The sequence below is a fragment of the Vallitalea sediminicola genome (assembly GCF_054408565.1).
On sequence record NZ_BTPT01000013.1, the window covers coordinates 57,672 to 115,342 of the forward strand.

The 57,671-nt window shown below is 29.7% G+C and carries 77 protein-coding genes and 1 pseudogene (2 of these 78 cut by a window edge); 70 read left to right on the forward strand and 8 right to left on the reverse strand.

The window, feature by feature from the left end:
• From dnaJ to thiI, 6 genes are all read left to right on the forward strand, one after another.
• On the forward strand, positions 1-597 hold the 3' portion of the coding sequence (gene dnaJ / locus ACX6CF_RS05695; protein ID WP_458784341.1) for a molecular chaperone DnaJ. It extends 549 nt beyond the left edge of the window; the window shows 597 of its 1,146 coding nt (coding positions 550-1,146); its start codon lies off the left edge, out of view; the stop codon is at positions 595-597.
• A gap of 54 nt (positions 598-651) precedes the next feature.
• The gene (gene prmA / locus ACX6CF_RS05700) at positions 652-1,584 is read left to right on the forward strand and encodes a 50S ribosomal protein L11 methyltransferase (protein WP_458784342.1); all 933 of its coding nucleotides are present in this window, start codon (positions 652-654) and stop codon (positions 1,582-1,584) included.
• 18 nt (positions 1,585-1,602) lie between these two features.
• Complete coding sequence (locus ACX6CF_RS05705; RefSeq protein WP_458784343.1) at positions 1,603-2,340, forward strand: 16S rRNA (uracil(1498)-N(3))-methyltransferase; 738 nt, start codon at positions 1,603-1,605, stop codon at positions 2,338-2,340.
• Between the two features lies 1 nt (position 2,341).
• Positions 2,342-2,707 (forward strand): response regulator, encoded by a 366-nt coding sequence (locus ACX6CF_RS05710; RefSeq protein ID WP_458784344.1) that lies wholly within the window; start codon positions 2,342-2,344, stop codon positions 2,705-2,707.
• 198 nt (positions 2,708-2,905) lie between these two features.
• Positions 2,906-4,063, forward strand: coding sequence for a cysteine desulfurase family protein (locus ACX6CF_RS05715; RefSeq protein ID WP_458784345.1), 1,158 nt, complete (start codon positions 2,906-2,908; stop codon positions 4,061-4,063).
• Between the two features lie 53 nt (positions 4,064-4,116).
• A complete protein-coding gene (gene thiI, locus ACX6CF_RS05720; protein WP_458784346.1) occupies positions 4,117-5,313 on the forward strand; it encodes a tRNA uracil 4-sulfurtransferase ThiI in 1,197 nt (398 codons plus the stop codon).
• 107 nt (positions 5,314-5,420) lie between these two features.
• Here the strand turns inward: thiI and ACX6CF_RS05725 are convergent, their stop codons facing one another.
• The 5 genes from ACX6CF_RS05725 to ACX6CF_RS05745 form a co-directional block, all read right to left on the reverse strand.
• Entirely contained in the window at positions 5,421-5,654 is a 234-nt protein-coding gene (locus tag ACX6CF_RS05725) for an HPr family phosphocarrier protein (protein WP_458784347.1), read from the reverse strand.
• Positions 5,655-5,942: 288 nt separating this feature from the next.
• On the reverse strand, positions 5,943-7,865 hold the full coding sequence (locus ACX6CF_RS05730) for a recombinase family protein (protein WP_458784348.1): 1,923 nt from the start codon (positions 7,863-7,865) through the stop codon (positions 5,943-5,945).
• Between the two features lie 101 nt (positions 7,866-7,966).
• The gene (locus ACX6CF_RS05735) at positions 7,967-8,695 is read right to left on the reverse strand and encodes a DUF4428 domain-containing protein (protein ID WP_458784349.1); all 729 of its coding nucleotides are present in this window, start codon (positions 8,693-8,695) and stop codon (positions 7,967-7,969) included.
• 116 nt (positions 8,696-8,811) lie between these two features.
• A complete protein-coding gene (locus tag ACX6CF_RS05740; RefSeq protein WP_458784350.1) occupies positions 8,812-9,162 on the reverse strand; it encodes a helix-turn-helix transcriptional regulator in 351 nt (116 codons plus the stop codon).
• 103 nt (positions 9,163-9,265) lie between these two features.
• On the reverse strand, positions 9,266-9,631 hold the full coding sequence (locus tag ACX6CF_RS05745; protein WP_458784351.1) for a helix-turn-helix domain-containing protein: 366 nt from the start codon (positions 9,629-9,631) through the stop codon (positions 9,266-9,268).
• 141 nt (positions 9,632-9,772) lie between these two features.
• Here ACX6CF_RS05745 and ACX6CF_RS05750 point away from each other — a divergent pair, with 141 nt between their 5' ends.
• The 59 genes and pseudogenes from ACX6CF_RS05750 to ACX6CF_RS06040 all read left to right on the forward strand — a co-directional run.
• Positions 9,773-9,928, forward strand: a complete 156-nt coding sequence (locus tag ACX6CF_RS05750) for a hypothetical protein (RefSeq protein ID WP_458784352.1) — start codon at positions 9,773-9,775, stop codon at positions 9,926-9,928.
• Positions 9,929-9,965: 37 nt separating this feature from the next.
• Positions 9,966-10,304 carry a hypothetical protein gene (locus ACX6CF_RS05755; RefSeq protein WP_458784353.1) on the forward strand — a complete coding sequence of 113 codons (339 nt, stop codon included), beginning with the start codon at positions 9,966-9,968 and terminating at the stop codon, positions 10,302-10,304.
• A complete protein-coding gene (locus ACX6CF_RS05760; protein WP_458784354.1) occupies positions 10,305-10,478 on the forward strand; it encodes a hypothetical protein in 174 nt (57 codons plus the stop codon). It abuts the gene before it with no gap.
• Positions 10,462-10,830, forward strand: coding sequence for a DUF6075 family protein (locus tag ACX6CF_RS05765; RefSeq protein WP_458784355.1), 369 nt, complete (start codon positions 10,462-10,464; stop codon positions 10,828-10,830). Before ACX6CF_RS05760 ends, ACX6CF_RS05765 begins: the two co-directional genes overlap by 17 nt.
• 17 nt (positions 10,831-10,847) lie before the next feature.
• Entirely contained in the window at positions 10,848-11,180 is a 333-nt protein-coding gene (locus ACX6CF_RS05770; protein WP_458784356.1) for a hypothetical protein, read from the forward strand.
• A 15-nt stretch (positions 11,181-11,195) separates the two neighbouring features.
• The gene (locus ACX6CF_RS05775; RefSeq protein WP_458784357.1) at positions 11,196-12,152 is read left to right on the forward strand and encodes a DUF3102 domain-containing protein; all 957 of its coding nucleotides are present in this window, start codon (positions 11,196-11,198) and stop codon (positions 12,150-12,152) included.
• A gap of 28 nt (positions 12,153-12,180) precedes the next feature.
• On the forward strand, positions 12,181-13,761 hold the full coding sequence (locus ACX6CF_RS05780) for a PcfJ domain-containing protein (RefSeq protein WP_458784358.1): 1,581 nt from the start codon (positions 12,181-12,183) through the stop codon (positions 13,759-13,761).
• Positions 13,762-14,138: 377 nt separating this feature from the next.
• Positions 14,139-14,957, forward strand: a complete 819-nt coding sequence (locus tag ACX6CF_RS05785; RefSeq protein ID WP_458784359.1) for a hypothetical protein — start codon at positions 14,139-14,141, stop codon at positions 14,955-14,957.
• A gap of 37 nt (positions 14,958-14,994) precedes the next feature.
• The gene (locus ACX6CF_RS05790; protein WP_458784360.1) at positions 14,995-15,525 is read left to right on the forward strand and encodes a Holliday junction resolvase RecU; all 531 of its coding nucleotides are present in this window, start codon (positions 14,995-14,997) and stop codon (positions 15,523-15,525) included.
• Positions 15,526-15,529: 4 nt separating this feature from the next.
• Positions 15,530-15,802, forward strand: coding sequence for a hypothetical protein (locus ACX6CF_RS05795; RefSeq protein WP_458784361.1), 273 nt, complete (start codon positions 15,530-15,532; stop codon positions 15,800-15,802).
• Positions 15,803-15,993: 191 nt separating this feature from the next.
• Positions 15,994-16,191, forward strand: a complete 198-nt coding sequence (locus tag ACX6CF_RS05800; RefSeq protein ID WP_458784362.1) for a hypothetical protein — start codon at positions 15,994-15,996, stop codon at positions 16,189-16,191.
• A 44-nt stretch (positions 16,192-16,235) separates the two neighbouring features.
• Positions 16,236-16,388: a hypothetical protein gene (locus ACX6CF_RS05805; protein ID WP_458784363.1), complete on the forward strand. Its 153-nt coding sequence runs from the start codon at positions 16,236-16,238 to the stop codon at positions 16,386-16,388.
• 1 nt (position 16,389) lies between these two features.
• Positions 16,390-16,734 (forward strand): hypothetical protein, encoded by a 345-nt coding sequence (locus ACX6CF_RS05810; RefSeq protein ID WP_458784364.1) that lies wholly within the window; start codon positions 16,390-16,392, stop codon positions 16,732-16,734.
• 46 nt (positions 16,735-16,780) lie between these two features.
• On the forward strand, positions 16,781-17,590 hold the full coding sequence (locus tag ACX6CF_RS05815) for a hypothetical protein (protein WP_458784365.1): 810 nt from the start codon (positions 16,781-16,783) through the stop codon (positions 17,588-17,590).
• A 336-nt stretch (positions 17,591-17,926) separates the two neighbouring features.
• Complete coding sequence (locus ACX6CF_RS05820; protein ID WP_458784366.1) at positions 17,927-18,175, forward strand: DUF3850 domain-containing protein; 249 nt, start codon at positions 17,927-17,929, stop codon at positions 18,173-18,175.
• Between the two features lie 21 nt (positions 18,176-18,196).
• Entirely contained in the window at positions 18,197-18,961 is a 765-nt protein-coding gene (locus ACX6CF_RS05825; RefSeq protein WP_458784367.1) for a ParA family protein, read from the forward strand.
• A gap of 41 nt (positions 18,962-19,002) precedes the next feature.
• Positions 19,003-20,031: a ParB/RepB/Spo0J family partition protein gene (locus ACX6CF_RS05830; protein WP_458784368.1), complete on the forward strand. Its 1,029-nt coding sequence runs from the start codon at positions 19,003-19,005 to the stop codon at positions 20,029-20,031.
• A 14-nt stretch (positions 20,032-20,045) separates the two neighbouring features.
• Positions 20,046-20,375 (forward strand): hypothetical protein, encoded by a 330-nt coding sequence (locus ACX6CF_RS05835; RefSeq protein ID WP_458784369.1) that lies wholly within the window; start codon positions 20,046-20,048, stop codon positions 20,373-20,375.
• A gap of 42 nt (positions 20,376-20,417) precedes the next feature.
• Positions 20,418-20,837 carry a hypothetical protein gene (locus tag ACX6CF_RS05840; protein WP_458784370.1) on the forward strand — a complete coding sequence of 140 codons (420 nt, stop codon included), beginning with the start codon at positions 20,418-20,420 and terminating at the stop codon, positions 20,835-20,837.
• A 123-nt stretch (positions 20,838-20,960) separates the two neighbouring features.
• Positions 20,961-21,404: a hypothetical protein gene (locus ACX6CF_RS05845; protein ID WP_458784371.1), complete on the forward strand. Its 444-nt coding sequence runs from the start codon at positions 20,961-20,963 to the stop codon at positions 21,402-21,404.
• A 119-nt stretch (positions 21,405-21,523) separates the two neighbouring features.
• On the forward strand, positions 21,524-22,009 hold the full coding sequence (locus ACX6CF_RS05850) for a phage terminase small subunit P27 family (protein ID WP_458784372.1): 486 nt from the start codon (positions 21,524-21,526) through the stop codon (positions 22,007-22,009).
• Positions 22,009-23,781: a terminase large subunit gene (locus tag ACX6CF_RS05855; RefSeq protein WP_458784373.1), complete on the forward strand. Its 1,773-nt coding sequence runs from the start codon at positions 22,009-22,011 to the stop codon at positions 23,779-23,781. Before ACX6CF_RS05850 ends, ACX6CF_RS05855 begins: the two co-directional genes overlap by 1 nt.
• On the forward strand, positions 23,774-23,971 hold the full coding sequence (locus tag ACX6CF_RS05860; RefSeq protein WP_458784374.1) for a hypothetical protein: 198 nt from the start codon (positions 23,774-23,776) through the stop codon (positions 23,969-23,971). The genes ACX6CF_RS05855 and ACX6CF_RS05860 overlap by 8 nt, the downstream gene beginning before the upstream one ends.
• A gap of 30 nt (positions 23,972-24,001) precedes the next feature.
• Positions 24,002-25,240, forward strand: coding sequence for a phage portal protein (locus tag ACX6CF_RS05865; protein ID WP_458784375.1), 1,239 nt, complete (start codon positions 24,002-24,004; stop codon positions 25,238-25,240).
• Complete coding sequence (locus tag ACX6CF_RS05870) at positions 25,233-25,961, forward strand: head maturation protease, ClpP-related (RefSeq protein ID WP_458784376.1); 729 nt, start codon at positions 25,233-25,235, stop codon at positions 25,959-25,961. Before ACX6CF_RS05865 ends, ACX6CF_RS05870 begins: the two co-directional genes overlap by 8 nt.
• A gap of 9 nt (positions 25,962-25,970) precedes the next feature.
• A complete protein-coding gene (locus tag ACX6CF_RS05875) occupies positions 25,971-27,161 on the forward strand; it encodes a phage major capsid protein (RefSeq protein ID WP_458784426.1) in 1,191 nt (396 codons plus the stop codon).
• Between the two features lie 55 nt (positions 27,162-27,216).
• Entirely contained in the window at positions 27,217-27,435 is a 219-nt protein-coding gene (locus ACX6CF_RS05880) for a hypothetical protein (protein WP_458784377.1), read from the forward strand.
• 2 nt (positions 27,436-27,437) lie between these two features.
• Positions 27,438-27,740 (forward strand): head-tail connector protein, encoded by a 303-nt coding sequence (locus tag ACX6CF_RS05885; protein ID WP_458784378.1) that lies wholly within the window; start codon positions 27,438-27,440, stop codon positions 27,738-27,740.
• A complete protein-coding gene (locus ACX6CF_RS05890; RefSeq protein ID WP_458784379.1) occupies positions 27,733-28,068 on the forward strand; it encodes a head-tail adaptor protein in 336 nt (111 codons plus the stop codon). Before ACX6CF_RS05885 ends, ACX6CF_RS05890 begins: the two co-directional genes overlap by 8 nt.
• A gap of 11 nt (positions 28,069-28,079) precedes the next feature.
• Positions 28,080-28,505, forward strand: coding sequence for an HK97 gp10 family phage protein (locus tag ACX6CF_RS05895; protein ID WP_458784380.1), 426 nt, complete (start codon positions 28,080-28,082; stop codon positions 28,503-28,505).
• A gap of 8 nt (positions 28,506-28,513) precedes the next feature.
• Positions 28,514-28,963, forward strand: a complete 450-nt coding sequence (locus ACX6CF_RS05900; RefSeq protein WP_458784381.1) for a phage tail terminator family protein — start codon at positions 28,514-28,516, stop codon at positions 28,961-28,963.
• 14 nt (positions 28,964-28,977) lie between these two features.
• A complete protein-coding gene (locus tag ACX6CF_RS05905; RefSeq protein ID WP_458784382.1) occupies positions 28,978-30,057 on the forward strand; it encodes a phage tail sheath C-terminal domain-containing protein in 1,080 nt (359 codons plus the stop codon).
• A 24-nt stretch (positions 30,058-30,081) separates the two neighbouring features.
• Positions 30,082-30,504 (forward strand): phage tail tube protein, encoded by a 423-nt coding sequence (locus ACX6CF_RS05910; protein ID WP_458784383.1) that lies wholly within the window; start codon positions 30,082-30,084, stop codon positions 30,502-30,504.
• 13 nt (positions 30,505-30,517) lie between these two features.
• Positions 30,518-30,928, forward strand: a complete 411-nt coding sequence (locus ACX6CF_RS05915) for a phage tail assembly chaperone (protein WP_458784384.1) — start codon at positions 30,518-30,520, stop codon at positions 30,926-30,928.
• A 225-nt stretch (positions 30,929-31,153) separates the two neighbouring features.
• The gene (locus ACX6CF_RS05920; RefSeq protein ID WP_458784385.1) at positions 31,154-33,052 is read left to right on the forward strand and encodes a phage tail tape measure protein; all 1,899 of its coding nucleotides are present in this window, start codon (positions 31,154-31,156) and stop codon (positions 33,050-33,052) included.
• A gap of 12 nt (positions 33,053-33,064) precedes the next feature.
• The gene (locus ACX6CF_RS05925) at positions 33,065-33,475 is read left to right on the forward strand and encodes a hypothetical protein (protein ID WP_458784386.1); all 411 of its coding nucleotides are present in this window, start codon (positions 33,065-33,067) and stop codon (positions 33,473-33,475) included.
• Between the two features lie 4 nt (positions 33,476-33,479).
• Positions 33,480-34,460 carry an XkdQ/YqbQ family protein gene (locus ACX6CF_RS05930; RefSeq protein ID WP_458784387.1) on the forward strand — a complete coding sequence of 327 codons (981 nt, stop codon included), beginning with the start codon at positions 33,480-33,482 and terminating at the stop codon, positions 34,458-34,460.
• On the forward strand, positions 34,460-34,720 hold the full coding sequence (locus tag ACX6CF_RS05935; RefSeq protein ID WP_458784388.1) for a hypothetical protein: 261 nt from the start codon (positions 34,460-34,462) through the stop codon (positions 34,718-34,720). Before ACX6CF_RS05930 ends, ACX6CF_RS05935 begins: the two co-directional genes overlap by 1 nt.
• Before the next feature lie 2 nt (positions 34,721-34,722).
• Entirely contained in the window at positions 34,723-35,157 is a 435-nt protein-coding gene (locus tag ACX6CF_RS05940) for a DUF2634 domain-containing protein (RefSeq protein WP_458784389.1), read from the forward strand.
• A gap of 9 nt (positions 35,158-35,166) precedes the next feature.
• Positions 35,167-36,258 carry a baseplate J/gp47 family protein gene (locus ACX6CF_RS05945; RefSeq protein WP_458784427.1) on the forward strand — a complete coding sequence of 364 codons (1,092 nt, stop codon included), beginning with the start codon at positions 35,167-35,169 and terminating at the stop codon, positions 36,256-36,258.
• On the forward strand, positions 36,255-36,800 hold the full coding sequence (locus tag ACX6CF_RS05950) for a putative phage tail protein (RefSeq protein ID WP_458784390.1): 546 nt from the start codon (positions 36,255-36,257) through the stop codon (positions 36,798-36,800). The genes ACX6CF_RS05945 and ACX6CF_RS05950 overlap by 4 nt, the downstream gene beginning before the upstream one ends.
• Before the next feature lie 25 nt (positions 36,801-36,825).
• On the forward strand, positions 36,826-38,307 hold the full coding sequence (locus ACX6CF_RS05955) for a Kelch repeat-containing protein (protein WP_458784391.1): 1,482 nt from the start codon (positions 36,826-36,828) through the stop codon (positions 38,305-38,307).
• 11 nt (positions 38,308-38,318) lie between these two features.
• Complete coding sequence (locus tag ACX6CF_RS05960) at positions 38,319-38,723, forward strand: hypothetical protein (RefSeq protein ID WP_458784392.1); 405 nt, start codon at positions 38,319-38,321, stop codon at positions 38,721-38,723.
• 95 nt (positions 38,724-38,818) lie between these two features.
• Positions 38,819-39,121 (forward strand): hypothetical protein, encoded by a 303-nt coding sequence (locus tag ACX6CF_RS05965; RefSeq protein WP_458784393.1) that lies wholly within the window; start codon positions 38,819-38,821, stop codon positions 39,119-39,121.
• 14 nt (positions 39,122-39,135) lie between these two features.
• Complete coding sequence (locus ACX6CF_RS05970; RefSeq protein WP_458784394.1) at positions 39,136-39,948, forward strand: S-layer homology domain-containing protein; 813 nt, start codon at positions 39,136-39,138, stop codon at positions 39,946-39,948.
• Between the two features lie 3 nt (positions 39,949-39,951).
• A complete protein-coding gene (locus ACX6CF_RS05975) occupies positions 39,952-40,134 on the forward strand; it encodes a hypothetical protein (RefSeq protein ID WP_458784395.1) in 183 nt (60 codons plus the stop codon).
• A 142-nt stretch (positions 40,135-40,276) separates the two neighbouring features.
• On the forward strand, positions 40,277-40,465 hold the full coding sequence (locus ACX6CF_RS05980; protein ID WP_458784396.1) for a helix-turn-helix domain-containing protein: 189 nt from the start codon (positions 40,277-40,279) through the stop codon (positions 40,463-40,465).
• 413 nt (positions 40,466-40,878) lie between these two features.
• Positions 40,879-41,127 carry a hypothetical protein gene (locus ACX6CF_RS05985; RefSeq protein WP_458784397.1) on the forward strand — a complete coding sequence of 83 codons (249 nt, stop codon included), beginning with the start codon at positions 40,879-40,881 and terminating at the stop codon, positions 41,125-41,127.
• A gap of 136 nt (positions 41,128-41,263) precedes the next feature.
• The gene (gene mtaB / locus ACX6CF_RS05990; RefSeq protein ID WP_458784398.1) at positions 41,264-42,637 is read left to right on the forward strand and encodes a tRNA (N(6)-L-threonylcarbamoyladenosine(37)-C(2))-methylthiotransferase MtaB; all 1,374 of its coding nucleotides are present in this window, start codon (positions 41,264-41,266) and stop codon (positions 42,635-42,637) included.
• A gap of 255 nt (positions 42,638-42,892) precedes the next feature.
• Positions 42,893-43,153, forward strand: a complete 261-nt coding sequence (locus tag ACX6CF_RS05995) for an IreB family regulatory phosphoprotein (RefSeq protein ID WP_458784399.1) — start codon at positions 42,893-42,895, stop codon at positions 43,151-43,153.
• A gap of 201 nt (positions 43,154-43,354) precedes the next feature.
• Positions 43,355-43,780: a Holliday junction resolvase RuvX gene (ruvX, locus tag ACX6CF_RS06000; protein ID WP_458784400.1), complete on the forward strand. Its 426-nt coding sequence runs from the start codon at positions 43,355-43,357 to the stop codon at positions 43,778-43,780.
• A gap of 103 nt (positions 43,781-43,883) precedes the next feature.
• Positions 43,884-44,150, forward strand: a complete 267-nt coding sequence (locus ACX6CF_RS06005; RefSeq protein ID WP_458784401.1) for a DUF1292 domain-containing protein — start codon at positions 43,884-43,886, stop codon at positions 44,148-44,150.
• Positions 44,151-44,321: 171 nt separating this feature from the next.
• Positions 44,322-44,765 carry a Fur family transcriptional regulator gene (locus tag ACX6CF_RS06010; RefSeq protein ID WP_458784402.1) on the forward strand — a complete coding sequence of 148 codons (444 nt, stop codon included), beginning with the start codon at positions 44,322-44,324 and terminating at the stop codon, positions 44,763-44,765.
• 312 nt (positions 44,766-45,077) lie between these two features.
• Positions 45,078-46,739: a ribonuclease J gene (locus tag ACX6CF_RS06015; protein ID WP_458784403.1), complete on the forward strand. Its 1,662-nt coding sequence runs from the start codon at positions 45,078-45,080 to the stop codon at positions 46,737-46,739.
• A 60-nt stretch (positions 46,740-46,799) separates the two neighbouring features.
• Entirely contained in the window at positions 46,800-47,144 is a 345-nt protein-coding gene (locus ACX6CF_RS06020; RefSeq protein ID WP_458784404.1) for a YlbF family regulator, read from the forward strand.
• 80 nt (positions 47,145-47,224) lie between these two features.
• Entirely contained in the window at positions 47,225-48,298 is a 1,074-nt protein-coding gene (gene mltG, locus ACX6CF_RS06025; RefSeq protein WP_458784405.1) for an endolytic transglycosylase MltG, read from the forward strand.
• Between the two features lie 262 nt (positions 48,299-48,560).
• On the forward strand, positions 48,561-49,211 hold the full coding sequence (locus tag ACX6CF_RS06030; protein WP_458784406.1) for an O-methyltransferase: 651 nt from the start codon (positions 48,561-48,563) through the stop codon (positions 49,209-49,211).
• A gap of 39 nt (positions 49,212-49,250) precedes the next feature.
• Positions 49,251-50,486 (forward strand): peptidase U32 family protein, encoded by a 1,236-nt coding sequence (locus ACX6CF_RS06035; protein WP_458784407.1) that lies wholly within the window; start codon positions 49,251-49,253, stop codon positions 50,484-50,486.
• Between the two features lie 93 nt (positions 50,487-50,579).
• Positions 50,580-50,879: pseudogene (locus tag ACX6CF_RS06040) on the forward strand (sigma-70 family RNA polymerase sigma factor); the annotation flags it as partial.
• On the opposite strand, the gene ACX6CF_RS06045 reads toward ACX6CF_RS06040, so the two are convergent.
• The gene (locus ACX6CF_RS06045; protein WP_458784408.1) at positions 50,796-52,595 is read right to left on the reverse strand and encodes a recombinase family protein; all 1,800 of its coding nucleotides are present in this window, start codon (positions 52,593-52,595) and stop codon (positions 50,796-50,798) included. The pseudogene ACX6CF_RS06040 and the gene ACX6CF_RS06045 overlap by 84 nt on opposite strands.
• A 597-nt stretch (positions 52,596-53,192) precedes the next feature.
• Between ACX6CF_RS06045 and ACX6CF_RS06050 the strand changes: the two genes are divergently transcribed.
• The 5 genes from ACX6CF_RS06050 to ACX6CF_RS06070 all read left to right on the forward strand — a co-directional run bounded on the left by ACX6CF_RS06050 (position 53,193) and on the right by ACX6CF_RS06070 (position 56,138).
• Positions 53,193-53,546 (forward strand): hypothetical protein, encoded by a 354-nt coding sequence (locus tag ACX6CF_RS06050; RefSeq protein ID WP_458784409.1) that lies wholly within the window; start codon positions 53,193-53,195, stop codon positions 53,544-53,546.
• A gap of 241 nt (positions 53,547-53,787) precedes the next feature.
• The gene (locus ACX6CF_RS06055) at positions 53,788-54,012 is read left to right on the forward strand and encodes a helix-turn-helix domain-containing protein (protein WP_458784410.1); all 225 of its coding nucleotides are present in this window, start codon (positions 53,788-53,790) and stop codon (positions 54,010-54,012) included.
• Between the two features lie 169 nt (positions 54,013-54,181).
• Positions 54,182-54,313, forward strand: a complete 132-nt coding sequence (locus ACX6CF_RS06060; protein ID WP_458784411.1) for a hypothetical protein — start codon at positions 54,182-54,184, stop codon at positions 54,311-54,313.
• Positions 54,314-54,477: 164 nt separating this feature from the next.
• Positions 54,478-55,962, forward strand: coding sequence for a radical SAM protein (locus ACX6CF_RS06065; RefSeq protein WP_458784412.1), 1,485 nt, complete (start codon positions 54,478-54,480; stop codon positions 55,960-55,962).
• Positions 55,963-55,982: 20 nt separating this feature from the next.
• The gene (locus ACX6CF_RS06070) at positions 55,983-56,138 is read left to right on the forward strand and encodes a hypothetical protein (protein WP_458784413.1); all 156 of its coding nucleotides are present in this window, start codon (positions 55,983-55,985) and stop codon (positions 56,136-56,138) included.
• Between the two features lie 155 nt (positions 56,139-56,293).
• Here the strand turns inward: ACX6CF_RS06070 and ACX6CF_RS06075 are convergent, their stop codons facing one another.
• Both ACX6CF_RS06075 and ACX6CF_RS06080 read right to left on the reverse strand, forming a co-directional pair.
• Positions 56,294-57,193, reverse strand: a complete 900-nt coding sequence (locus tag ACX6CF_RS06075; RefSeq protein WP_458784414.1) for a BRCT domain-containing protein — start codon at positions 57,191-57,193, stop codon at positions 56,294-56,296.
• Between the two features lie 164 nt (positions 57,194-57,357).
• On the reverse strand, positions 57,358-57,671 hold the 3' portion of the coding sequence (locus ACX6CF_RS06080; protein ID WP_458784415.1) for a helix-turn-helix domain-containing protein. Its footprint extends 55 nt past the window's final position; only the last 314 of its 369 coding nucleotides appear in the window; its start codon lies beyond the right edge, outside the window — the gene reads right to left on this strand; it ends in the stop codon at positions 57,358-57,360.

Sequence of the window (57,671 nt, forward strand, 5' to 3'; positions counted from 1 at the left end):
AATATAACTAGCGTTAAAACATGTAATAATTGTGGTGGAACAGGGAAAGTAATAAAAGAAAAATGTTCAACTTGTAGAGGAACAGGATATTTAAGAAAGAGAAAAAAAATATCTGTAGATATTCCTGCGGGTATTGATAATGGTCAAAGTATAAGATTAAGTGGAAAAGGCGAACCAGGGACTAATGGTGGACCTAGAGGAGACTTATTGGTTACTATATATGTAAAACCTCATGACTTTTTTGAAAGACAAGGGGTTGACATTTTTTATACGTTACCTATATCTTTTGCTCAAGCAGCACTTGGAGCAGAACTTGAAGTGCCTACTCTTGAAGGAAATGTAAAGTATGAAATAAAAGAAGGAACACAAACACATACTAGATTCAGGTTAAAAGGAAAAGGTGTACCTCATATAAGGAATTCCAAGATTAGAGGAGACCAATATGTTACAGTGGTCGTGGATGTTCCTAAAAAATTAGATGACAAACAAAAAGAATTACTAAAAGAATTTTCATCTACTTTTGGAGAAAACGTTAAAGATTTCAAAGACGGTAAGAAAAAAAAGTGGTATGATAAAGTAATGGATGCCTTTGATTAAATGATAGGCTACATACGATAAATATTATGGCGTACTAGAAGGATGTGTAATATATTGAAATGGACACAGTGTAAAGTCTATATCAATGATGAAGCCATTGAAGCGGTAAGTTATATGCTTACTGAGCAAGGTATAGAAGGTATAGAAGTAGTTGACAATACCCTATCAAATGAAGACATGGAAGAAATAATAGTTGATTATATTGAAGATGGGGTTATTGATAATGATAAAGATACTTATATTAGATTTTATTTATCTGATAAAGAGAATATTGCTGAAACAATAGATGAAATAGAAGCTAAAATAATGGATATAGGCAAATATCTAGATGTTGGAGCAAGCAATATCGAATCAACTATCATAGATGATGAAGATTGGGCTAATAATTGGAAAAAATATTATAAGCCTTTTAAGATAGATAGCAATATAATAATTAAACCGACTTGGGAAAAGTACACAAGAAAAACTCATGATGATGTTATAATAGAGATAGATCCAGGGATGGCATTTGGTTCAGGAACACATGAGACTACTTCCATGTGTGTTAGTATGATTAAAAAATATTTATCAAATGATGATTTGGTGATAGATGTAGGTTGTGGAAGTGGAATATTAGGAATTGCAGCTGCTAAATTAGGAGCTAAAGAAGTGACATGTGTTGACCTTGATAAAAATGCTGTAAAAGCTGCCAAAGAAAACGTTGTTACTAATAAAGTAGATGATAGAGTTAATGTAATCAATGGTGACTTACTAAAATTAGTAGATATTAAAGCAAATATGGTAGTTGCTAATATTATGGCAGATATAATAATGATATTGGCAAAGGGAGTATCTAAATACCTGATGCCTAATGGTATTTTCATATCCTCTGGAATTATATTAGATAGAGTAGAAGATGTAAAAGATGCTCTGTCAACTAATGGCTTTAAAATAATAGAAATTAAAGAAATGGGAGAATGGGCAGCTATTGTTGCTATGTACTTTTGAAAGGAAAGTGTGTTTTATATGCATAGATTTTTTGTAGAACCTAACCAAATTATTGAAGATGAAATTCGTATTATTGGTGATGATGTAAAACATATTAAAAATGTACTTAGAATGAATAAAAATGACGAAATTGTAATTTGTGATGGACATAGTAATGATTATTATTGTATAATTAATAATATTGAAGGTGACTATATAAATACAAAAATAGTCAAAAAGACACATTCGGTTACCGAGCTAAAGACAAAAATTTACCTTTTTCAAGCTTTACCCAAACAAGCTAAAATGGAATTAATTGTGCAGAAAGCAGTAGAGTTAGGGGTATATGAAATAATTCCTGTTATTACTGAAAGAAGCGTTGTTAAAATAAATAAACAAAATGGGACTAAAAAATTGGCTAGATGGAATAAGGTAGCTCAGTCTGCTGCAAAACAATCCAAACGAGGTATTATTCCAATAGTAAATGAAATAATGAATTTTGAAGAAGCAATTGAATATACTAAGCAATTGGATACAACTATTGTCCCTTATGAAAATGCTAAAAATATAACAGAAACAAAAGAATTCATTAACAATCTAGAATGTAAAAAGATTGGAGTATTTATAGGTCCTGAGGGAGGATTTAGCCTTGATGAGATAGAAGAGGCTAAAAGTAGTGAGGCTAACATCATAACACTGGGGAAAAGAATACTAAGGACAGAAACAGCAGGTTTAGCTATATTATCATTACTAATGTTTCAACTTGAGGAGGAATAGTATGGCATTAAGAGTATTAATCGTTGATGATGCAATTTTCATGAGAACTGTTTTAAAGAAAATGTTGGCAGAAGAAGACTTTGATATTTGTGGAGAAGCTAATAACGGAAAAGAGGCAATAACTAAGGCAAAAGAATTACAACCAGATGTAATTACTCTTGACATCACAATGCCTGAAATGGATGGTGTGACAGCACTTCCAGAGATACTTAAGGCAAGTCCTAATTCAAAAGTAATTATGTGTTCAGCTATGGGTCAACAACCTATGGTTATAGAAGCTATAAAAAATGGAGCAAAAGATTTTATTGTTAAACCATTCCAGAAATCAAGAGTAGTGCAAGCTATAGAGAATGTTGCGAATAAATAGTAAAGATTCCGCAAGTAATTATGAATATGCGGTTATCGAATAAAGATAAAATGACTAGTGGTTTTGGGCAAGATATATTATATTAAGCTTTAAGAGTTTAATATAGTATATCTTTCTTAAATTTTTATCTTACGTGTGTTTTATATTAATATGAACCAAACTATAATTAAGTAATTGAAAGTGAAAGGATGCCTTAGAATGGAAATTTATTTGGACAATGGGGCTACTACAAAACCTTTTGAAAATGTCATAGAAGAAATGAGCAAAGTGTTTAGGGAAGACTACGGAAATCCCTCATCATTACACAAAAAAGGATTTGAAGCTGAAAAATATATTATTAAGTCAAAAGATATATTCTCTAAAATATTAAAAGTAAATCAAAAAGAAATTTATTTTACATCAGGTGGTACAGAATCTAATAATCTTGCCATACTTGGTGTAGCAGATGCGTATAAAAGATCAGGTAAACATATAATAACTACGGCAATAGAACATTCTTCAGTTAAGAATACAATAAATTATCTGGGGGATAATGATTATGAGATAACAGTATTACCAGTTGATGATAAAGGACTTATTAATTTAGACCAATTACGAGACAGCATACGTGAAGATACTATTCTAGTATCCATAATGCATGTTAATAATGAGATTAGTACCATTATGCCAATAGATCAGATTGGAAGATTAATCAAAGAGAAAAATAGAAATACTATTTTTCATGTAGATGCTATACAATCCTTTGGAAAACTAAATATTTATCCTAAAAAATGGGATATTGATTTGGTAAGTATAAGTGGTCATAAATTCCATGCACCAAAGGGAGTAGGAGTAATATATATTAATGATAACATTAAGATAAATCCAATAATATATGGAGGATATCAACAAAGCGGTATTAGATCTGGTACAGAGAATGTACCTGGAATTGCAGCTATTGGTCTTGCAGCGAAGAGTATGTATGATAACTTGGATTCTAATGTAGAACATCTATATAAATTAAAAAAACATTTAGCAGATAGAATTACCAATGAAATTACAGATACAGTTGTGAATGGAATAGATGTAGATAAAGGTGCACCACATATTTTAAGTATAAGGTTTAATAGAGTTAGAGGTGAAGTGTTACTCCATAGCCTTGAAGAGAAAGATATATTTGTATCTACAGGTTCAGCATGTTCATCTAATAAACCTTCTAAATTAGGACCTTTGCAAGGAATAGGGCTTAATAATGAAGAAGCTCTATCTACAATAAGATTCAGTTTTTGTATTAATAATACAATAGAAGAATTGGATAAGTGTATTGAAGAATTGAAGGAAATAGTACCGTTATTAAGGAAATTTGTTAGACATTAGTTAAAATAAAAATTGTTAAAGAAAATGTATTTTTGGAAGGAATGGATTATATAATGAGTAATTTAAAAAGAGCTTTTTTAGTAAAATATGGTGAGATTGCGATTAAGGGTAAAAATAGATATATATTTGAAAATATACTTGCAGATCATATACGTAGAGCGGTTAAACCATGTGGTGATTTTAAAGTTAGCAAAGAGCAAGGAAGAATTTTCATAGAACCATTTTCTGAATATGATTATGACGAAGTTGTAGATAGATTATCAAGAATATTTGGGCTTGTTGGGATATGTCCTGTAATTGTTCTTGAGGATATGGATTTTGAATTAGTAAAAGAAACAGCACTTATGTATATGAAAGATGAATATGATGACTTTAACTTTACTTTCAAAGTTGAAGCAAGAAGAGCAGATAAAAGATATCCTCTTAATTCTATGGAGATATGTTGTGAAGTAGGATCATATTTACTTGATCATCTTCCTGAGCTGAAAGTTGATGTTAAAAAACCACAGGTAAAAGTATGGGTTGAAATAAGAAGTAGAGCATATATCTATTCTAAGATTATTAAATGTTTAGGCGGTATGCCTGTAGGTTCTAATGGTAAAGCTATGCTTATGCTATCAGGAGGGATTGATTCACCTGTAGCAGGTTATCTAGTAGCTAAAAGAGGGGTTAAGTTAGATGCTGTATATTATCATAGTCATCCTTATACCAGCGAACGTGCTAAGCAGAAAGTTGTTGATCTAGCTAAGATCGTTTCTAAATATTCAGGGCGAATAAATCTTAATGTTGTACCTTTTACAGATATTCAACTATATATCTATGAGCAATGTCCTCATGAACAATTAACAATCATTATGCGTAGAGTAATGATGATTATAGCTGAAAGACTAGCTGAAAAATATGGTGCCCTTGCGTTAGTTACTGGTGAGAGTATAGGACAAGTAGCATCTCAAACAATACAAAGCCTAAATGCCACTAATTCTGTCTGTAATATGCCAGTATTTAGACCTCTTATAGGTTTTGATAAACAAGAAATAATTGAGATAAGTGAAAAGATTGATACTTATGAAACTTCAATTTTACCTTATGAAGATTGTTGTACGATTTTTGTTGCTAAACATCCAGTAACAAAACCTTCACTAAAATCAATTATTAGGTCTGAAAGAAGATTAGAAAGAATAGATGAAATGATTGAAGAAGCAATTAATAACGTAGAACTTATTAAAATAAAACCGGATGATGAGGAATAAAGATACTTAGAATTTAATAGATAGGATTATAACAAAAATCCACTGACAAGTGGATTTTTATAATACAGTTTAACCATATTAGAATTTCATCAATATGAAATTAATAATTATTCAACGATAAATTCTTTTAAAGTGCCAGCAACTTGTTTGTACGCTTCATCATCATGAACTGTTAATTCGATTGGTTTACTTAAATCTAAACTAAAGATACCCATGATTGATTTTGCATCAATAACATAGCGACCGGAAACTAAATCAAAATCAGAATCAAATTTACTGATTGCATTTACAAAGTTTTTAACTTTATCGATTGAATTTAATGTTACTTTAACTGTTTTCATGTAATTGACCCCCTTAAAAGTGATTTTTAATATTTTAATACATGAATATACTAACCTTTCTGAGGAAATAAGTCAATAACTAAAATTACCAAAAAAAGTAAACTATATTAGGTGCTTTTAGTTAAACTACTAAAATAATATACAAAAAAATAAATAATTATTGTGAGGTATTAATATGAAAAAAGTTGCATTCCATACTTTAGGCTGTCCCTAAGTACAAGTAAATATGATTGCGTGTAATGCTGATGATAACTGGCTTTGAGTACATGGCAAAAAGACCACTTTTTATTATTTAGTGGTCTTTTTTAGATAATATCTAGTTGCAACTGAATTACCTTTTTTAATGATAATATCTCTTGAAAGCAATTCATTTATAATTGATATAGCTCCATTACGTCCCATACTTGTCAATTCTTCTATATCTTTCCTTGATATTGATTCATTATTTTGTAGAAATTCAACAATTTTGTTTTCATGGGTTAGGTAGAGAAATTTTTCTCTACTAGGAATTTTTCGTTTTTCTATAGGTTTGTACATGAATTTATGAACAATACCATTGTGGAACGTAATGGAATATACTTTTTTATCTACTATTACTATTTCTTTGATAGCAATTTGTATATAATCTCTTATTAAAGAATTATCAACAACTTTTAATAACTCCCTATAATCAATATTTTTTTTGTCTATCATGTTTTGACCTATTAAAAAATCGTTTGCTCTTTTGAGAAATTCGATATCAGTAATAATGTTTAGATCAGTATTTTGTTTGTGAAGCTGTGAAAGTTCTGTATTAATTTTATCTAGCTTTTCAGTAATCTCTCTTTTCTTAAAAATATAATCTTTCTTGGGCATTGGTATTTCATCAAATAAGAATAAATCTTCCAGACGTTCTAAAGCTGTTTCATGCTTAGTTTTTTCTTTCTTTAAGGATTCCATTTTAAAGTTAAGAACATTTTTCTTATTATCTTTATCAGTAACATCAAGAGAATCTTTAAAAGAAAAAGTAAAAGCTTTATATGTCTCTTCAAGACCTTGCCTATCAATACATTCAACATCAACAAAACAATCTCCACGCAAAAGTATTCTTTCCATATCACGAAATGAATGTTTTCGAGTAATCTTATTTTGCAGATTAATAAAATTAGAGATATAGTTCAAAACAAAGGGTAATAAGGTAATATCACTTACAAAGTTATTACAATTAATATTACTAGTATTATCGTTGTATTGATTAGAATAACAAGTATAACGTGAAGGTCTATATCCGTTTTTTCTTGCTCTATCAAGTCCAGCATTAAAACTTGAACCACATTTACCACATACAAGCATCTTAGAAAAGATATGAGTATTAGTATTTTCTCTTTGGAATTTTCCATTACCCCTGTAGTTATCAGTAAGCATATTATTAACTCTCTCAAACTGTTCTTTTGAAATTAGAGCAGGATGATTATTTTCAACTACAACCCATTCATTCTCATTCTTATATCTTCTTTTATTATCTTTTGTGTTATATCTGTAAGTACCAATGTAGAATGGATTTCTTAATACATCACGAATAGTCTTGGCTGTCCACTTTCCATTACGCTTGGTCTTAATTCGTTCAGAATTAAGCTGATGGGCTACTCTTGATGTAGAAGCTTGTTCCTCATATAGATTATATATATACCTTACTGTATGAGCTTCTTTTTCGTCCATTACAGGGAATTTTTTTTCTTTAGACCAATTATACCCAAGAGGAACAGTTGCACCGTTCCACAACCCTTTTTCAGCTCTAGAAAGCATTATAGAAAAAACACGTTCGCCAGTAAGTTTACGTTCAAGTTCTGCAAATACTAAAATTATTTTCAACATAGCTTCACCCATAGCACAGGAAGTATCAAATTGTTCATTCTTGGATATGAATATTATATCCTGCTCTTTCAATTCTTCGTACATTTCGGTAAAGTCTTTTAGATTCCTTGAAATCCTGTCTATCTTCCAAACAAGAATATGAGTAAACTCCTTGTTTTTTATTCTTGCCATCATTTCTTGATATTTAGGTCTATCAGTGTTTTTTGCAGAATAACCAGCATCCTCAAATATCTCAAAATCATCAATACCAAGAACATATTTAGAATAATTAGTAAGTTCTTGTCGTTGGAAGGGTAGTGAGTCTTTATCTATTTGATGTGATGTGGAAACCCTAACGTATAAAGCTGCTTTTTTCAAGTCATTACCTCCTTTGGCATTATCGTAAATGTATACTATGTTTATACAAATAGAGAAACTTTGTATAAAAAAATACCCTCCCATATAAGAGGGTATTGGGATTAACCTAATAAATCTTTTTTCTTTTTATCAAATTCTTCTTGTGTGATAGCTCCCATATCAAGTAATTCTTTATATTTTAATATTTCGTCGGCTGGACTAGATGTATTAGTAACTGCTATTTCTTCGTTAGATTCATTATTACTTGAAATCATTTCAAGAGTTGATATTATTTCGTCCGCAGATTGTTTAGCTAGTTTATAAATCTTACTACTTTTTTTAGTTTGAGTATTTATAAGGTCAATTTTTAAACTTTTGACCCATCTGTTTTTTAAACTAATACGTATATACATTGAATTAACTAATGACTTATGCTTTTTCTTTCCAGTCACACCACCTACAACAGCACCTACACCACCTAATAGTAATCCACCTGCAACAGCTTTACCAAGACCACCCTTAGATATAGTTTCTCCATCTTCATTTAGTTCAAAATTGACTAGGTCAGAAAAAGGATAGCATTCACCTTTTTTATCTAATTTAAACAATTGATTACTGTCATCCACAAATAAGTATTGTCCAATTTTAGTAGTTGAACTAAAATTTTTAGTTAATTCCTTGCTTTGTTCTAAATATTGATATCTTTCTCTAATATCTCCAGAAGAAAAACAACTACAGTTTAAAGGTAAATTACTTTTTTTATAACATTTTAAACACATATAACCATCTTTAAGTTTGACACGAGTTAATAAGTTAACTTTACTATCACATATTTTACATAAATCAGCCATTCTAATACCTCCTAATATTTGATATACAAGAATATTATAAATAATATAGGTATCAAAGTCAATATATGTCAAATGATTATGATGATGTAAGGGCTAATCTATTTTAAATTATAATTTTAATCACAAGTAAGTTTTTTTAGATACTTAACAACCATTTGACGTTCTTGGGATGGAAGTTTAAGATATTTAATCATAAAATCTTTTTCAATTTCAGTCATATCATTTAGCATATAACCAAATAGCTCAATTAAATCTTCTGTGATATTAAACATTTCACCATTACCAGTCCTCAACCATTCTTCATTTACATTAAAGGTAGAACAAATTAGTTGAATTGTTCTATTGGTTACTGTTCGATGACCTATTTCCATATTGGCTACAGCAGTCCTTGATAGTGATACCTTCTTACCGAAGTTTTCTTGATTAAGTTCTAATTCTTTTCTAAGCTGTTTAAGTCTTTCTTTCATTAATTATCACCTCTTGAAACGATAATATCACATAAAAAAAGAAAGAGTCAAATTTTCTGTTTTCTGAAATTTTTTTGTTTTATAAGTTTACTTCAAATAATTCCTACACATTATCATTATAGTTTTTAAAAAGATTTCTCATATATTTTAATGTGGTTTGACGTTCTTCTTTATTAAGAGTTAAAAAGTTTTTTAAAAATTGACTTTCTTCTTCATCCAAGTCATTAAAAGCATATGAAAAAATTTCAAGTAAATCATTAGATGTATTAAACATTTCTTCAGTTCCATAACGTAACCAATCTTCATTTACATTATACTCAGTACATATTAATTTGATAGTTCTATCAGTTATCGACCTCATACCTTTCTCTAATGCTGAAATACTTGCAGGGCTTAATTCAATTTTAGAACCGAATTTTTCTTGATTCAGTTTTAGAGTTTTTCTTAATAATAGTAATCGTTCCTTCACGAATAATCGCCTCCTTGAAAATAATATAACATAAAAATTATTGTTTGTAAATATTTAGGTTGACAAATTACACAAACGATAATATAATATTTACATACAATAAAATAATTTTTACAAACAACATAAAAGGAGTTGATTAACGTGGTAACAATAACAAAGGAAGAAACCAAAACTTTCAATGATATTGAAGAAAAAGAGGTTAACGAAGTAACTACAACAATTAAGGGTTTACCTAGAGAGGTTAGGCAAAGGATATACGGTTATGTTGAAGGTCTTAAAGCTTTAAGGACTGTATAGAAGGTAATAGGTTGGTATAGAAAGGAAGAGATTTTAAATGGCTATAGATATTGATAGATTGACTAGAGCTGAAATACAAGAAAGAAAGAAAAACGTATGGAAGGCATTAAACAAGTATGGAATCTATACAATGGAAGAATTTGACGAAGCATATGCAAACATGAAGCCTATCGATGTTGGTTGCATGACAGCTCCTACAAAGAAAGTAGAAGGGGTTAAGATGCCTAAATCATTTCGTCATTGTGATTGTGAAAAATGTGGTTTTCAAGCATGGAGTCTTAAAAAAGAATGTAAATGTTATAACTGTGGGGCAATTGTTTGCACAAGAGAACAAACTCCAGATGAAATATCAAATGGAGAGGAGGTGTTGGAATAAATGAAAAATAGTGAAAGGCTGCTAGAATATGAATGCGTAAATTGTGGTTTTAAGGCATGGAGTTTAAGAGAAGTAACTAAATGTAAAAAATGTGGAGCGATAGTTGTTTGTACAAGACCAGAAGAAACACAAGAAGATAAGAAGGAGGAAGCAGGACATGAATTACTTAGATAATAAACACAAGGTATTTTTTGAAGAACAAATTTTAAAAACTAATAGCAGTGATGATCCATATAGAAAAGCTTTCTTTTATCTATTAGGGCTTACAGTTGAAACACGTCAAAATATTAGTGATTTATATGATTTTAATGATAATTGCATTGAGTTTGAAGGATTGGACAAGCCATGGCAGACTGGTACAACTACAAGAATCACCCGATTAGCATTTAATTTATATAATGGTTATTTTGGTGAAGAGTTCAGTGGTAAATATACACCGTATAACCTTTTCGACTGTGAGTTGATGGGCTATATGTTTGAAGCCATTAAACTTTTATATCCACATTATGTTTCATTAGATGAATAGAGCGGGAGGGAAAATTAATGCTTAAAGAAGCAATCAGCAAACTAAAGCAAGAAATAGAAACTAACCCAAAAAACGCCTACATCAAATATGTTGGTGACTACCTGGTGGATTACATCAAAAAAAACTCTCAACATGCAGAAAACATTATGAGAAAAGAAAACAGTATCACAGGAAGCTTGGAACATATGAAAAAAGAAGCTCAGAAAAAGGCTGAAAATGGAATAGCTATGCTTACACCAGAAGAGGGATTTAAGGCAGTATTAGATTATTACAAGATAAATGAACCCCCAGTACTGAAAGTAGTAAGCATACAGAAGAAAATCAATATATCGCTAGATGATTTATTATAGGAGGGTTAGGGTATCATGAATCTTGAAGTAAAAAGAAACGTCAATGATATTGTACATGAAATTAATCTAATTAAGGAACAAGCAAATAAATATTTGCTTCAAAGCTCCATTGAGATTGGAAAAAGGCTAAAAGAAGCGAAAGAAATGGTGGGTCATGGTAACTGGTCAAAATGGCTTGAAGATGAAGTCAATTATTCTCAAAGAACAGCATCAAATCTCATTAAAATTCATGAAGAATATGGCATGAAAATTTTAGAAAATTCAAATTCGCAAGCACTTGCCAATTTGGGCTACACCCAAGCAATAGCCATGCTTAAGCTTGATTTTGAAGAACGAGAAAACTTTGTTATTGAGAACGATATAGATGAAATGACAACAAGAGAACTTGAACAAGCAATCAAGGAAAAAACAGACCTATTAAAAGAAAAAGAAGCTCTGAAAAGGCAGTTAGAAGAACAGACTGAAAAAGAAAGTCAAATGAGTGAAGAAATTAAAGAGAAGCTTGAAAAAATAGAAGAATATGAATCACTCGTAAAAGAAAAGACCGAAGAAGCAAAACAGCTTAAAGCACTAATAGATACGAAATCAGAAGTTCCAGAAATAACCCCAGAAGAATTAGAGAAGTTGCAACAAGAAGTAAAAACGAGAAAAAACGAGATTAAAGAGCTTAAGAAACAACTAAAAGAAAAACCAAAAGAAATAGAAGTAGAAGTTGAGAAGATAGTTGAAACTATACCAGAAGACCTTCAGGAGGAATTAAATACTCTAAAAGTAAAGTTGGAAGCAACTAACTCCAAGCTAAATTCATCAGAGAATATAGTAAAGTTCAAATCAACATTCAACCTGGTAGTTAATCTATTTAATAATATGCTTGAAACGCTAGATGTAATAGAGGAAGAAGAACCCGAAGAGTATGGAAAATACAAAGCAGCTGTTAATAAGTTCTTAAAACAATTAATGATTAAGGATTGAAAATAAACAAGTAAAAGGAGGAAAGAACGTGTCTAAACAGTCAATAAGATTACAACAAAAAATAGATGATTTGATGACAGCTGTTCCACCCACACCAAAAGGTTTTGTAGAATGGATAAGGAAGAGTGCATTCAAAGATAGCAAATACATTTTCTATAAAAGGAAAGGTAAAAAGATTCAAGGGGTATGTAGTTCTTGTAAGGCAATGGTTGAAGTAAGTAGTGCAAAACACAATAAGACTGGAAGATGTCCAGCGTGTAAAACAAAAATTACTTACAAAGCAATTAACAAAGCAATGACTTACAAGGATACAGTGATTGTCAGTATAATGCAAAAAATGAAAGATGATACTAGAGAGAGTTATGTGGTTAGATTCTTTCAAGCAAGCTTAACATTTAAAAATTGTGAAGATACTAGTTCTTTTCCCGAAGAAATACTAGACAAGCTTATTCATCCAGAGATGCGATATTGGGAAGGATCCAGAGAAGTCATTAAGGTACAGAAAAATGGTAAAACAGTTATAAAGGAATATGAAGAATTATATGATTGGAACCTTAAAGAATACAAATGGAAAAAAGAACGTGTAAGATGTGGATACTTTAATAAAATACTTCTTAGAGATTACACTCCATTTATCTATAAAAGAAATTTAAAAGGCTTACTCAAAAATACTAAATGGAAGTATTCAGGATTAGATCATTTACAACAGAGATATATAAGTATAACAGATTATCTTTATACATATGAGAAATATCCAGCAATTGAAATGCTTAGTAAATTAAATTTATCAAAATTATTAAAAGAAATCATTCATAGGACAACCGTTTGGGGAGGTGTAGGGGGCATTATAAAAATGCATGAGAAAATGCTTGGATTAAACAAAAAGGTTTTCAATACTGCATTAAGGCTTAATCTAGGTATTAGTGGAATCGAATTTGTAAGTACTCTTGATGAACTAGGGAGAAAATTAACAGATCAACAGATTGCTTGGGCGATTGAAAACAGTAATACAGAAACATTTACTCAACTACTAAGATATGTATCCCCTCAAAAAGTAATTAACTACGTTGAAAAATATTGTGACGAAGAAAAAAAACAATTTATGACTACATGGAGAGATTATCTGCAGCAATGCAAAAAACTAGAACTAGACATAAAAAATCACTTTGTATTATTTCCAAGAAACCTAAAAGAAAAACATGACGAATACTCAAAATTAATCAAAATGATAGTAGATGAGAAATTGGACCAAGGAATAAAAGTTCAATATGAAAAATGGAACAATATTTTATCCTACCAATCAGGAAATCTAAAAGTGCAAGTAGCAGGAAGTCATAAGCTTATATTAAAAGAGGGAGAATTGTTAAGACATTGTGTAGGAAATGCAAGTTATAGCGAAAACATGGTACATGGAAAGAAACTTATTCTCTTCTTAAGAAATAACGGAAAACCACACTATACCATTGAATTTGATGTAGAAGAATTGAAAATCATTCAAATAAGAGGATATCAAAATGAAGCTACTACAAAAGATGTTAAGAAGTTTATAAACAGGTGGAAAGTTAAAAAGCTTTTAAACATTAAAAAGATGAAAAAGGTAGCAATGTAGCTTAGAAATGAGGTTTACATAATATATGAATCTAAATACCGACAATAAAAAAACGTATTGTATTATTTACGAGATAATACAATACGTCAGTCGGATAACCTTTATCACCGAAGATTAGTAACCAACAATAAAACTATAATCTCATTATAGCAAAAACGGTTATAAAGGTCAAGGAAACAACAACGCTTGAATACGGCGTTTTAGGGCTTGTAATGGGTATTATCTTTATAACGATATAGAGTTATATGATTAGAAAAGATACATATATAGCTCTGAATATATATGTTGTATAGATAGGGGAGTATAGAAGGAAGTACAACCCAATATATATCCCATACCCCATACATAAAAACTATAACGTGAAGAGGGGGCATACCGTGAGAAGCTATATGAGAGAAAAGAAGATCTACTGTGGTAAAAAATATTTGGAGGTGGATATCTATCCATATACCAAGATGCAGGATGATGTATGTAAGAGTGGTAGGAGAGCCAAGAAACAGAAAGTATCAGTACCTAAGCAAAGAAACCTTAATGACAAGAATGCTAGAAGGTATTTGACACAGCTGGCCAATACAAATTTTGGTGAACAAGATTTACACGTAACAGCTACATATAAAAATAAATATCTACCAACTACCATTGATGAAGCAGAAAAAGAAGTATCAAATTATCTTCGTAGGTTGAAGTATAGAAGAGAGAAAGAGGGGTTAACACCCTTAAAGTACATATTAGTAACAGAGTATAGCATAGCAAAAGAAAATGAAGATAAACCAATAAGAATACATCATCATATATTCATAAATGGTGGGTTGAATCGTGACATCGTAGAGGACTTATGGTGTAAGAGAAAACGCAAAGGACAGAAAAAGGGTGAGCGAATAGGCTATATTAATGCAGATAGATTACAACCAGATGAAAACGGAGTATCGGCTCTATGTACATATCTTACTAAAAATCCAAATGGTAAAAAACGATGGAGTTCATCACAGAATTTAGAAAAGCCTTGGAGCAGGACAAATGATTATAAGTACAGTCGAAGACAGATAGAACAACTTGCTAAAAATCCACCAGATATTAATTATTGGGAAATCAAATACAAAGGATGGACACTAGCAAAAGATGATTATTCAGTTAGAGCAGAATTTAGCGAGATAACAGGTTGGTCTATATACCTTAAACTACATCGTAGAGAATGATAAAACAATATATATCGGGAGCAGGAGGAAGAGAAAAATGTATTCCCAACAACAATTACGTAGAAAGTATCAAAATCAAAAGAACAATGCACAAGGAAAACACTTTGAGAATTATATCAATAGTGCTTGTATTGCATATTCACAACAAGGAAAGGCACAGATAAACAAAGTACCAGAACCATTCAGAGTAACTAAAAAATATGCTGATGGAACATTTACAGGGAGATTTACAGCATTAGCACAACCAGACTTTCAAGGTACATTATACGGTGGACAATCTATTATGTTTGAAGCTAAATATACCACTACAGACAGAATGAAAAGAAGGGTATTAACAGATAAACAAATGGAAATGTTAGAAAAACATGAGAAACTGGGGGCAGTATCAGGGATATGCGTAGGTATAGTGGATAAATTTTATTTTATACCATGGAACGTATGGAGAGACATGAAAAGACTATATGGAAGGCAGTATTTGAAGGTTGAGGATATAGAAGAGTATCAAGTAAGGTTTAATGGCTCGGTAATGTTCCTTGATTACATCAATAAAAAGAAAGTATGGGAGTGATAATGTGTCTACGTTTTTTAATCCAGTCAAACTAACCGATGAACAAGAATATAAATTTATTCTTGCATGGACAAAATCAAACATAGAAAAGGAAATAATCAAAGTTAAAAAGTTAGTAGAAAAAGCTAGTGAAAAGGCTAGAAATATGGATATAAATAATAGCACTAAAAAACAAAGAGTTAATGCAAGATTAAGACTAGAATCTGTTTGTGAGGAAAGGGACAGATGGGAAAGAAGATTAGATATTGTAAATAAGATAATAGCTGGTAAATATTGAAAAAAGGATAAATTGATTTGGAGTGATGTTATGCATATAAAATTTAAAGATGATGAATTTTTAATTATTAATGAAATAGGTGAAAAAATTTATATACCTTATTGTGATAGAAGCATAGTAGTATGTAAGGGTTTAGGTAAGCAATAAGAGCAAAAGATTGATTTAGCGAAGAAAGGATAGGTTAAAATATAATGAGTTATAAAAATAAAGCAGAACATGAAAAGGAATTTGTAAATCATATTTTATCCGTTGGTGGAATAAAAACATATGGTAATACGGATGAATATGGACAGACTTATTGGTTTTTTAATTTGGTGAACGGCGAACGAAGATATTGGACTAATTTAAGTGATGCAAGCCAAAAAGCATTAAGTATTAGTACGGAATAGTCAACGAATATGTATAAAAAATTAATTTAGAGAAGGTGAAAAAGTTGTTACAATACATAATTTGGAGTGAATGGTGGAATTCACAAGAAAAGAAAAACGGAATAAGCTTTGATGATTATATTCCTATATATTTAGAGAGTTTGAAACCAATTGAAGCTGATAAAAATATGCTAGTTAGTTTTGAAGGGAGAAAATAAGATGATTAAAGTATATATGATCGGTGATTGTAGTAGTATAGCATCAATTATGACAATAGAAGATACTTGGAGATGGTACAACGAAGAATATGGAACAGACTATGATATAGGTGATATTGAAGAATGCGATTTACAAAAAGAAGGGCAATATGTACCGATTAATGAGTTATTAGGTAAAATTCTTGACCTGTTACGATTTAATAGATTTGATAATCACAAGATGTTTAGACACTTACTGAAACGTGAAGGATACTGGCATAGATACGTACCATATAAAAAAGCTCTTAGAAAGATGAAAATATCTCAAAAAGATTGTCCAGTAGAAATAGCAACAACGGAATGGTAGGAGCAAAGATTGTGTTTAGTATTGATATAGAAAAGGACGGTGAAACATGAAACATATAGTATGTTATTCTGGTGGACATTCAAGTGCACTGGTAGCAATAGAAACAGTAAGAAGATATGGAAAGGAGAACGTTATTCTCCTAAATCACGACATAACTAGTGAAGTTGAAGATAGTGATATCAAAAGATTTAAGGACGATGTTAGTAATTACTTAGATATTGGTATTACATATGCAAATATGGATAATTGGGAGAACGAAGGACCATTAGACGTATGTATGCGAATTGGAGCTTTTAAGGTTGGAAATGGTACAGCGTTATGTACTAACAGACTTAAAACTGAACCATTCCATAATTGGTTAAAGAAAGAGTTTCCAACAGTAGATAATAAAATCAATCGGGACTGTTCTATCTATTATGGATTTGATACAGGAGAAACAATTCGTATTCAGAGACGTTCAAGTATTATGGGAGCAATGGGGTATAGAACAACTTATCCATTAGCCTATTGGGATAGAACTATAGAAAGAACAGAAGATATTGGAATAGCAAGACCATATACATATCAAACATTTAGACATGCTAATTGCATAGGGTGCCTTAAGGCAGGAAAGCAACAGTGGTACATAGTGTATTGTTTGCGTCCAGACATATGGGAAAAAGCAAAAGAAGCAGAAAGACAGATAGGGTATTCTATTATTAAAGATGTGTATCTATCTGAATTAGAATGCAAGTTTGAAAATATGAAAAAGCTTGGCATAGTACCAACGGAAAAAGTAGGATTTCAAAAGTTTTGGGCTATGGTTAGGAAGATATTTAAGGAAACTGATGTTATGCCTTGTGAGTGTTCTTTTTAACCAGTGGTAAAGCTTGGTTTAGTAGATATTGAAAAAGACCCCAAATGGAGTCTTTAGGTTTTAAGATATTAGATAAAACACAATACTAACAATGGTCAGTACTTTAGTTAAGTCTAATTTAATCTTAAGGTTTAGCTCCAACATATTATTCATCTCCTTTATATTATGACATAACCCTGCTATATGGGTTGAGCATAATTAAAGGCATAACATTGTTAAATAAAATAATTTGGAGCGAAATAAGTATAACATATTTATAGTTAAAAGCAAATAAATAAAGAATAATTATTTCAAAATCAGAATTAAAGTTCGGTTTAGTAGGGTAGGTGATTATAATTGATTCATAACTTAAAGATTAAAGGTAATTATATCAAAGCTATAATCTATGGGAATAAAACTTTTGAAGTAAGAAAAGATGATAGAAATTTTAATATAGGTGATATTTTGATTTTGAATGAGATAAATACTAAAGGCTTATATACTGGATTTAACATAAAAGTCAAAGTGACCTATATATTGGGAAGAAAAGAAGAAGAAAAGCAATTTGTAAAAAAGGGTTATGTAATACTTGGAATAAAAAAATAAAAGAATAGAGAGGTAAAAATAATGAAGACTATATCAATAATAAACCTAAAGGGTGGAGTAGCAAAGACAATATCAGCTTGTAATATTGCTCATATATTAGCAACTGTACATAATAAAAAAGTATTACTTATAGATAATGACAAACAAGGAAATGCTTCTAAGTTGTTTAGTGTACATAGTTATAATAGACCTAGCGTAGCAGATGTAATGACAGAAAGACGGATAGACTTAAGTAAGGTGATTATTCATACAAGCTATGAAAAACTAGATATAATTACAGCTAATATGACACTTTTAAAAGCAAATAGACAAGTATTAATGGATACTGCTAGACCGCAACAAACAAGGTTTAAAACAGCACTTAACACAGTATCTAATAGTTATGATTACTGTATTATAGATAATGCCCCAGATATTAATATAAGTACAATTAATGCATTAGTATCATCACAAGATGTAATTATACCAATTAAGATAGACAAGTTTGCTTTTGATGGATTAGCAGAGTTAAAAGAGCAGATTGAAAACATACATGAAGACCTTAATCCTAATCTAGAATTAAAAGGGTGTTTAGTAACCTGTTATCAACGTAATGAGGTTAATAAGCAGGGTGAGGAATGGTTAAGAAGTCAAAGAGATTATCCAGTATTTAACACACATATACGTAGGACTGAAAAAGTTGACGAAAGCACTTTTGCATCTATGCCTATAATAGAATATTCAAGAAGATGTGGAGCATCAAGAGACTACTTAGCATTTGTTCAAGAATATTTACAGTTGAAATAAAAATGTGTTCGAATCGGTCACAAAATAATGGAGGTGTTACAATGGGTAAATTCAATCTTAATTCATTATTAAGTAGTTCATCTATAAATGCAATAGATAAAGAGGACAATAAACCTAACAATTTAAAAATAATACCTATAAGTGTATATGACCTAATAGCATCAAAGAACAATTTTTATTCAGTAAATGAAATAAATTCTCTTAAAAATTCTATTGAAATGTATGGATTAAAACAAAATCTTACTGTTAAAGAATTGGATAATGGTAAATATAGAGTGATAGCAGGACATAGAAGATGTCTTGCATCACTTGCACTTGTCGAAGAAGGTAAAACAGAATTTGAAATGTTACCATGTGCTATAGAGACAGTTGACAGCATTAAAGAAGAACTATTATTAATTACTACCAATGCTACTACAAGACAATTATCCGACTGGGAAAAGACGCAACAAGCACAGAGAATGAGGGAGCTATTAGAAGAATATAGAAAACAAGAAAAAATATCTGGACGTACACGTGAAATTATAGCCCAAGTATTAGAAACTTCACCATCACAAATTGGTAGAATGGAAAGTATATCAAAGCATCTTACAGACGAATTTACAAACGAATTTAAACAGGACAATATTAATATATCTACAGCTTATGAGTTATCAACTTTACCAAAAGAATACCAGCAAGAAGTATTAGAAGAATTTAAAGATAGTGGTAGTTTATCTATTAATGATGTAAAAGAAAAGAAAAAAGAGCTAAAAGAAATAAAAGGAACTGTTAAAAATAATGCAACTAAAGAACAAGGAGAGCAGGAGAGGGAAAAGCAGGAGCAGGAGAAGAAAATAGAGAATAAACAATCATCAAAAGAATTACATAGTATACCTAATCAGATATTTCCAACTGTATATGAAACAATAGAAGAAATGAATAAGCAGAAATTAGCACAGTTTATTTGTAGTAGATGTGATGGAACAGGTTTTTGTGATTATATTACAGAATGTAATTACTGTAGCATAGATGAAAGACCAAAAATATGTAAAAAGTGGCTGGATATGCAAGTACAAAAGAATTTTTGAATGGAGGGAAAAAGGTGAGTGATCGTCTAGGAGTAAAAGAATTTTGTAGTAAATGTCAATACAGTATAAGAACTGGTAAATATATAATGTGTAGCAATAGAAAATCAAGTTTCTTTGGTAAACCAGTTAACTGTATTTTATGTGCACCATGTTTTACAGAAGGAAAAACAAAAGAATATTCAGATTTAGTAAGCTTAATTAATGTTATATATAAACTGTTAGGGTATGGGAAAATGTTAGATAATTTGAATATGATTCTTAAGAATAATGAGATATTAACAATAGCTGACCTTGAAAAAGCTATAGAGAATGAAATTCCACAGATAATAGCTGATATGGATTAAATAATTGAGTTGATTATAGTACAAAATGGGGAGAGTATACAAATGGATATGAAAAAGTTAGAACAATTTAGGAATTTAGTTAGAGAGATTGAAATATTAGAGAAGCGTATTAGTGGGTTAGAGCAGGAGTTACAGGAATGTGTAGCAGATACTGTTAGAGCTTCATCAAAGAGTTTTCCATACATTCAACATACAGTTAGAATATCGGGTGTTGATGCTAGAAAAATAGATAAAATAAGTAGAGTAAAAGATATACTTAGTAAACGAAAAGCTAAGTTGTACCACGATATGGAGGAAGTAGAAAAGTTTATCAGTACTATTGAGGATAGCATAATAAGGCAGATAATAACCTTAAGATTTATAAAAGGATGGTCTTGGAATAATGTAGCTATGACTATTTATGGTTATCCAAATGGTGATACAGCAAGGAAAAAAATAACAAGATACTTTAATGAAATTTAATTTGTCCGTTTTGTCCGTTTTTAATGTGCTATAATCGTAGCATGGAATTTTATACCAAGGGAAAATCTGAGAGCCTAATGTTTGGGCTCTTTCTTTATTGCGTTAAGAAAGGGTTAGATGATTATGGGACTTGTAAGAGCTTGTAGAAAATGTGGAAAGCTTATTCCTTATAAGGAAAAGTATTGTGATGAATGCAAAGTTAAGTATGAGTTTATAAGAAAAGATAACATGAAAGTCTATGACAAATACCAACGTAATAAAGATAGCAAAAGAATATATGACAGTAAGGAATGGAAAGCATTAACAAAGTTGTGTAAGGATAGATTTCAATATATAGATGTATACCAGTACTATATTAATAATGTGATTGTGTACGGAGAGATATGTCACCATATCATAGAGATAGTTGAGGATGGGAGCAGGATATATGATCTAGATAATCTTATATACCTTTCCAGTGCTACCCATAACTATATTCATGGACTATACAAACGGGACAAAGAAGCTACACAAAGTGTATTATTTAAGCTGGTTGAGAGGTGGAAAATAGAGAATTGTATAGGGTAGGGGGTACTTGAAAACTTTTAGAGCGATTGAGGTTTACCTCAGCCCCAGCTTTCCTTACACAAAATTCTAAAAACCCAAGTAAAGGGGGTAAGCGAAAAAAATGAGAAGGAAGTGATAGTATGGCTAGACCAAAAAAACCAGTAAATATACAGAGTGGCAATCTTACAAGACAACAAAAGATTGAAAAAGAATTACAAGAAAATTTAGTTAAAACTGGTACAGAACAACTTCAAAAAACACCCAAATGGTTAAGAGATTCAGTTGCTAAAAAAGAATGGAAACGACTTGTAAAACAATTTGAGTCAATAGGAATTTTAACTAACTTAGATGTTGTTAACTTGGGAGCTTATTGTAATGCATATTCTTATTACATAGAAGCTACAAATGAGTTGAACAATGAAGAAATGGTTGTAGAATACACTAATAAGGCAGGGGCAACAAATGAAGTAGAGAATCCACGTATTAAAATTCAAATAAAATATTCTGACGAGATAAAAAAGTATTCATCGTTGTTAGGGCTAACAGCAGATTCAAGATTGAAAATGGCATCATTGAAATTGAATGAAACAAAAAAAGATATAGTGGATGAATTTGGAGACATCTAATGTCTATCAAACAAGATTTAATTGAATATGCACATAATTGCCTTAATGATGTATACATAGATGAATTTGAGGATTATATCAGTTGTCAAAAGCATAAATGGGCTTGTAAAAGACTATTGGATGACTTTAAGAAAGAAAATCTTAATGTATTAAGTGAGCCATTCTCTTACTATTGGGATGAAGAAGAAGCAAAAAAAATAGTAAAATGGTTTTCTTATCTTAGACATTCAAAAGGTATATTAGCTGGTAAGCCAATTCATTTAACATTATGGCAAAAGTTTTGCTTATGTCAAATTTATGGGTGGAGACATAAGGACACAGGTTACAAACGATTTTCAAAAAGTTTCATTGAGGTTGGACGTAAGAATGCCAAAAGCCAGATGGAAGCAGGAGTAATATTATATGAAATTGCTACACAATCAACAAAACATGGTGAAATTTATGAAAGCTATTGTGCTGGTGTAAAACGTAAACAATCAAAAATAATCTTTGATGAATGTAAAAACCTATTAAAAAAGAGTCCATTATCTACTAAATTTAAAATTACTAGAGATAGAATTACCCATATTAAAACTGATAGTTTTCTAGAACCTCTATGTAAAGAAGATGGAAAAAATGGTGATGGTACGAACCCAGCAGTATTAGTTATAGATGAATACCATCAACACCCAACAACTGAATTTTATGACTTAGGCTATGGAGCTAATACTAAAGAAAATTTATTAATGATTATTACTACTGCTGGTGTTGACTTAACATTTCCTTGTTTTACACAAGAATATAATTATTGCTTTAATCTCTTAAATCCAGATGTGGACACTATTAATGATGATTACTTTGTAGACATACTGGAAGTAGATAAAAAGGATAATATAGACGATATTAGAAACTGGAAAAAAGCCAATCCTATTAGGATGACCTATGCCGAAGGTGTTAAATTAATCAAAAATGCATACAAGGTTGCTATTGAGATACCCGAAAAGCTACCAGTATTTAAAACAAAATGTCTTAATATCTGGGTACAAGCCAAAGATGATGGATATATGGACATGGCAAAGTGGAAAAATTGTCAAGTTGATAAGATACAATATCTTTTAGATAATCGTGATGTATTCGTAGGGGTCGACGTATCAGCAAAAATTGACCTTACAAGCGTAGCTTTTATCCTTCCAATTATGGAGGAAGGTATAACTAAATATGTGGTGTTTAGTCATTCGTTCATACCTAATTATGATAAGTTAAGAGAACGAATTAAAAAGGATAAACAACCCTATGATGCTTGGGAAGAACAAAAACACTTGACAGTACAAGAAGAGGACATAGTAGATCAGCAACAAGTTATTGAATACATAGTAGCATATTGTGAACTCAACAACTGGAATATAAAATTAATTGCATTTGACCCTGCTAATAGTTCTAAAATGATGCTTGATATGGGGAACATGGGTTATACAGTTGTTGAAGCTTATCAATCACATAAAAGTCTTAATGAGGGTACTGTAGATTTTAGAGAACAAGTGTACAAAGGAAATGTATTATATACTTATAATCCCCTTCTAAACTTTGCGATGGCTAATAGTGTTATAAAACAAAACAATGGCTTAATAAAAATTGATAAGGATAAGACAACAAAAAGAATTGATCCAGTAGATGCGTTGTTATGTGCTTATAAATATGCTATGTATTATGAATTTGAACCAGAAACGCCAGAATTGACAGCAGATTATCTTAAAAACTGGTTTAATAAACAGAAAGGAAAAGAAAATGAGTAAAATAATAAAAAAAACAATCATGGTATTGGTGATTGCTATAGTAAATAATATAGCTGATTTATTAATAATTGGTGGGTGTGGTGTACTAGTTACAGCACTATTTTTATATGTTAATACATTCTATGGACTTATAGCACTTGCTATTATCCTTATATTATTTGGTTTAATTATTAGTAAAGTCCAGAAGTAGCTATATAATGCATGGAAAGGTGGTGATATAGTGGGGCTATTTAATAAGATATGGGAAGTGAAAAATCAGAGAACAGAGTATGACTTAAATGATAAAAATGTTTTGAAGTTCTTAGGACTTGATGATTCGGTAGCAGGAGATAGAGTTGGAGAAATAACTTATTTTCGTTGCCTTAAAATCTTAAGTGAAGCAATGAGCAAACTTCCAGTAAAAATATATAAAGAAACTAATAATGGTAATGAAAAAGTAAAACACTATCTTAACTATTTATTAAGAGTACAGCCTAATCCTTATATGAGTGCAAGTACATTTTGGAATACTATAGAATACAATAGGAATCATTATGGTAATGCGTATGTATATATACAACAATATAGTGGGAGGATAAAGTCACTTAGGATTTTGCCTAGCGATAGAGTTCGAATATATATAGATAATGCTGGAATATTAAATAATGATAACTCTATATGGTATGGGTATACAGACAATGTTACAAATAAACGTCATATTATATCTAAAGATGATGTATTGCATTTCAAAAACTGGATAACAAAAGATGGTGAGGGTATTGTAGGATTATCTGTACAAGAGATTTTAGGCAATTATATAGATAGAGGGATATATGGTAATAATTTCATTGCGAAGTTAACTAAGAATGGCATGATAACCGATAAAATTATTATTCATTATACAGGTGGCTTAGACGATGATGCAAGAAAAGAACTTGTAAGCCAGATGCAAAGCTATAGTGCTGAAAATGATGGTAAATTTATTACAATGCCAATGGGTTTATCTGTTCAAAATTTATCCAGTAAATTAACAGACAGCCAGTTTTTAGAATTGAATAAGTATAATGCATTACAAATAAGTTCTGCATTTGGGATTAACCCACAATCAATAAATGATTTTGAAAAAGGTAATTTTGCAAATGCAGGGGTACAAATGGAAATGTTTTATAAAGATACGCTGTTACCGATGCTTACACATTACGAGCAGGAATTAGCTATTAAGCTTTTTACATCAAAAGAAAAGACAGACCATTACTTTAACTTTAATGTTGACTTTATCTTACGTGGAGCATTTAAAGAGAGGATAGATACCTATGCAAAAGCTGTTAATAATGCTATATTAACCCCTAATGAGTGTAGAGAATTAGAAAACAGAGCAAAAAAAGAGGGAGGGGATAAATTAATAGGTAACGGTAATCTTATACCAATAGAATTAGCAGGAAGCCAATACATGAAAGGAGGTGAGGGGGGTAATGCATAAGTTAGAGATAAAAGGAGCTATTATACCTGATAGCCAACAGTGGATTTATGATTGGTTTGAAATACCAGCTACAAGTCCTAATAAAGTGAATAAAGCACTAGCAAAAGCCAATGGGGAAGATATTGAAATTATAATGAACAGTGGTGGTGGTAGCGTTTGGGCTGGTAGCGAAATATACACTAGCATAAAAGACTATTCAGGTAATACTACAGGTAAAATTGTTGGGATAGCTGGAAGTGCTTGTTCTTTTATAGCAATGGGTGTTAATATCCTACTAATAAGCCCGACAGCTCAAATAATGATACATAATGGTAGAACTACTACTGATGGTGATAAGAACCAAATGAATCATGTTGGAAATATGTTGAATACTATAGACTGTGGAATTGCTAATGCATATATGATAAAAACAGGCATGAGTCAAGAAAAATTACTTGAACTAATGAATCAAGAAACTTGGTTAAATGCACAACAAGCAAAGGAAATGAAATTTGTTGACTCTATCATGTTTGAAAATGAAATGAAAGTTATTGCTAACATAGAATTAGACAACAATGGACTATTACCACAAGCAGTAATAGATAAAATAAGAAATGAGCTTAAGGATAAGCTAAATGTTAAGAATATCATTGAGGATAATACAAACAATCTTGATGATACAGAAGAAGTTAATAACGATTTAGAAGTGGCACAAGCCAAATTGAGACTAGCGTTAGTTTAGTCTTTTTTTATACAAAAAAAGAAAAGGAAGGTAAAAGATATGAAGAAATCAGCAGAAATAAAAGCAAAGATTGAAACTCTAAAAAATGAAGCTAAAGCATTGACAAAAGCAAGTGAGATTAATGCTAAGATTGATGAAATTGAGGATTTAAAAGCCCAGCTAATAGTAGTGGAAATGGAAGAAGCTGACGAACAAGCAGAAATAGAAAATAAGATTGATAAGGGTAAAGTTGTTCCGGTAGACAATACTATTGAAATAGACAACAGTAAAAAGTATGAAAATGCATTTTATAATATGTTAGCAGGAAAACCTATTAATGTAGAGGATAGACAGTTATTAGTAGAAGTTAATAACGCTTTAAGTTCAGACAATGGAGAAGATGGAGGGTATTTAATTCCAGTAGACCAACGAACAGAAATCAAAGAGTTAAAAAGACAAATGAAATCACTTGAAGAATTAGTCAATGTAGAACCTGTTAATACAAAAACAGGGAGCAGGAACATAGAAAAAGATGCAGAGTATACTCCTTTTGCAGAGTTTACAGAAACAGACGACATTGGAGAAACAGATTCACCTCAATTTGTTAACATATCTTATGATATAAAAGATAGAGGCGGTATTTTACCAGTGCCTAACAACTTACTTAAAGATAATAAAGCAAACATCAAAGCACATCTAAATAAATGGCTTGCAAAAAAACAAGTAGCTACGAGAAATAAGCTTATTGTAGATATATTGAATTTATTGCCAAAAACAGCTATTACAGCTATAGATGATATAAAGGATATTATTAATGTTCAACTTGATCCATCTATTAGTGATATGTCTGTAGCTGTAACGAATCAAGACTCTTTTAATAAACTTGATAAGATGAAAGATTCTGATGGAAATTACTTATTGCAAAAAGATCCTACAGAGCCAACACGAAAGTTATTAGCTGGTAAAATACCTATTAAAGTATATTCTAATAAAACTATAAAAACTAGAGATGATTCTGGAACTAAGAAAGCACCTATTATCATAGGGTCGCTTAAAGAAGCTATCACACTCTTTGATAGGGAACAATTATCTTTGTTAGCTACTGCTATTGGTGGTACTGCTTTTGGTAAAAACAGAACAGAAATTAGAGCTATTACGAGAGAAGATGTTAAGAAAGTAGATGAAGATGCAGTTGTATTTGGAGAAATTACAATTGGTTAATTAGAAGGGAGCTATCCCTTCTTTATTTATTCAAACTAAGGAAGGCGGTAATTAAATGAAAGTAAAGGTATTAGTAAGATGTAAAGGTGTTAATTATGATTTGCAAGTTGGAGATATAACTAATATAAATAAAGAAATAGCTGATAAACTCATTAAATTTGGATATATACAAGAAGTTAAATTTAATGAAGAAAGTAGTAATAATGAAACTGCCACAAAAAAAACTAATAAAAAGAAAACACCAAAGAAAACACCTAAAAAGAGTGGTGATTAATTATGTTACTAACCTTAGAGGAAACCAAGCAATATTTAATTGTTGATTATAACGAACATGACAAGTATATTGATGAATTAATTCAATCAGCAGAGGACTATTTAATTGATGCAATAGACGATTATAGTTTAAAAATTGCTAATGATAGATTTAAAAGAAAAGCAAGGTTATGTGCTCTTGTAATTGCAAAAGATTGTTATGACAATAAATCTTTTGTGACAAAAGACAATGAAAGAATAAGGACAATTATATCTAGTATACTTCTACAGATGCAATATGGTAATTATGAGGTGGCTAATGAATAGTAAATATAAATTAAATAATAAAGTATTTATATATGGTATGGTTGATGTAAAAGACCAATTAGATGATAACACCAGAAAAGAAGGTTTGATAAAATTTGCATTCAGTAAAATAATACCACTTGGAAATAAAACTGTAAAAACTAGAGATATAGCTACAGAATATAATGAACATAAATTTAAATTTATATTTAGGTACTTAACTGTTAAGGATATACAGAAAGATTGGTATTTTCTCTTTGATAACCTTAAGTATAAAGTTGATTATTGGAATCCAGACTTTACTAATCATGAGTATATAGAAGTTTTTACAACATTAATACAAGAATAGAGGTGTTATTCATGGCTAAAGATGGTTTTGACTTTGGGGAGCTGGATAAATTTGATAGAAAAATGCTTGATTTAGCTAATTCAGTAATGCCTAGAGAATCCAAGAAATTTCTAAACCAAGAGGGTTCTAAACTCAATAAAGAGAATAAAAAAAGGTTTAAATCAAAAGGTTTAGGAATTGTTACGGGAAATCTAAAAAAAGGTTTCAAGAAAGGTAAGGTTTATAAATATAAAGGCAGAGATTTGGCTATTAGAGCTTATAATAATTCACATCATGCTCATTTACTTAACGATGGATGGAATCATGTAGCTAGGGATGGTTCGGAAAGGTGGGTTTTAGGATGGAATTTTATTGAAGATGCTCAAAAGTCATTTGAGGATAATTATTGGGATGATTGTAGTAAATTTGTAGACGAATTAATAAGGAAAGGGTTATAGGTGATTATGTGATTAGCATTAATGATATATACAAAGCAATAAAAACAACAGTTATAAATGGATTAAGTAATACCAAATATAACGATGTTGAATTTTCAAGTACTGATATTACAGAAAAAATAATAAGAGCTTGTTTTTATCTCAATTATGCAAGTAATACAATTAAACAGGCTAATTCAAATAGTAAAGATAGAGTTTTAGATGTAGAACTCTTTTTTTTCGCTGAAACTAGAGATAGTAGTCGAATTGATATTATGGCGATGGAGATATTACTAGAAGATATTTTGTTAAAAGATATCAAAGTAAATGATAGATTTTTTATTCCAGTTAATAATGTTAATTTTCGTATTGAAAAGGAGCAGGGTTATTTAATAGCAACTTTTGAATTACACACTATTGAACTAATTGAGGATACATCAAAACATGATCCATTAGAAAAACTAGAAATTAATAAATAGAAAGGAAGGATAAAATGACAACATTACCAAATATATTCGTTAGCTTTAGACAATTAGCGAATACATTTATACAGCGTTCCCAACGAGGGAATGTTATTCTAATTATCAAAGATGGTACAGATAAGACATTTTCACTTAAACAATATAAAGACCTTAAAGAATTTGATGCAGAAAAAGAAAAATACACAGAAGAAAATAGGGTATATATTAAAGACTCATTTATCGGAGCACCTGCTAATGTATATGTATTGAGGATAGATGATGATGCTACATTAACAAGTGATAATTTAGATACACTAAAAGGTCTTAAAACAGGTTGGATAGGTGGACATGAAATATTAAAAGCTGAAACAGATGTGTTAACAGAATGGATTAAAGGTGAAAGAGAAGAACACTATACATTTAAGGCAGTAATTACAGACCCTACTAATGCACCAAAAGATAAAGGAATTGTAGAAATAAATAAAGATATGATAGCCGTTTTTAAAGATGATAGAAACTCTAAAACAGCTAAAGATATTATTCCTACTATATTATCATTATTAGCTGGTGCAAACGTAGAAAAAGGCACAACCTATTTACCATTAAATAACTTAAAAAGTGTTATTAATACAGCAAGTAGTCAAGAAGATATTGAAGCTGGGAAAATGCCTATAATTATGGATGAAAACATTGTAAAAATTGGATTAGGAATTAATTCTCTAACAGAATTTAAGGACAAAGTAGATGATGAAAGATATATTGAAATTGTAGAAGTTCAAGACTTAATCAACGATGACCTTACTAAGACATTTAAAATGTACATAGGTAGAAAAAACAGTTTAGATACACAAATGATTGTTATTTCTGCAACTAATAACTATTTTAAAGAGTTATCAGTTGATGAAATATTAGACCCTAATTTCAATAATAAGTCTAGTATAGATGTAAATTCTCAAAGGGATGAATGGATTATGATTAATCCAGATGCTAGAGAGTGGGATGATACAAAGGTTATTAATAACGTATATAAAAATAAAATGTTCCTAAATGCTAATGTTAAGATATTATTTGCAGTTAAAGACATTCAACTAAATATAACAATGAATAATTAATATTAATGAGAGGAAGTGGAAAAAATGAGTAAAAACAAAAATAGATATTTAGTTGGTGCAAACGGTCATGTTTGGTTGGAAGGTGACTTATTAGCTAATCTAAAAAGTATTGAAAGTAAAATATCTATGAATTTTAATGATGTTTCTTTGGCTGGTACATATAATACAGATAAAGTGTATACTGGTTGGGCTGGTGAAGGAAGCTTAACATTACAAAAAGTTAATTCTAAATTTGTTAAATTATTAGCTGATGGTGCAAAAACAGGTAATATACCAACATTCAATATCATAACTAAATTAGAAGATAAGAATACAGGGAAAAGTGAACGTTATAGCTTAGATGTCATTTTCACTGAATTAACATTAGGTAAATTTGAGGGCAAAGATGAAATAGAGGAAGAGTTACCATTTACTATATTAGATTATGAAGTTTTAACAACTATATAAGGAGGATAATGATATGGCGAAGAATAAAAAAATAACATTGAATGATATTATAGCAAGAAAACAGCAAGGTAAATTGGACAAATTACAGGTAAAAAAGCATTACTGTTCTGAATTAAGTGGTGACATAGAGATACGTAAAATACCATTGAAAGAGATACTTGAATTACTAGAAAAGATTCAACAGGATGATATTGATACTATAGAGACTACTAGACTTAATAGTGAATTAGTTTACAAATGTTGTCCTATAATAAATCAAAATAGTAAAGAATTAATGAACGTATACGAAGTAAAAGACCCATTTTCTTTACCATTGGCAATATTGAACGATAATTTGGGTGAGATGAATAAAATATTAAATTCAATATTAGCATTTTACGGTTTAGATGAAGAAGAAAAAATAGATGATACGATAAAAAACTAATCAGAGGTAATGGAAAATATAGGGGAGAATTAGAATATGTTTCCTATTACCTATCTAGAGGTCACACGCTGGATTATCTACTTAATTTAAAAAATACAGAGAAATTATTTCTAATTGAGTCTATGCTGTATGAACAAGAAAAACAAGTCAAATATGATACAGAAAAATTAAGAGCCATATTTGGAGAGGAGAAATAGCACATCTCCTTATTAGGGGGGTGAGGAATTGGCAAGCAAAACCATAGGTACAGTACTTAATTTGAAAGATAAATTTAGTCCAGCTATAAAGAAAACTAGTAATAATACAAGAAAATTCAACAATCAGTTAAAACACACTAGTAACAGTGTTAAGAAATTTGGTAAGGTCACTAAAAATAACTTCAAATCTATAGCAAAATCTGCTATAGGTCTAGGAGCTGCTTATATAGGAATTAGAAAAGGGATAGAACTAGGAAAAGAAAGTGCAAATTTGGCAAGAGCACAAATAGAAGCAGAGACTAAACTAAAAACAGTCTTGAAGCAAAGAACAGGGGCAACAGACAAGCAAATCAAATCCATATACAAATTAACTTCCTCACAGCAACAACTAGGAGTTATTGGAGACGAGGTTCAAATTGCTGGATTACAACAGTTGGGAACGTTTGTTAAACAGACTGGTACCGTTAAGACATTATTACCAGCCATGAATAATCTACTAGCACAACAAAAAGGATATAATGCAACACAAGGAGATGCAGTTAATGTAGGTAATTTAATGGGAAAAGTTCTAAACGGTCAAGTGGGAGCATTATCTAGAGTTGGTATTAGTTTCAACAAGGCACAAGAAAAAGTATTGAAATATGGAACAGAACAAGAGAAAGCTAAAGTATTAGCACAAGTAATTACAGACAATGTCGGTGATATGAACAAAGAGCTAGCTAGTACAGACCAAGGGAAAATACAGCAAACAACAAACACATTAGGCGATATGAAAGAAGAACTAGGAAAAAGAATTCTTCCATTGCAAGCTAGATTTGCTGGATGGTTTATGACAACCCTTCCCAAAGTTAAAGGAAAAATTAAAGCCATAGTAAAGGTTATATCACCAATAGTTAATAGAATCAAAGATATAATTAAAAACGCTATACAAAAAATCAAAAAAACAATACTCAGACTAAAAGATATTACAATCAAAGTGTTTGATATAGTAAAGCCTATTGTATTAGATATTAAAAACAAAATATTAAAATTAAGGGATTCAATTCTAGAATTAGCTGGTAAAATATTAAAGGATTTACAACCAGTAATAGAAAGGATAAAAGATAATGTATTACCAGCATTAAAAGACGCTCTAAACCTTGTTAAGGATACGATTAAAAAAGTATTAGACATTGCTACAGATACTTTTAATTTTATATCCAAGAATTGGGAGACTATTAAACCATTAGTTCTTGGAATAGCAGGAGCATGGTTAACATACAAAGGAGTAATGTTTGCATTTACGTTAGTAACAAAAGGGGCAGCTATAGCACAATGGGCGCTTAATGTAGCTATGAATGCAAATCCTATAGGAATAATAATAACTGGAATTGGTTTGCTTGTGGGAGCAGGAATATTATTAGCTAAAAATTGGGACACAGTAAAAGCCAAAGCATCTGAATTATGGGAAGGGATTAAAAATGCATTCGCACCAGTAGGAGAGTTTTTCGGTAACGTGTTTGGTGGTATAAAAGACGGACTAAAATCTGCTATTAACTTTGTAATAAGAGGTATTAATGGACTGACAAAAGGACTCAACAAAATACATTTCAAAACACCAGATTGGATACCAGGTATAGGTGGTAAAGAGTTTGGTTTTAACATCAAGCCGATTCCAGAATTTGCATTAGGTACTCACTATTTTAAAGGTGGATTAGCTAGAACGGATGAACGTGGTGGAGAAATAAAACAGTACCCCAATGGTACAAAAATATATCCACATGATGAATCTGTAAAAATGGCTAGAGAAGAGGGCAGAAAAGAGAGTGATGGTCTAAATATAACTGTAATAGTCCAAGGTAATATGGTAGGAAATGAAAGTTTTGCTAATGAAGTAGGTTGCATCATATGGAACAAGATTAAAACAGCTAAAGCGATAACAGTTTAGAGGTGGGATAGAATGGATATATACTTTAGCACATTAGATAGAAGTAAGGTTATGCAGTTACCAGTAATACCCCCTAATATGCCCGAAATAAATGGAACAATGACTAATGAAGAATTTGTGACAACTACTGGTACAATAACATTACTAGGTAATAGAGCACCTTTTAGTACATCTATACAGTCATTTTTCCCAACAAAAGAGTATTATTTTGCTAAAAATAAAATAAATGGCTGGGAATATGTTAACTTCTTTAATGGTATAAGAAACAAAAAAGAATTATTAAGGTGCTCTTTCATAAACAATGAAAATGTAGATTATCTTAATAAAGTAATAACAATAGAAAACTTTGTTTATTATGCAGATAAAATTGGTGACATACAATATACGCTTGATATTAAGGAGTTCAAAACATTTAGGGGGTAATTAAATGCATAAATTCTATTTAACTAAATATAGTGAATCAACTCCGTATGATATAACTAATTATATGAACAACATAACATGGAGTGATGATATTGATACAGTAGCAGAAACATTTACTTTTGATTATGTTTATAATGATACAAAGTATTTTAAAGAGATAAATATACTTGCTGTAGGAGATATTGTTAGTAGATACTACAATGGAAAAGAGATATCAAGATATATTATAGTTACTGAAACCAATGGTATAAATTCAATAAACTACAGTTGTATTGACTTTGGATGGTATCTAAATAATGATATACTGATTCAATTCTATAATAATACAGCTAGTAGTTGTATTGAAAAAATATTAGATAAATACGATATCAAGCATAATATAACTTACATACCAACAATAATTACAAAGATATATAAAGATGAAACAATAATAGATGTGATAGCAGATATATTAGGTAAAGCTACACAAGAATTAGGGATGAAATATTATGTTGAAATGATATTAGATACTCTTTATATAACTGAACAAGCTAATAAATTAATTAATCCTAGCTGGATATTAAGTGATGGTACTATTGTAGATATTAATAATCTGATCAGTAATCCAAGTAATGCTAAATCTATTGAGGATATGAAGAATAAAATTGTTGTAGCAAGTCAAGATGAAAATAGTACTTATATATTGGCTAGTGAATCAGATACAAATAGTATAGCTAAATATGGATTATTGCAAGATATGATTACTGTAGACGATAAAGAACGAGTGAAATCATATAACATAGCTAAACAACAACTAAAACTACAAAATAAAATACAATCCGATATATCAATAGAAACCTTGGGGCACATAGACTTAAAAAGTGGAAGAAGAATTATTATTGATGAACCCATCACTAAAATACATGGTAATTATCTTATCAAAAGTGTTAGTAATAGCTTAACCAATGGTATATGGAAAGCTGGACTAACTTTGGAGGTGTTATGATGGAAAGTTGGGCTAATGAATGGGGTAAAGAAATGAAAGGTAAGAGTCATAACAGTTTACCTATTATTGCAAGGGTGACCCAAATATCACCTTTAGAACTATCTATATACAGTGGAAATGTTATACTTTATCCCAGTAATATTTATATAACCAAAACTATACAGACCTATTTAGAACTTAATAAGATTATCATAAATGATAAAGTAATGGTTATAGAAACAGAAGGTCAAAAGTATTTTGCAGTTGATAAGGTGGTGTAAATATGGCTATATTTCCAAAAATAAATATTAACCCAGTAAATATAGAGACATCTACTGACATGAAAGTGTTAGGTAGGTGTTTCTTATTTAATTACAATGAAAATAAGTATATTTTAGAAAATGGTAAATTAGTTGAATGTACAGTAAGTGAAGCTATAAATCAATGGATTGAATTAATATTACAAAGCTATAAGAATGAATATAAAGTATACCAAGATACAGACTTTTTTTGTAATATAAAAGATTTGATAGGTCAAAAACCTAATGCTTTTGTTATAGCTGAATTAAAAAGAGAGATAAAAGAATCTATACTTAAGCATAGGTATATTGATAGTTTAAATAGTATTGACATACAGGTGAGTAAAAACAAACTGATATGTAAGTTTAATGTTACTCTAGTAGATACTAATAATTTACAAAGTGAGGTGATTGTATAGGTGTATAAGATGAAAACAACTGATGATATATGTAAGGAGATTTTAAATAATATTAGTGATGATTACGAAAAATCTACAGGATATTTACTTGCTGATCTAACAAGAAGTTTTGCTATAGAATTAACTAAAGTACATGAAAAAATTGATAATATGATAGGTAAGATTGATGTAGATAATTTGAAAGGAAATGAATTGACTAAATATGTTTTCCAAAGAAAAGGAATAGAACGTAATCTTTCTACTAGAGCAAAATCAATAGTAACATTAATTACTAATGGAGCAGTAAGGATTAATAAAGGTGATTTGTTTTCTACTCCAAACAATATACAATTTGTAAGTATTGAGACTAAGACAATAACTAATAACGGTAAAATAATTGTTGAATGTACAGAGGATGGCATTATAGGGATGGTTGGAGCAAATAGTATAACTAAAATGCCTATAACAATAGCTGGTGTTACAAATGTTACTAACGAACAAGCTAGTTATGATGGTTTTGAAGAAGAAACAGACCAGCATCTAAGAGCTAGATATTATAGTGCATTAAGAGAACCAGCTACATCGGGTAATAAGTTCCACTATTTACAATGGGCTAAAGAAGTTGATGGAGTTGGAAATGCTAGAGTATTCCCATTATGGGATGGTGATAACACTGTTAAAGTCGTGATAATTAATTCTAATATGCTACCAGCTAGTTTAGAGTTAGTTAATAAGGTACAAGAATATATAGACCCCCTAGATGAAATCACACATTTACCCCAAGGAAAGGGAGTAGGAGTTGCACCAATAGGAGCTCATTGTACCGTAGAAAGTGCAATTCAAAAAAATATTGTAATAAAGATAAAAGTAACTAAACAAAGTGGTTATTCAGATGATGAAATAAAAACTAACATTAGTAATAGCGTAAAAGAGTATCTAAAGACTATTGCTTTTACTAATAATAATCAAGCAGATTATATAAGCTATGCAAAAACAGGAAGTATTATATTAAATACAGAGGGTATAATTGATTGGACAGAATTATATATAAATGAAGAAACTGCTAATATTTCTTTGTTATTAAATGAAGTTGCAGTATTAACAGAGGTGATAATGCTATGATAAAGCAGGAACTAATTAATAATCTAACAAAACTTTATAAAAATGACCCATATGTAAATGAGGTGCTAACTTCTGTAGGGTTAAATCTGGATAACATAGAAGCAGAACTTAAAAGCTTGGAAAAAGAATACTGGTTCGATTCTATGTCTTTATTTGGAATAAATATTATTGAGAAACAGTTAGAATTTAACACTAATCCAAAGGATAATATAGAAGATAAACGAAGCCAGATTGAAGCAAGATGGAAAGCAAATGGTAAAGTCAATCTTAATATGATACAAAAAGTATGTAGTAGTTGGAAAAACGGACAAGTAACAATAAGTTTTACCAATGGTAAGATTAAATTAGATTTTAATAGTACACATGGTATCCCAGATGATTTAGAAGGATTGTTGGACATATTAGATGAAATTAAACCAGCACATTTAGGTTTGATCTATGTTTTTAAATATTGGCTCATAGAGGATATAAAAACATGGACAGTTGAAGAGTGGCAAAGTAAGAGTATAGAAGAATTTGCATTTAATATAGAAAGAGGGTGATATTATCAGTACACAAACAACTAATTTGACATTATTTAAGTACGATGTTGAAACAGATGGAAAAAGCACTTTCAATATAGATACATCACTAAACGAAAATTGGGATAAGATTGATAATAAGTATAAGGAGCAGGAGAACAGTATTAAGGAAGTTAGTGCGTCTATGGCTGATATTGCGAACGAAGTAAATGATATTGCGTATAAAACTGTAGGTGGTTCAGCTAATGCAATAACAGTAACTAAACAAGGATTTATGCTTACAGATGGTCAGTATGTAGAGTTTAAGGCTACAGCTAATAACACATGGAATACAACTATTAATGTTGATGGATTGGGTGTAAAATCGCTTAGAAATGAAGATGGGGAACAACTATCTAGTGGTGATATAGAAGCCAATAAGTACTATAAGGCTATCTATAATAGTGGCAGTGATTTTTTTCAATTAGCCCCTAGAGGTGGGGGCAAGATAGAGTTTAATAATGTTACACCCCGTACACTTATTGAATATTGGAGTACAAAAACAAATATACCCACCAATAGGGCAGATTTAACATCAAGTGTAGTAAATAATAAAATATATGTTATTGGTGGTAATGGTGGCTTAGATAAAAATGAAGAATATAATCCAACGACTAATACATGGAATGTAAAAGCAAATATGCCTACGGCTAGACAAGGTTTAACATCAAGTGTAGTAAATAATAAAATATATGTTATTGGTGGTAATGGTTCTAGTACTGCTGCTTACTATGCAAATGAAGAGTACAACCCTTCGACTAATACATGGAACAGTAAAGCAAATATACCTGAAATTATACGTGATTCAACATCAGGTGTAGTAAATAATAAAATATATGTTATTGGTGGTTATGGTAGTTCAAGTGCCCTTTCTACCAATAAAGAATATACCCCAGCTACTAATACGTGGAGCGACAAAACTGCTATGTCAAGAAGACTAAATTCAACATCAAGCGTAGTAAATAATAAAATATATGTTTTTGGTGGTGAACCTGAATTTAGTGGTGTTTCGTGTTTCCAAATAAATGAAGAATATAATCCCTCTACAAATACACGCAGTGTAAAAGCAAACATGCCTAGAGCTAGGTCAAACTTAACATCAAGTGTAGTGAATAATAAAATATATGTTATTGGTGGACGTGGTGGCTTAGATAACAATGAAGAATATAATCCAACGACTAATACGTGGAGTACAAAGGTAAATATGCCTACAGGTAGGTCACATTTAACATCAAGTGTAGTAAATAATAAAATATATGTTTTTGGTGGTTGTACATATCAATATAATTCTATATTAAATACAAACGAGGACTATAACCCATCTCCAAACTTTATAGGATATATAAACACAGGTAATACATTATTATTAAATAAAGTATCTACTGTTAATAATCAATTTATACCGGCAAATACAAAAACCAAGGTTGCTTCAAATGGATTTATTGAAACCATATCAAATGATACTGTAACTGGATATATACAATTATAGGAGGGATTTTTATGAGTATAACTAAATTACAATTCAAAGAAACCGATTATTATAAACAGCATACAGCAGAACAAAAAACAGAATTAATAGGTCATTTTAATAACGTTAATCAAGAAGAATTAAAAACAGAATTAAGAAGTATTTTTAGAGGAGAAGTTTATAATAAATCGGCAACTATTAATGGCATAGATTCACAAACAATATTAGAAGGATTATCAGAAAATGCACAAGTATACTTAATTTATATAGATGGTTTGCTTGTGTATCTGCAAAAGTATGACCCATTTCAAATAGGAAATGTGGAAATGGCAACCGAAACTATTCAAAGTATTATTGACAAGCACATAGAAAACTTAGTCAATGATAAATTAACGGGAAAAGTAATAGAAAATATAGATTTATTAGTAAGTTTTTAATGCGCAATAGGATACTTATACGTAATAACTAAATTTATTGAAGTCGGTTAATACCGACTTTTTATTATACCTATTAATATGAAAGGTGGAATTAAATGAGTGATTATTGTATTGAACATGCAACCGCCATAAAAGAAAACGAACAGCGAAGTAAATCTAATCAGCACAGAATAGAAACATTAGAAGAAAACCAAAAAATTTTACATGATATGAATAAAAATATTGCTGTAATAGCTAAGCAGACAACAGGACAGGATGAACAAATTAAAGAAGTTAAGAATGATGTAAAAGAGTTAAAAGATAAACCAATAAAACGATGGGATTTAATTGTTGCTACAATAATAACAGCAGTAACAACAGCACTTGCTACAGCTATAGTAGCAGGGGTTATAAAATAGAAAGGGTTGATTGAGTGAAAGAAAAAATATTAAAAATCTACAATAATTATATTATCAAGAATCCAAGTCTTAGAAATAAAAATGTTATATTGATGCTTGAAGGCTTAGGGACTTACAAAGGTAAAGCGACAAAGAACATTACACTACACCCTAAAGGCAGAATGGGAGCTATATTTGCTGTAATAACAAAAGATGGAGAATTATTTTATACTACTTGTGCCAGTACTTTACCAGATATACCAATGGGAATTGGTAAATATAATACTGGAACTCCAACACCTACATTAAAAGCTGGTATTTATAAAGTATATAGTACATTACATCATGGTAAATATCCTGCTATGGAGGTTGGGCTAGGAAACGAAGGAGTTCCAGTAGTTAGAATCAAAGGGAATCCTAGATCATCTGGCATTAATGTACATTCTAGACCTTATGATGATTACAAAAATATTGCTTGTAGTGCTGGGTGTCCAACAATATTAGAAAGTGAATTTCTTAGAATGCTAGAAATTCTTGGAGTTACTAAAAATGGACATTTTAAAGGCAGTGGACGATTTATAGCTAATTTGATTATTGATAGAAGCAAAATAGATGAAGGGTTAGTGAAGCTTTACAAGGATACATACGGTAAAGCTTTTTTTGATGTTTTTAACATTAATATTCCTACAGATATACATAAACATTGGGCTAAGAATAACATTATAGAAGCAATTGAGAATGGTTTAATGAATGGTTATCCAGATGGAATATTCAAGCCAGATCAACTAGTTACTAGGGCAGAATTAGCAACTGTAGTAGTTAATTTATTAAGAAAGGTAGGTAAATAGTTTATGAAAGAAAAAATAACAGCTTTATTAGAGGTCAGAAAGATTATAGCATTACTTGTTACTACATTATTTATTATTCTATCTATTATGGGTAAAATTGCAACAGATAAAGTCTTTGAAATAGTTTTGATGGTAATTACATTTTATTATGCTAAATCTACAGCACTAGACAAACCACAGCAATAATAGGTTAATACTAAAAGAGTCTAGTATAATTGATGTAGACTCTTTTAGTTAAGCTTATTACCATATGTTACCACTATACTTTACTATACTAACATACGAAATATATTATATAGACATCATGTAGACTACTAGAGGTGACCTAATGCGATTACTAATAAGAGAGTTTAGGGTAAAACAAGGGTTAAGTCAAATAGAACTTGCGAAAAAAATAGGTATTTCTAATGGATATTTGTCTGAAATAGAATCTTATAAAAAATCCCCTAGAGTTTCAACATTAGAAGACATTGCAAAAGTTTTAGGGGTTAAAGTTAAGGACTTAATGGATGAATAAAAGGCAGAATGTTCTTTAAACTTTCATAAACATGAAAGAGGTCAAAAGCATTATCTATATTTCTTTTATATTCAGTAATCATTGGAGTATTCCAAGGTGTATAATATATATAACAGCTGTTATTAACAATAATTTGAGTTCCATAAGATTATTGGTTTATTTGCTACTAGTCTGGACTAAATAAACCTTATATTAGGAGAGTGACTTGTAAAGGGCATACAATGACCTAATATCTATGGTTGAGTAAAACAATTTAAGATTAATCCTAATTTAGAGGGTGTTTGTATTGATATAAACTAAATTGGGAGGAATGAGTATGGTTAAAGTACTTCCTTCTAGACAGAACATATGTTCGGGTGTATAATATTACTAGATGCACTTGGTAATACATGGAAGAGACAGGAGGAATTATAATGACTGAATTACTTGCTTCAAAAATAGAAGCAAAAAAAATTCTAGAGGATATCAAAGAACACCCAGATCATTTTAAGGATTATAATTTGGAAGCTATATATAAACATTTGTTAAATATGGAAATTACATATCTTACTGGGTGTGATGTAAAAAGAATGGAGAATATACCTAGAAAATATTTAAAACAGATTCGCATTTTCATAAAAAACATATTGCAATATTGTGTTGATAGGCAGGTAGTCAAATAGACTATCTGCTTTATTTTTATTGTTTTTTAATACATTTTCAATATGTACATTAATAAGGAAGAAAAAAATTTTAAGTTGATTACTTGTCTACTGTGTGATAGATTATATCTAGGCAAAAACAGGAGGAAATAATCTTATGAAAGATATTAACATAGAAAAAGTTGACTTATCATTAAGTAACGAAGAGTTTTATAAAAGATATAAGCGTAAAAAACTCGTATCTACACATACACTCGGCTGCAAAGTTAATCAGTACGAGACTGAAGCTATGGAAGAATTGTTTGAAAAAGCGGGATATGAGATAGTGAATTTTAGAGATATTGCTGATATATATGTTGTTAATACATGTACCGTTACTAATGTTGCCGATAAAAAATCTAGGCAAATGTTATCAAAAGCAAAACATAATAATGAAGGGGCAATTATTATAGCAGTAGGATGCTATGCTCAGATAGCAAAAGACAAGTTAATAAAAGATAATAATATAGACTTAGTAATCGGTAGTAACAATAAAAATAAAATAGTTTCTCTAGTAGAAGAATATATGCATAAAGGAAATAAAATCAATGTAGTTGAAGACATAGGAAAAACAACTGAATACGAGGATATCCTAATCACTAAAGTAAATGATAAAACAAGAGCTTATATTAAGATACAAGATGGTTGTAATCAATTCTGTTCTTATTGTATTATTCCATACACACGAGGAAGAATAAGAAGTAGAGAAATACCTAGTATTATAAAAGAGGTTAATACTTTAGCGAGTAAAGGATATCATGAAATTGTTTTAACAGGTATACACCTAGCATCATATGGAAAAGACTTAGATAACACTTCATTAGTAGATCTTTTAGTAATATTGAATGATATAGATGGAATATTGAGGATTAGACTTGGGTCGTTAGAACCTACATTAATTACAGATGATTTTATTTCAGAGATTTCAAAATTGAATAAAATATGTCCGCATTTTCATTTGTCACTTCAAAGCGGTTGTGATGCAACCTTAAAAAGAATGAATAGAAAGTATACTACAGAGGACTTTAATAAAAATGTGGAAATAATAAGGAATACCTATGATAATCCATCAATAACAACTGATATAATAGTTGGTTTTCCAGGAGAAACGGATGAAGAATTTAACAATACTCTAGATTTTGTCAGGAAAATAAGTTTTAGTGGAATACATGTTTTTAAATACTCTATGAGAAAAGGTACCAAAGCTGCAGAGAGAAACGACCAAATAGATCCTAGGATAAAAACTGAAAGAAGTCATATATTAACTAATGTTCAAAGTAAAATAAGAGAAAAATTTTTTAAGGGCTTTATTAATAAAGAGGTTGAAGTATTGTATGAAGAAGAATATATAATGGATGGTAAAAAATGTTACCATGGATTTACAGATAATTATATAAAAGTAAAAGTATTCAGTGATAATAATATACAAAATAAACAATTATCAACTAAGATTATAAAAATTGAAGATGAAAACCTAGTTGGAAGTATATAATAACGCTACATTAAAATAATATTACAAAGCAAATTTTAATTGTATTTTACTTACATATATATTAATATATAGTATAAGGAATATGAAAGTACGATATTTTAAATTAAGTTGCATAAAAGCAAGTCATTATTAATAGTATTTAATATATAATTAACTAATACTATTTATAAAGGGTAGAGTTAAATAATTGCTTTTTTAAATAATAGGATAAAAAAAGGCTAGATTCGAGAGAATTTAAGTGAGGATGTGATATGGGTGAAAAGCATTAATAATACTCAATTTTTTAAAAAATTTGAAAAAGAACCAGAAGACGCAAAAGAAATTATAGTAAGTGTATACGAAGCCCTTACAGAGAAAGGATATAACCCTATTTCTCAAATTGTAGGTTACATTTTATCTGGTGATCCTACTTATATCACTAGCCATAAAAATGCTAGAAGTTTAATAAGTAAAGTTGAAAGAGATGAACTATTAGAAGAATTGGTAAAAAATTATATAGACAATAATTGCAAGTAGTCGTATAATATAAAAGTTAAAATAAATAGTTGAGTATACTATTCTTGATGAAAAGTGTGCAAATGCACACTTTTATTATCCTATTGGAAAGTTAGTAAGTGTATAAGTAAGTAGTTTCTTATGTGTATCAAGTAAACTTTCTTGTTGGTTGGAATTTTCGTTTTAGTATAATTTAATAGAAGAAAAGTTGGATGTGATTAAATGCGTATTTTAGGCTTGGATTATGGTAGCAAAACATTAGGTGTGGCAGTAAGTGATCCTTTTGGTTGGACTGCTCAAGGGATAGAAACTATAAATAGAAAAGATGAAAATAATCTAAAATCAACAATTGCAAGATTAGTTGACATTATAAATGAGTATAATATAGAAAAGATAGTATTAGGACTTCCTAAAAACATGAATAATACATCTGGAGAAAGAGTAGATAGGACCTTATATTTTAAAAATAGATTAATGAAAGAATTTTCAATACCTGTAGAAACATGGGATGAAAGATTAAGTACTATAGGAGCTAAAAGATCTCTCTTAGAAGCTGATTTAAGCAGAAAAAAACAGAGTAAAGTTATAGATAAAATGGCAGCTGTTTTTATTTTACAAGGATATCTTGACAATTTACAACGAAATTAATAGAATATATTAATGTGATTAATAAATAAAGAATAAAAATATTTTGATATATATTGTTATAAACTAAAAATAAATTGTTAATAATTTGAAAGGTGGATTTTTTGTGGAAACTATTGTATTTACGTTTGAAGAGACTGGTGAAGATGTAGAGTTTGCAATTTTAAGTTCTTTAGAATATGATGAAGAGACATATTTATTAGCTGTAGAAAAAGATGAATTGGAATTGGATGATATGACAGCTTATGTGTTAAAAGCAATTAGCATTGATGGCGAAGATGTTATATATGAGATAGTGGATGATGACGATGAACTGTTACCAATTAGTGAAAAACTAATGGATTTAGTTGAAGATATTGATATAGAGATATAGCACCAAATTTGACAAAATGTTGTTAGAGATTTATAATTATATTATCTATATTTTATGTTAATATTGATTGTATACTAATTAATAACTACAATTATACTATGAGAAGATATATGCTTAAATAAATGTTATATAAAATTAAAAGTATATTAAAATGAGTATGGGGGAATATACGTGTCTGTTAGCAGTGAAGATTTTAAGAAAATGTTGAAAGAAAAAGGATTTAAACTTACTACCCAAAGAAGAACTGTGTTAGATGTACTTCAAAATAATGAAGGCGATCATTTAACTGCTGAGGAGATTTACGAGATAGTAAGGAAGAAGTGCCCCGAAATCGGACTAGCTACTGTATATAGGACTATACAACTCTTGCATGAGTTAAAATTAATAGATAAATTAAACTTAGACGATGGATTTATAAGGTATGAAATTGGTAAGTTTAATGATGATAATCACCATCACCATCACCATCATTTAATCTGTGAAAGATGTGGTAAAGTAATAGAAGTGGAAGATGATTTAATGGAATCCATTGAAATTGGATTTGAATCAAAATATAATTTCACAGTTACGAATCACAAAGTAAAATTTTATGGTATTTGTAGAAACTGTAAATAATTATCAATGTACGGGATGATTTACATTGTGAGATATATTTTTTAAGTGAAAAATATATCTTTCAATGCAATGTTTAATTTAAAGGATATAATATTTGAATAGGTAGTACATAGTGATATCTTCGTATTATTCGAAATTTAGTAAGAAAATAAGAAGTTTTAGACTATGCAAAAATTGTAACATTTTAAGTTGAACACGAAAAGATAATTTCTTATGCTATATGCTATAGGAACTTCTGCTTTTAAGCATTCGAAATAGAATCTGATTGGATGTAAATAAAGAAATTATCTTACTAATTTAGGAGGTGTCAGTTTGACAAAAAAACAAGCAAAACTTAAAATTATACCTTTAGGCGGACTTGAGCAAATAGGTATGAATATTACTGCTTTTGAATATAACAATGAAATAATTGTTGTTGATTGCGGTATAGCATTTCCAGAAGACGAAATGCTAGGGATAGATTTAGTAATCCCAGATGTAACATATCTAAAGGATAACATAGAGAAGGTAAAGGGTATTGTTCTAACTCATGGGCATGAAGATCATATCGGAGCATTACCATATGTTCTTCGTGATGTTAATGTGCCTATATATGGTACGAAATTGACAATTGGGTTAGTTGAGAATAAATTAAAGGAACATAATATGTTGAAAAGTGTTAAAAGAAGATGTATTATGCCTGGTCAATTTATTACTTTAGGTTCTTTTAGAGTTGAGTTTATAAGAACTAATCATAGTATAGCAGATGCTGTAGCACTAGCTATAACTACACCTGTTGGTGTTGTAATCCATTCAGGGGATTTTAAGATTGACTATACACCAATTAGAGGTGAAGCAATTAATCTACAAAGATTCGCTGAATTAGGTAGAAAAGGTGTACTTTTATTTATGGCTGATAGTACTAATGTTGAGAGAAAAGGCTACACTATGTCTGAAAGGACTGTAGGAGAATCATTAGATGATATATTCTTAGATTCAGAAAACAGGAGAATAATAGTAGCTACTTTTGCTTCTAATGTTGATAGAGTACAACAAATTATTTGGACAGCAGAAAAATTCAATAGAAAAGTTGTTGTTGAAGGAAGAAGCATGATAAATGTAGTTAAAACAGCAATTGAATTAGGATATTTGAAAGTACCAGATAAAATGATGATTGGTGTAGAAGACATTAATAAATACAAAGATGGACAGTTAGTTATTATTACTACTGGAAGCCAAGGCGAAGCAATGGCAGCCCTATCTAGAATGGCTTCATCTGTACACAGAAAGATAGAGATAAAAGAAGGGGATAAAATAATATTTAGCTCTAAACCAATTCCAGGAAATGAAAAAACAGTTTCTAAAGTAATTAATGAATTATATAGAAAAGGTGCTAAAGTAGTCTGCGAAGATACTCATGTTTCAGGACATGCTTTACAGGAAGAACTAAAATTACTTCATACTTTAGTTAAACCAAGATATTTTGTTCCTGTACACGGCGAATATAGACATCTAGTTAAACACGCTGAATTAGCTGAAAGTATTGGTATGAAAAGAGATAATATTTTTATACTTTCTAGTGGAGACGTTTTAGAGATTAATAAAGAGGGCGGTAAAGTAACTGGTAAAGTACCTGCGGAACAAATTCTAGTTGATGGTCTAGGAGTTGGAGATGTTGGTAATATTGTTTTAAGAGATAGACAGAAACTTTCACAGGATGGATTATTAATAGTTGTTGTTACTTTGCAAAAACAAACTGGACAAATATTGTGTGGTCCTGATATAATATCAAGAGGATTTGTGTATGTTAGAGAATCAGAAGATTTGATGCTAGAAGCTAGAAAAGTTGTTAAAGAAGCATTGGATCAATGTAATAAGAAGAGAATAACTGATTGGTCTAAAATAAAAGGTGTTGTTAGAGATGCTCTAAGAGACTATCTATGGACACAAACAAAAAGAAGTCCTATGATTTTACCTATTATAATGGAAGTTTAGATTGTATGAAGATAGATTAAAATAAATATTTTTATTTAGATATTGAGAGGATGCTAATTTGTGGATTATATAAAAGAAACAAAAACTTATGTTGAGAAAATAAAACATTTGAAAGAATATACTGATTATCAAAATTGCAAGAATGTAATAGAATTTAATCCACAGTTACAACAAAATGTTAATGAATACAAGAAGAAGTCTTTTAATATCCATATAGAATATGGTGATGGTTCTTTTGAATGTTATGAAAATATGTTGAAACTTAACAAAGAATATAATGAAATTATTGAACTGCCAGAGGTAAAGAAATTTCTAGAAGCTGAGAACAAATTATCTAAGGTGATTGAAGAGATTTATGATCTCATAGCTAAGGAAATTAAGTTCAATATTTCATTCATTGAATAAATCCGTTAATGATACATTTATGAACTATAATAATACTTGAGACTTGATACGGATTGAGTTAACCAGAAAGGTGACAAAATATGAATAATAAAAAAGGTTTAATTATAGGGTTACATGCTTTATCAAAAGTTGTAATATTGATTGTGGCCGTATTTACTATATATTTTGCAGGAAGATGGGTATATGATTACTCTTATAAGTTAATGGCTAAAACTCCTGCTGAAGATATAGTTGTTAAAACAGTGGACATAAAAGTACCAAAGGGTACTTCATCAAAAGAAATTGCAAAGATATTGCATGATAATGAATTAATTAAAAATACTTATTATTTTATATTCTACTCTAAGCTTTCAGGTAAAGAGAATAAATTTCAGTATGGTGATTATACATTGAATACTGGAATGACAGATGAAGAAATTGCTGACATATTAACCACTCAAGGAGCAAAAAAAGAAACAATAAAATTTACTATACCAGAAGGTTACACAGTTGCGCAAATAGCTAGAAAGCTGTCTAAAGAAAATATATGTAAAGAATCTGAATTTTTGGATGCTGTGAATAATGTATCTTATGATTATAGATTTATCAATGAAATACCTGATAGAAACTTGAAGTTACAAGGTTATTTATTCCCATCTACTTATGAGATCTATACTGATGCAACTGCTAAAGATATTGTTAGTATTATGTTAAAACAATTTGATAAAGTTTTTAAAGATGAATACTATGAAAAAGCAAAAGAACTAGGTTATGACGTAGATGATATAATAACTATTGCTTCTATTATTGAAAGAGAAGTAAGAGTTGATTCAGAAAGAGAAGTGGTTTCTGGAATTATATATAATAGGTTGAAAAAACCTATGAAACTACAGATGTGTTCTACAGTTATGTATGCTCTTGATAAACCTAGGGAAAGATTGTTATATTCAGATTTGGAAATAGAATCACCATACAATACGTATATGAACACGGGTCTTCCTGTTGGACCTATTTCTAATCCAGGTCAGCGTTCAATAGAAGCAGCTCTTTTTCCAACTGAGAGTGATTATTTGTATTTTTCTCTCAAAAATGCTGAGACTGGAGAACATGAATTTAATCAAACTTTAAATGCTCATAATAAAGTTAAAGGTAAATTACAAAAAGAATTTTATTAAAAGTATAATTACACAATAAATATAAATAAGAACTTTACTATATAATAAAAAGGGTTGTCTCATAATACATTTTACGTTAATATACTAGTAAGATAGACTCTGTTTGGTGGTAAGCTATGCTATGAAAGGTATAGCACAGACCCTTTTAAACAGAACGATAAAGGATTTTATTATTAACAGAGTCTATCGTATAAAAGTTACTAGATAAAGTAAATGTATTCTGAGACAGCCTTTTAAATTTAGTCCTATAAGGAGTTTAACAATGAGCGAAATAACTTATCAATATATAAGAGACTATCTAATGGCAATAGAACCAGAGGATGATACTATTATTCGTACAATAAGGAACGAAGCCATTGATAATAATGTTCCCATAATTAAATCAGAGGTAAAGAACTTATTAAAATGGATATTAGCAATACATAAGCCTAGTAAAGTACTGGAAATAGGTACTGCTGTTGCTTATTCCTCAATCATCATGAGTGACTTTATTGATCCAAATGGTTGTATAACCACTATTGAGAGGTCAGAAGAGATGATTGAGAAAGCAAAAGAAAATATAAGAAAAGCTGGTAAAGAAGATGTTATAACATTATTAGAAGGGGATGCTGGTGATATTCTAACGTCTATTGATAATACTTTTGATATTATATTTATGGATGCTGCTAAAGGGCAGTATTTAACTTTTTTGCCAGAATGTCTTAGATTACTGAAAAATGGTGGTATACTTATATGTGATAATGTTCTACAAAATGGTACAGTAGCAAAGTCGAGATTTAGTGTTCCAAGAAGGCAAAGAACAATACACAATCGTATGAGAGAATTTTTATGGGAGTTGAATCATAATAAGAACTTTCAAACGTCAATACTTCCTATTGCTGATGGAGTAACACTTAGTTATAAAAAATCATAATAACTTAATTAACATATAGCTTGAGAGGAGAGGCAAACATTGAATAAACCAGAATTACTAATACCTGCAGGAAGCTTAGAAAATCTAGAAGTAGCTATTTTATATGGTGCTGATGCAGTATATATAGGAGGACAACATTTTGGGTTAAGAGCAAAAGCAAAAAACTTTTCTATGGAGCAGATGAAAGAAGGTATTGTATTTGCTCATAAAAATAATGTTAAAGTTTATGTTACAGCTAATATAATTGCTCATAACGAGGATATTGATAAAGTTTATGAGTATTTAGAAGAAATAAAAGAGATAAAGCCAGATGGAATGATAATTGCTGATCCTGGTATCTTAACTATTGCCCAGGAAATGTTGCCTGATATGGAGTTGCATCTAAGCACACAAGCCAATAATACTAATTATAAAAGTGTTAATTTCTGGCATAACATTGGTGTTAAAAGAGTAGTTGTTGCTCGTGAACTATCGTTTAAAGAAATAAAGCAGATTAAGGAAAACAGTCCAGATACTCTTGATATTGAAGCTTTTGTGCATGGAGCTATGTGTATATCATATTCTGGAAGATGTCTATTAAGTAATTATATGGCTGGTAGAGATGCTAATAAAGGTGAATGTACTCATCCTTGTAGATGGCAATATCATCTAGTTGAAGAAACACGCCCTAATGAATATATGCCTGTTTATGAAAATGAAAGAGGGACTTATGTATATAATTCAAAAGACCTATGCATGTTGGAATATGTCCCTGAGCTTATTGATGCTGGTGTTAATAGTTTTAAGATAGAAGGTAGAATGAAAACACAATTATATGTAGCAACTGTTACAAGGACATATAGAAAAGCTATTGATGATTTTTTTGAAGATGAAACTAAGTATAAAAATAATATTCCTCATTATTTAGAGGAAATCAAAAAATGTACTCACAGAAAGTTTACAACAGGTTTTTATTATAATAAACCAGATGAAAAAGAGCAGATATATAATAGTAATACCTATATAAGGAGTTATACTTTTGTGGGCAAGGTATTGGAATATGATATAGACAATCATATAGTTACTATACAACAAAGAAATAAATTCTGTGTTGGAGATGAAGTAGAGTTTATGGCTACAGATGGTGAAAATTATGTAACTACCGTTAAAGAAATGTGGAATGAAGAAGGCAATTTAGTTGAGAGTGCTCCACATCCTAAACAAGTTATAAAGTTTAAAATTGATAAAGAATTCCCGAAAAACACAATAATTAGATTAAAAAGTAAAGAATTTTAAGTGGAAAGGCACTTTCTGAGTATTTTATTCATAAACTGTTATGAATACATATTTAGAGGTGCTTTTGTTTTGCTATTCAATTTTTTAACATTCATTTTACCAGGGTTCTATTTTACAACATCTCAATCATTCCCTAAACCATTATCAAGTGTTGAAGAAAGGGAATATTTAATTAAGTGTAAAGATGGAGATATGCAAGCGAGGAATATTTTAATTGAGAGGAATTTACGCTTAGTTGCTCATATAGTTAAAAAATATAATACTACAGATAGGGATATGGATGATCTAATATCTATCGGAACAATAGGTTTAATAAAAGCAATTAGTACCTTTAATATAGATAAAGGTACTAGGCTGGCTACTTATGCTGCTAGGTGTATAGAAAATGCTATCCATACCAATAGACGCATCAAGCTTATTGTATGGATAGCCCTTATTATTTAGTTTTTTTTTACCAAAGAAGTTAACTTCTATTTTATCTCCATCCCAGTATATACTTGATACTACGTTATGTAGCAGTTTCTTCTTTTCTTCAGTATCAGCTGAATCTATTGATTTAACAAAATCAGTAGCTGACTCATTAAGCATGGATATATTTATTAATTCATTATTTAATTTAGCTAGTGATAATTCTGTGTTAAGCTCATTTTGTAGTTTTATATTTTTTTTATCTAGTTCTTCAATCTCTTTAATTATGTATTTAGAAGCTGTACTATTTTCATTATCAGCTAATTGTTTAACTAAATGATTAATAGATTTTTGATTATTATTAATCTGTATCTTAACTTTTTCACGTTCTTTCTCTAATTCTTTCTTGAGAGAGTTTATATTATTTCTATTATCCTCAACATCACTTAATAGACCATCAGGAGCATTAAAAAACTCTTTTATACGTTCTACAACGAATCTATCACCATAAGGACCATTCAGGTTATTATTATCACAACGATTACTTCTAGAGGTATCTTTCAATGTACATACATAATAATAATTTTTGGTACCATCTTTTCTCATATGTCCATGTTTTACACGCATAGGCTGACCACACTTACTACAGCGAATTAAACCAGATAAAAGACCAACGGATGATGTACCCTGTCTTGGTGCCTTATCTCTATTCTTTAACAACATATTTTGTGTTAATACCCATTTCTCACCTTCAATGATACCTTTATGCTTACCAAGAGCTGCAATCCATTCACTTGGATCACGTAGCTTATTACTTCTATTCTTTTTCTCTATAGTCTTGTTATACACCATAACACCGTGTTTTCCATTGAACTTCTCTTTATCAGAAAATATCTGACAACCTATACTATACAAATAATTATATGTATCTTCATCTCCTATAGCATAAACAGGATTAATTAGTATCGCTCTTATTGTATTCTTATTGAAGTCTTTATTCTTCTTAGATTTGATATGGTTTTGTAAGCAGTATGTTTCTACTCGGGCAAGACTTTTGAATTCTAAGTATTTATCATATAGTAATTTAACAAGATTCAACTCTTCTTTTATAGGGGATAGTTTATACATTGTACGTTCTTTCATATCTCTATCAATATATTCAATAGCTTCAGAGTAAAACCCAGTTGGAGTGATACCACCAAGCCATCTTCCAGTTTCAGCCAGTGATAGCATATTATCTTTTATTCTCTCAGCTGCTGTTTCTCTTTCTAACTGAGCAAAAACACTTGATATGTAGATCATAGCACGACCCATTGGAGTAGTAGTATCAAACTGTTCTTTTATAGAGACAAATGATACATCATATTTATTAAGCATTTCAAGAGTATCAGAGAAATCAGCCACAGAACGACTTATTCTATCCAAGCGATAACATATTAAGACATCAAATCTATTAGCTTTAACATCTTTTATCATCTTCTGAAAAGCAGGTCTATTAATATTACCACCTGAAAAACCTTCATCGTGATATATTAAGCTATCATCAACAGTATATCCTTTTGAGATAGCATATTCTTTACATAGTTGAATTTGATTTTGTATAGATTCACCTTTACCAGTGAATTTGGATTTCCTTACGTATATTCCAGTTATCATATTATTCACCCCGATAATATATTTCGAATAATTATAATATAACATATCTTGGGTTGTATTATCTACTGTTTTTTATTATCTTGATAGAATTGGTAATACATATAAATGGTATATTCAAAAGAAAAATATCTACTGGAAGTGATTTGAAAGAGATATTAATAAAAGTATACTAACTTAATGAAATTATATTTAGATGATAGTAATTCTAACTAATAATAATATAGCAGAGTTAAAAAGATAAATCCCTACTTATAGATGAAGGAATAGATTTATTAGATGTAATGTCAATAAAAAAACAAATTAATAAGTATATTATTTAAGTCTATCATTTAATTTAATAGGCTTTACTTTTGTAGAAAATTGAATTAATCATTTATTACCAAGGGTTAATATACAATCTAAATTATACTAATTCCTAAATAAATTAAGGTTAATTATATAAAAATTAATAATAAAAGAAAAAGAATAATAACTATTTTGAAAAAAACATATTGGGAGTATAATATACTCATCTTGCAAGATATATTAAACATATAATAATAAGAAATATCTATAAATTTATTAATTGTATTAATATAATTTACTCATAAAGAATTATTATTATAATGTGCTAACAAATTAAATAAGAAGGAGAGAATATATATGAAAAAACAAGTTATAAGTTTAATGATGGCTGTATGCTTATTATTTACATTTAGCTTAACAGCAAATGCAGCAGTTAAAGACGGTATTACATATTATGCGGTGGGATATAATAGTAATACTGGAAAAGTAGGTGCTGCAATGTATTCAGATAATGATGATGAGAATTTTGAAGTTGTACTAAAATATTATGATCTTCATAATGAATATATTGATACAGAAACATATATCAAAAAAGATACATCAACCATAGAATTTTATGATGTTGTTCCAAAAAATGCAAATCACGTAGTGATTAAATTTTATCATAATAATAAAAAACTTGATGAAGTATGGTTATCAACAACAGATTAATATCGTTACTATAATAACTTACTAAATAATCAACAAGTATGTTATAAAAGATAACAAAAAATACTTGATAGTTATGAACGTTGAAATAAAGCTTATCATATGTGATAGGCTTTATTTTTTGTACGTTAAGTATGTTGTACTATTTTATGGTAAAGTTTCTTGTCACGTATTTGTGACCACATATTTTCTTAGCCATTATTTTATATTTTAATGGAATCCGTAATATATAATTAGTATAATTATGAACACAATATATAACGGATGTGACTTGACATTGGAGATATTAATCAAGGAATATAGGCTAAAAAAAGATTTATCAATAAGAGATTTAGAAAGAATATCAGAGATTAATCGTTCTGTGATATCTAGAATTGAAAATAATAAAACATATTATCCGAATATATTTACTGTCTGTAAATTAGCTACAGCACTAAAAATATCCCTTAATGATTTAGTAAAATATTAAATGGTTGCTCCAAAGCAACCAAATGTATATTATAATAAATTCATATTAAAGAATTATTTAGTATGGGGGTAGGGCAGAGTAATATACATAATAATAATTAAATATTAGTTGAATGTTTATTCATATAATAACAAGCATTAGAAGCTCTATCTTCAATGGAGGAATGAATTTGAATAAACAACTATTACAAATAATCCAAGAAGAACTTCAACAGTATGAAGAAGTGAATGACATGAAATCAGACATAATTATTGACATTTTAGATAGACTTATTGAAGAAGGCTACAGTGATGAACTGTAGCCTTTAATAGTATATATATTTTATTGAATTACCAGAAAAGAAATAGTTAACGATAGTACTTAAATCATATAAAGGAAGAGGTTATAGCAACGATTAATGTGCATAAAGATTGGTATTAAGGTTATACTTAGAATATAGTAAAATCATAGGAAGTGAAATTATTCATGATAAAGAGTTGTAATAGAATTACTCCCGATAAACCCTTAAATAAATCATCATTTCTCTTTGGATATCTGTTTGAATCTGATAAACACAATTTTATATTAGACCTGCATACAAATAGAATATTTTACTTAGAAAATACAGAATGTGAACTTATTAAGAAATATTTGGATGGGGATAAATTAGAGAATCTTTCAAATATGTACCCTCAAGAAATATCCGAATTTAGAGAATTACAAAATGAAGGATTATTTTGCAATATAGCTCCAAGAGGTCTTGAATTTGGGATGAAGTGGGAAAATATCTTTGATAAGATATTACATGAAAGAGAAAGAACTGTTATAGAAATAACTCAACAATGCAATTTGCGCTGTAAATACTGTACTTTTGGTGGAGGATTTATTGATCATAGACACCATACTTCTAAGGTAATAGATGATGAAACACTAACACAAACTGTGGAGAGTGCATTTAGTCATAGTGATAGATTAGATGAAATATCTATTGGCTTTTATGGTGGAGAGCCTTTGTGTGCGTTTGATAAAATAAAGAAAGCTGTTACATTAGCCAATAGAAAAAACAGTACAAAAAAAATCAGATTTTCATTAACAACTAATGCTACACTTATGAACAAAGAGAAGGCAGATTTCTTTAAAAAATATGGTTTTTCTATTATTGTAAGTTTGGATGGTCCTAAATATATCCATGATCATTATCGTGTATATCCAGATGGTAGAGGAAGTTATTCAGATACAATTAATGGATTAAAAATTCTTTTAGATACTTATCCACCAAATATGCAGCATAAAATAAGTATTAACATGGTTGTACCATCATTTGATTGGATTCAGTATCTTGAACAACTATGGGAAGATGAACCTTGGATTCCAAGTTCAATACGAGCAAGAGTTTCTTTAATGAATATTTCTGATATATTATATATTGAAAAACCTAAGCACAATACTAATAATCTTAGTTTTAGAGATGATTGGATGTTATCAGTTAAAGATGAAAAGATTCAAGAAAGTATCTTAGCAAAGGATATTTTTGATAAGCCATTAGCAAAGTTGCATAAAAGAAATATTTTTTCGGGTTATAGAAATACCTTTTTTCCAAATGGCTGTTGTATTCCTGGTGTTAGAAAAATATTTGTTGGAGTAGATGGAGTATACAGAATATGTGAAAGAGTACATGGTGTCCCATCTATTGGGTCAATAAAAACAGGAGTTGATTTATTACAGATTAAGCGTATTGTGGACGAGTATTGCAGTTTATCTTTTTCTGATTGTAAAAATTGTTTTGCAATAGCTAATTGCAATCTTTGTTATCAACATGCTTATGAAAGTAATAAATTCAGCATAGATAAAAAAAGAGAGTTTTGTAAAAATAAGAGAGAATCATTAAGGAAATTATTAAAGACATATGCAATGATAAGTAATAGTTATCCACATAAGCTTGATGAATGGGATGCTATTAAAATTAAATAATATTAATATGGAGGATATTTATGAAAGAGCTAAATAAAACAAAAAAAGGATTAATCAATTCAAAACAAGAAGAAGGGAAAGCAACTTGCGCATGTGGTTGTGCTTGCAACTCAAAAACAGACACAGATAGTACAGGCGAGGATGCTTTTGATAGTGGATGGGAGGCTAATAATTAATAATAATAGATAGAAAGATTCTAAATAACGAAAATATAGTGTTATATGGTTCTATTAGGGGAATTCATATAACACTTTTTTATTGTGGATTAACTCGTACAAATATATTAAAAATAGCAATATATCTTATTAAAGTATAATAAAAAGGAAGATAATCAACCGACTTTAACATCCTCAACATATTTCCAAAAATCGTTTTCATGTATAATTTGAATAGGTAATCCTTCTTTACGATTGGCTACAGCTTTTTCAACTTTTCTGCCATAACAAGCAAAAGCCCAACAAGGATTTCCTTCATCACCAATTACAAGATATCTTGTTTTTTTAGTTACGCTGTTACTAAAAATTCCTCCTAGTGATTCGATAATTTCTTTTATTTCACTTCTTTTCGTTCTAGATGATGTACCAGTAAAACAAAAAGTATTATTAAGGATAACTACACTAGGGTTCAATACGCAAATACCATTTATTTTAATATTATCCTTTAATGTATCAATTTCTTTTTGATTAATATTATAAGAAACGGTAGTATCAACAAATTCACTTAAAAATATTTTTAACTGTTTACGTTCATCTTCATCAATTTTACCATCTGATATAATGGATGTAACTAAACTATAAAGTTCATCATAAGGATAAGTATCAGCTAAATGTTTATTATCCTCTAGCCAATATTGAAATTTATATATTTCATCATTAGTTATAACGTTGTCTGATAGTATTCCATGAATCAATCCATGTAATTTTTGAATATCAGAAGTTACTATATCATAATAAACACTATCTGATTTAAAATTATTACATACCCAAAGAATATCTTGAATCTCATCATTAGTTAATTCATTATCAGATATAGATTCTTCTAAAAAAGGGATTAGTTCATTAAAGGGGTTTCTATCTATAAATTCCCTATTAAGACTACACCAATTAGTTAATTCATTTATTTCATCCCTAGTTATTATTTTATCTATTGCTATTCCAATAAGTATTCCTTCCAAAGTGTGAAGACTCTTATCAAGTTCACTTTTAAATGTAAAATGTTTGCCTTTTGACATATATAATACCTCCATTCATAATTTTATGACTTTTTAAATTGTGGTTGAAGTAATAATGATATTGAATTGTTATTATAGTTTTATAAATAAAAACAGAACTACATATGTAGCTCTGCTTAGTGTCAGATTATAATGTTATTGAGCTTGAATTTTTTTAGTGGAATTTATAATTTACTTAAATCAATAGCATGTCCTATTAATTTTTGAAGCCATTCAATTTTTTCCTCTGTTAATTCTTCATCTTTTGTTATAATACCTTTTTCAATTAACAAATTATGAATTTTCATAGAAAGATTTTCCGTACTATTTGTTATTTCCTTAGATTTTTCGTTGGTGTCTGAACCTATTAAATAATCGACAGAAACATTGAATAATTTCGATAATGTAATTAATTTTTCGTAATCAGGTTGTTTACCTTTAGTTTCATATCCTGCTATTGTTGCCCTACTTACACCAAGATGATTTGCTAAATCTTGTT

What these genes read in the sequence shown, in the direction of transcription:
- ACX6CF_RS05705 (WP_458784343.1), top strand. Translation starts at nt 1,603, where the DNA reads ATGCATAGATTTTTTGTAGAACCTAACCAAATTATTGAAGATGAAATT.
- ACX6CF_RS05710 (WP_458784344.1), top strand. Translation starts at nt 2,342, where the DNA reads ATGGCATTAAGAGTATTAATCGTTGATGATGCAATTTTCATGAGAACT.
- ACX6CF_RS05715 (WP_458784345.1), top strand. Translation starts at nt 2,906, where the DNA reads ATGGAAATTTATTTGGACAATGGGGCTACTACAAAACCTTTTGAAAAT.
- thiI (WP_458784346.1), top strand. Translation starts at nt 4,117, where the DNA reads ATGAGTAATTTAAAAAGAGCTTTTTTAGTAAAATATGGTGAGATTGCG.
- ACX6CF_RS05725 (WP_458784347.1), bottom strand. Translation starts at nt 5,654, where the DNA reads ATGAAAACAGTTAAAGTAACATTAAATTCAATCGATAAAGTTAAAAAC.
- ACX6CF_RS05735 (WP_458784349.1), bottom strand. Translation starts at nt 8,695, where the DNA reads ATGGCTGATTTATGTAAAATATGTGATAGTAAAGTTAACTTATTAACT.
- ACX6CF_RS05740 (WP_458784350.1), bottom strand. Translation starts at nt 9,162, where the DNA reads ATGAAAGAAAGACTTAAACAGCTTAGAAAAGAATTAGAACTTAATCAA.
- ACX6CF_RS05755 (WP_458784353.1), top strand. Translation starts at nt 9,966, where the DNA reads ATGGCTATAGATATTGATAGATTGACTAGAGCTGAAATACAAGAAAGA.
- ACX6CF_RS05760 (WP_458784354.1), top strand. Translation starts at nt 10,305, where the DNA reads ATGAAAAATAGTGAAAGGCTGCTAGAATATGAATGCGTAAATTGTGGT.
- ACX6CF_RS05765 (WP_458784355.1), top strand. Translation starts at nt 10,462, where the DNA reads ATGAATTACTTAGATAATAAACACAAGGTATTTTTTGAAGAACAAATT.
- ACX6CF_RS05770 (WP_458784356.1), top strand. Translation starts at nt 10,848, where the DNA reads ATGCTTAAAGAAGCAATCAGCAAACTAAAGCAAGAAATAGAAACTAAC.
- ACX6CF_RS05775 (WP_458784357.1), top strand. Translation starts at nt 11,196, where the DNA reads ATGAATCTTGAAGTAAAAAGAAACGTCAATGATATTGTACATGAAATT.
- ACX6CF_RS05790 (WP_458784360.1), top strand. Translation starts at nt 14,995, where the DNA reads ATGTATTCCCAACAACAATTACGTAGAAAGTATCAAAATCAAAAGAAC.
- ACX6CF_RS05800 (WP_458784362.1), top strand. Translation starts at nt 15,994, where the DNA reads ATGAGTTATAAAAATAAAGCAGAACATGAAAAGGAATTTGTAAATCAT.
- ACX6CF_RS05810 (WP_458784364.1), top strand. Translation starts at nt 16,390, where the DNA reads ATGATTAAAGTATATATGATCGGTGATTGTAGTAGTATAGCATCAATT.
- ACX6CF_RS05815 (WP_458784365.1), top strand. Translation starts at nt 16,781, where the DNA reads ATGAAACATATAGTATGTTATTCTGGTGGACATTCAAGTGCACTGGTA.
- ACX6CF_RS05825 (WP_458784367.1), top strand. Translation starts at nt 18,197, where the DNA reads ATGAAGACTATATCAATAATAAACCTAAAGGGTGGAGTAGCAAAGACA.
- ACX6CF_RS05830 (WP_458784368.1), top strand. Translation starts at nt 19,003, where the DNA reads ATGGGTAAATTCAATCTTAATTCATTATTAAGTAGTTCATCTATAAAT.
- ACX6CF_RS05840 (WP_458784370.1), top strand. Translation starts at nt 20,418, where the DNA reads ATGGATATGAAAAAGTTAGAACAATTTAGGAATTTAGTTAGAGAGATT.
- ACX6CF_RS05845 (WP_458784371.1), top strand. Translation starts at nt 20,961, where the DNA reads ATGGGACTTGTAAGAGCTTGTAGAAAATGTGGAAAGCTTATTCCTTAT.
- ACX6CF_RS05850 (WP_458784372.1), top strand. Translation starts at nt 21,524, where the DNA reads ATGGCTAGACCAAAAAAACCAGTAAATATACAGAGTGGCAATCTTACA.
- ACX6CF_RS05855 (WP_458784373.1), top strand. Translation starts at nt 22,009, where the DNA reads ATGTCTATCAAACAAGATTTAATTGAATATGCACATAATTGCCTTAAT.
- ACX6CF_RS05860 (WP_458784374.1), top strand. Translation starts at nt 23,774, where the DNA reads ATGAGTAAAATAATAAAAAAAACAATCATGGTATTGGTGATTGCTATA.
- ACX6CF_RS05870 (WP_458784376.1), top strand. Translation starts at nt 25,233, where the DNA reads ATGCATAAGTTAGAGATAAAAGGAGCTATTATACCTGATAGCCAACAG.
- ACX6CF_RS05880 (WP_458784377.1), top strand. Translation starts at nt 27,217, where the DNA reads ATGAAAGTAAAGGTATTAGTAAGATGTAAAGGTGTTAATTATGATTTG.
- ACX6CF_RS05885 (WP_458784378.1), top strand. Translation starts at nt 27,438, where the DNA reads ATGTTACTAACCTTAGAGGAAACCAAGCAATATTTAATTGTTGATTAT.
- ACX6CF_RS05890 (WP_458784379.1), top strand. Translation starts at nt 27,733, where the DNA reads ATGAATAGTAAATATAAATTAAATAATAAAGTATTTATATATGGTATG.
- ACX6CF_RS05895 (WP_458784380.1), top strand. Translation starts at nt 28,080, where the DNA reads ATGGCTAAAGATGGTTTTGACTTTGGGGAGCTGGATAAATTTGATAGA.
- ACX6CF_RS05905 (WP_458784382.1), top strand. Translation starts at nt 28,978, where the DNA reads ATGACAACATTACCAAATATATTCGTTAGCTTTAGACAATTAGCGAAT.
- ACX6CF_RS05910 (WP_458784383.1), top strand. Translation starts at nt 30,082, where the DNA reads ATGAGTAAAAACAAAAATAGATATTTAGTTGGTGCAAACGGTCATGTT.
- ACX6CF_RS05915 (WP_458784384.1), top strand. Translation starts at nt 30,518, where the DNA reads ATGGCGAAGAATAAAAAAATAACATTGAATGATATTATAGCAAGAAAA.
- ACX6CF_RS05925 (WP_458784386.1), top strand. Translation starts at nt 33,065, where the DNA reads ATGGATATATACTTTAGCACATTAGATAGAAGTAAGGTTATGCAGTTA.
- ACX6CF_RS05930 (WP_458784387.1), top strand. Translation starts at nt 33,480, where the DNA reads ATGCATAAATTCTATTTAACTAAATATAGTGAATCAACTCCGTATGAT.
- ACX6CF_RS05935 (WP_458784388.1), top strand. Translation starts at nt 34,460, where the DNA reads ATGGAAAGTTGGGCTAATGAATGGGGTAAAGAAATGAAAGGTAAGAGT.
- ACX6CF_RS05940 (WP_458784389.1), top strand. Translation starts at nt 34,723, where the DNA reads ATGGCTATATTTCCAAAAATAAATATTAACCCAGTAAATATAGAGACA.
- ACX6CF_RS05945 (WP_458784427.1), top strand. Translation starts at nt 35,167, where the DNA reads ATGAAAACAACTGATGATATATGTAAGGAGATTTTAAATAATATTAGT.
- ACX6CF_RS05950 (WP_458784390.1), top strand. Translation starts at nt 36,255, where the DNA reads ATGATAAAGCAGGAACTAATTAATAATCTAACAAAACTTTATAAAAAT.
- ACX6CF_RS05960 (WP_458784392.1), top strand. Translation starts at nt 38,319, where the DNA reads ATGAGTATAACTAAATTACAATTCAAAGAAACCGATTATTATAAACAG.
- ACX6CF_RS05965 (WP_458784393.1), top strand. Translation starts at nt 38,819, where the DNA reads ATGAGTGATTATTGTATTGAACATGCAACCGCCATAAAAGAAAACGAA.
- ACX6CF_RS05975 (WP_458784395.1), top strand. Translation starts at nt 39,952, where the DNA reads ATGAAAGAAAAAATAACAGCTTTATTAGAGGTCAGAAAGATTATAGCA.
- ACX6CF_RS05980 (WP_458784396.1), top strand. Translation starts at nt 40,277, where the DNA reads ATGCGATTACTAATAAGAGAGTTTAGGGTAAAACAAGGGTTAAGTCAA.
- ACX6CF_RS05985 (WP_458784397.1), top strand. Translation starts at nt 40,879, where the DNA reads ATGACTGAATTACTTGCTTCAAAAATAGAAGCAAAAAAAATTCTAGAG.
- mtaB (WP_458784398.1), top strand. Translation starts at nt 41,264, where the DNA reads ATGAAAGATATTAACATAGAAAAAGTTGACTTATCATTAAGTAACGAA.
- ruvX (WP_458784400.1), top strand. Translation starts at nt 43,355, where the DNA reads ATGCGTATTTTAGGCTTGGATTATGGTAGCAAAACATTAGGTGTGGCA.
- mltG (WP_458784405.1), top strand. Translation starts at nt 47,225, where the DNA reads ATGAATAATAAAAAAGGTTTAATTATAGGGTTACATGCTTTATCAAAA.
- ACX6CF_RS06030 (WP_458784406.1), top strand. Translation starts at nt 48,561, where the DNA reads ATGAGCGAAATAACTTATCAATATATAAGAGACTATCTAATGGCAATA.
- ACX6CF_RS06045 (WP_458784408.1), bottom strand. Translation starts at nt 52,595, where the DNA reads ATGTTATATTATAATTATTCGAAATATATTATCGGGGTGAATAATATG.
- ACX6CF_RS06050 (WP_458784409.1), top strand. Translation starts at nt 53,193, where the DNA reads ATGAAAAAACAAGTTATAAGTTTAATGATGGCTGTATGCTTATTATTT.
- ACX6CF_RS06055 (WP_458784410.1), top strand. Translation starts at nt 53,788, where the DNA reads ATGAACACAATATATAACGGATGTGACTTGACATTGGAGATATTAATC.
- ACX6CF_RS06065 (WP_458784412.1), top strand. Translation starts at nt 54,478, where the DNA reads ATGATAAAGAGTTGTAATAGAATTACTCCCGATAAACCCTTAAATAAA.
- ACX6CF_RS06070 (WP_458784413.1), top strand. Translation starts at nt 55,983, where the DNA reads ATGAAAGAGCTAAATAAAACAAAAAAAGGATTAATCAATTCAAAACAA.
- ACX6CF_RS06075 (WP_458784414.1), bottom strand. Translation starts at nt 57,193, where the DNA reads ATGTCAAAAGGCAAACATTTTACATTTAAAAGTGAACTTGATAAGAGT.